Origin of the sequence: Xanthomonas sp. 3058 (genome assembly GCF_014199765.1) — a bacterium.
Classification (GTDB): domain Bacteria; phylum Pseudomonadota; class Gammaproteobacteria; order Xanthomonadales; family Xanthomonadaceae; genus Xanthomonas; species Xanthomonas campestris_B.
This window is the reverse complement of sequence record NZ_JACHOF010000022.1, coordinates 1-57671: the sequence shown is the minus strand read 5'-3', so window position 1 is coordinate 57671 and position 57671 is coordinate 1. Positions and strand designations below refer to the sequence as shown.

The window sequence follows — 57671 nt, the reverse complement described above, 5'->3', positions numbered from 1 at the left end:
ATGTACGACGCGTAGACGGCCGCATGGGGCTGTACTTCTTGACCACCGGTGCCATCCATCGACCCAGCGAAGTGGTCTACGACCGTGCCGACTCCGCGTTCGCGCTCGCGCCGGCCGATGCGTACGACTGGTCGAGCCTGCTGCAGGGCGTGCAGTGGCTACATCTGTCCGGGGTCAGCCCGGCGCTGGGTGCCGATGTCGCGCAGGCCACGTTGGCGGCGGCACGCGCCGCACGTGCGGCCGGGGTCAAGGTGTCGTTCGACGGCAATTACCGTCCGAAGTTATGGCAGCGCTGGCAGGGCGACGCGCGCGGCATCCTGCATGCGCTGTTCGCGTGTGCGGATGTGGTGTTCGCCGACTACCGCGATATCGGCGTGGTGCTGGGCGGCGAGTTCCCGCAGGACACGCTGGAAGCGCGCGTGGAAGCGGCCGCGCGGCAGGCGTTTGCGGCGTTCCCGCAACTGCAGTTGATGGCCTGCACCCAGCGCGTGGCGCACAACGTGGACCACCACAGCCTGGGCGCGATGCTGGTGCCGCGCAGCGGCGAGGTGGCGCGCGCGCCGAGCGAGGAACTGACACCGATCATCGACCGCATCGGCGGCGGCGACGCGTTTGCCGCCGGCGTGCTGCACGGCCTGATCGAAGGCTGGCCGCTGCAGGACACGGTGCGCTTCGGCCTGGCCGCCGGCTGTTTGAAGCATTCGATCCCCGGCGATTTCAATCCGCTGTCGGTGGCCGATGTGCAGGCCTGTGTGGGGGATGCGCGGTTTGATGTGAAGCGGTGAATCGGGAATCGGGAATCGGGAATCGGGAATCGCAAGAGCTTAAGGGCGCTGGCTTTCGGCGCTCTTTCCCAGTTGGTTGCCTGCAAAGCGCGATGCGCTCAGGGCCGATGCGCCTGCGGGCGGCTGGCAGATGCCTGCTAGGTGTTGTTCGCTGCGCTCATGCGCTCAGGCAGGCGCGCGGGCGCGGCGTTTGTTGGTGATCCAGTTGAGTGCTGCGCCCAGCACCACCACGCAGAGCGATGCCGGTACGCTGAAGAACAGCGTGATCAGCAGTGCATGGTTCCAGGGCGGTGCAGAGGCGTCCTGCATGACCACGGTGCAGACGACGGCCGTGGTGATCAGCAGATTGGCAATTGCCTTGAGTGACCCGTGCAACCTGACGAACCGCAGCACGACGGCGCACGCCACACTGACCAGAACAGCCAGCACCAAAAATCCGATCAGTTTGTCCATTGGGAGCTGGGATTCGGAATTAGGGATTAGGGATTCGTAACATCAGCTCAGCAAGACAACCGGCATCGCGTGCCGGTCGTCCTTGACGCAAAGCAGTTCGGGTCCGCGGAAGACCAGCAATGCAGCAACCCACCGCTGTTGCGAATCCCAAATGCCGATTCCCGACTCCCTGCTCTCAGTTCACCCCAACTCGATGCAGTCGAACGTTACGTCCGTCTCCACATCGGCGTCGTAGTCCACATCGTCGCGCTCGAAGCCGAACAGCTTGAGGAACTCGTGCTTGTAGCCGGCATAGTCGGTGAGTGCGAACAGGTTCTCGGTGGTGACCTGCGGCCACAGCGCCTTGCAGGCGTCCTGTACGTCGTCGCGTAGCTCCCAGTCGTCCAGGCGAAGGCGGTTTTCGTCGTCCACCTCGGCGCGCTGGCCGTCTTCGCGGTACAGGCGCTCGCGGAACAGGCGGTCCAGCTGGTCGATGGTGCCTTCGTGCAGGCCCTTTTCCTTCATGATCTTGTAGACCATGGAGATATACAGCGGCATCACCGGGATGGCGGCGCTGGCCTGGGTCACCACCGACTTGAGCACCGCCACATTGGCGCTGCCACCGTGGGCGCCCAGACGTGCATTCAAGCGCTGCGCGGTGTGGTCCAGATCCACCTTGGCCTTGCCGAGCGCGCCGTGCCAGTAAATCGGCCAGGTGATTTCGGTGCCGATATAGCTGAAAGCGACGCTGCGCGCGCCGTCGGCGAGCACGCCGGCACCTTCCAGCGCGTCGATCCACAGTTCCCAATCCTGCCCGCCCATCACGGTGATGGTGTCTTCGATCTCCTGCTCGCTGGCCGGCTCGATCGAGGCCTGGATGATGGTGTCCTTGTTGGTGTCGATGGCGGTGGCGGTGTAAGTGTTGCCGATCGGCTTGAGCGCCGAACGCTTCACTTCGCCGCTGCCGGGCAGCTTGCGCACCGGCGAAGCCAGCGAATACACCACCAGATCGACCTGACCGCCCATCTCGGTCTTGATCAGCTCGATGACCTGCGCGCGCGCCGCATCGGAGAACGCATCGCCATTGATCGACTTGCTGTACAGGCCTGCGGCCTTGGCGTGTTTGTCGAACGCGGCGGAGTTGTACCAGCCGGCGGTGCCGGCCTTGGTGGCGGTGCCGGGTTTTTCGAAGAACACACCCAGCGTATCGGCACCGAAGCCGAAGGCAGCGGTGATGCGCGACGCCAGGCCGTAACCGCTGGACGCGCCGATCACCAGCACCTTCTTCGGGCCGTCATTGCGCACGCCGCGCGCACGCGTGGCGGCGATCTGCTCAAGCACATTGCGCTCGCAGCCAAGCGGATGCGTGGTGGTGCAGATGAAGCCGCGCACTTTGGGATGGATGATCAACGTGTACTCCTCGTCAGCAAGATGCTGGCCGCATCTTAATCGCTGGCTTGCCGGCGAAACAGCCTGAGGCACAACACACGCTGCTGTATGGATGCGCGTGAAGACGCCCGATATCGCCTCGTCGCTCGCGGCACCAGGCAGGCATCGTCAGCGCATAGACGCGAACGAACAGCGATCGCCATCGATTTCCTGCCCGACGCCTGTGCTATTTTTTGCGCCTGCCGTGCCGTGCCTGGCCGCGCCTGAGGGCGATCGTCGAGGCCCCTTCAACCGTGCGACCGGTATCCGAGCGAATGTCTCTTCGAAGCGAGCGCGTCACGCAGCTGGGCTCTGTGCCACGGTTCCGGCTTGGCCCGTTGCTGGTCGAGCCGGAACGGCTGGCGCTGATCGCCGACGGCCAGACCATCGCGCTGGAACCGCGCATGATGGAGGTACTGATCGCGCTGGCCGAACGCGCTGGCGACGTCGTCAGCGCCGAGCAGCTGTTGATCGAGGTCTGGCACGGCAGTTTTTACGGCGACAACCCGGTGCACAAGACCATCGCCCAGCTGCGCCGCAAGCTCGGCGACGACAGCCGCCAACCGCGCTACATCGAAACCATCCGCAAGCGCGGGTATCGGTTGCTGCCCAAGGTCGTGTTTCCCGACGATTATCGCGGTGCGGTGCTGGGCGCACAGGCATGGACACACGGCAACCCGTATGTGGGATTGCAGGCGTTCGATCCCGCGCATGCACAGGTGTTCTTCGGCCGTAGCCACGCCATTGCGCAGGTGCTGGCCGCACTGCGCGCGCAATTGCACAGCCAACGCGGACTGGTGCTGGTCAGCGGTGCCAGCGGCTGCGGCAAGACCTCGCTGCTGCGCGCCGGCGTGGTGCCCTTGTTGTCGCAACCCGGCGGCCTGGATGGCCTGGAAGCGAGCGCAGTGGCGTACTGCAACCTGGCGCAATGCCGTGGCGGCGATGTGCTCGATACGCTGGCGCGCGCACTCGGCGACTGGGCACCGGGCGAACGCGCGGTGTTTTCGCCCGCGCAAATGGCGCTGCTGCCGGCGTGGCTGCAGCAGCCTGCCCCGTTGCATGCGGCCATTGGCGAGGCGATGCGGCACAGCGCTCCGGCACGCGACAGCACACACACACAACGTCATCTGCTGCTGGTGATCGACCACGCCGAAGCGCTGGTGGCCACGCCCGGCATCGACAACGCCGACCGGCTCGCATTGGCGGCTGCCTTGCAGGCGTTATGCAGCAGCCCGCACGTGGCGGTGTTGCTGCTCACCCGCAGCGACTTCTATCCGCGCCTGATCGAGGCAGTGCCGCAGCTCGTCGAGCTCAAACGCGGCGACGGCCATGTGGATCTGTTGGCGCCACGCGATGGCGAGATTGGCCAGATCATCCGCGTGCCGGCGGCCATGGCCGGGCTGCGCTTCGAAGAAGATCGCGACAACGCCAGCCGTCTGGACGATGTGCTGCGCGATGCCACCGCACGCCAGCCCGATGCCTTGCCGCTGTTGCAGCACTTGCTGCATGCACTGCACACGCAGCGCAACGACGATGGCCTGCTGACCTTCGCCGCCTACCGCGCAATGGGCGGACTGGAAGGCGCACTGGCGCATCATGCAGAGCACACGTTTCGCGCATTGCCGGTCGCCGCGCAGGCGGCGCTCGGCGAGGTGCTGACGCTGCTGAGCGTGATCCACCCCGACAGCGATGCGGTGACCGCACGGCGTGCGCTGTGGTCGGCCTTGCCCGATGCCGGCGCCACACGCGTGCTGGTGGAAGCGTTCGTGCATGCGCGCCTGTTCGTCAGCGCGTTGGTGGCCGGCGAGCCGGGGTTTGCGGTCGCACACGAAGCCTTGTTGCGGCAATGGCCGCGCGCGGCCGAGTGGATCCATGAAAACCGTCGCCTGCTGCAGGCGCGCAAACGTCTGCAGCAGGCCGCGCACCGCTGGGCTGCCGACGGCCGGCGCACCGATCATTTGCTCAATAGCGGCCGCCCGCTGAGCGAAGCCCGCGAGGCGGCGCGGTGGATGCCGCAGGATCTGGATGCGCTGGAGCATACGTTCCTGCACGCCTGCGAGCGCTCGCAACGGCGGCGCCGTGGCCTGTATGCCACCGCTGCGACGCTGTTGGTGATGTTGGCAAGCGCGTCGCTGCTGCTCGGCTGGCAGGCACGTCATGCCCAGCAGCTGGCCGAACAACGCCGCGACCAGGCGCAGCGCCTGGTGAGCTACATGCTGGGCGAGCTGGCAGAGCAATTACGCACGGTAGGCAATCTCAAACTGCTCGACAGCGTGGGCAGCCGCGCACTGCGTTATCTGGAAGACCTGCCCGACGCGGGCATGGCGACGGGTGATCTGATCAACCACGCGCGCGCCCTGCGCACCACCGGCGAAGTGCTGATGAATCAGGGCAAGCTGGATGAGGCGCATGCGGCATTTACGCGTGCCGCCGCTGCAGCCGAGCAAGCGCGCGCACGTGCCCCCGATGCGCTGGATGCGCAGGCGGAAACCGGCCAGGCCGCGTACTGGCTGGGGTATCTGGCGTACCAGGGCAAACAGCTGCCAGTGGCACGCAGGTACTGGTCGCACTATCTGAGCGCCTGCGAACACCTGGTGCGGGTGGCGCCGCACGATCCTCGCTGGCAGTTGGAGTTGTCGTACGCGCTCAACAATCTCGGCACGCTGTCCAACAGCGAAGGCCAGGCGACGGCGGCGATCGGTTTTTTTGCGCGCTCGATCGCGCTCAAACGCCAGGTGCTGGCGCGCACGCCGGATAACGCCGCAGTGCGCTACGAATTGATCGATAGTCTGTCCTGGCTGAGCTCTGCACAGGAAGCGCAAGGGCTGCTGGCCCCCGCAGAGCAGGGATATCGCGACCAGATCGCGATGCTGCGTGCCTTGGTCGAGCAAGACAGCGAGGCGCACGCCTGGCAGCGGCGCCTGGCCGGCGCATTGATCCGCACCTCCACGCTGGCACTGGCGCGTGGTCATCTGGCGCAGGCGCAGGTCGATGCGCAGGACAGCATTCGCATGCTGACGCCGCTGGTGGCGCTGCAACCGGACAACCTCGCCTGGCGCCGCGATCTGGCGCATGCCCATGCACAGTCCGGGTGGGTCGCGGCGCTGGACGGTCAGGCCGGCCCGGCCGAACGGCAGCTCGATCAAGCCCGCCTGACCATGGCCGGGTTACTGCAACAGGCCCGGCCGCTTCCCGAATGGCAATGGCTGGACGCCATCATCGCCTTGCGCCTGCACCACGTGCGCAACCCGGTCGCCGCTGGCGGCCTTGCGCCGATTCTCGCGCGACTGGAGACCTTGCACCGTGCCAGGCCCGACGAGCTGATCGGTATTTCGGCGTTGGCGCAGGCGCTGGTCTGGCACGGCGAACAACGCGCTGCCGTCGGCGACGCTGCTGGCGCGCGCGCGGCCTGGCAGCGCGCGGTGACGCTCATGGGCCACGACATCGGCAGCAGCCGCGACAAGAACCTGCTCGACCCCTGGATTCGCGCGCAGGTGCACCTGGGTCAGCGCCCCGTTGTTACGCAACAGCTCGGATGGCTGTATCAAGCGGGCTACCGCCACCCGGGATTCGTCTCCCTCTACGCCCCGCTTTTCAAGGAACAGGACAAGTCATGACGGACTTCAAAATCAAGCTCACCGTGGCACGCGTGGGATTTGGCGGTAACACCGGTGCTGGCGAATATTTCTACAGCTTCGCCCCGGATCTGCTGATTGTGGACAAGACCGACCGGGCCTCGACACTGTTGTACTACTTCGATGAAGAGGTGGTGCCCAAGCACTTCAAGATCCGGAGCCTGCTCAGTTCCGATGCGCTCAAGCAGATCGGCACGCCGGTGATCGGTGCCGATGGCCGCAGCGTGCAGGTGAGCAACGCCAATAGCGTGCCGACATTGATCTTCTTGACCATCATCGTCGAAGACGAAAGCCGCAAGGACAAGAAGACCTGGTTCAGCTGCGACCCGCAGGTCGGCAACGATCCGCAAATCACGCCGTAACCCAAGGTCGCGTCAACACGCATGCCGAGGAGTCACCGTGCCTGACGGTTCGCTGCCGGGCACGGTGCTGCGATGTTTTCGGCGGAGGGTGTGCCATGTGCAACGCATGTGCCAGCTGCAGCCGGCCACCGATGGCGAAAGGTTGCGATCGCTGCGCCGCGCGAAGCGCTGTCGGCTTCAGGAACGCCCTGCATTGGCATGCGGCGCCAGAGCACCAATCCCCATCGACACGCGTCTGCGTATATGCAGGCGCTTAGTTGGTGTCCCTGACGTACCTATCGATCGCCTTGGGCGTGAGGGAAATCAAGCGACCGGCAGGAAATCTGGAAATCACGTAGTTGTCTGGCGCATCGCTTCTGAATGGCACATCAAATGTCGACACCAGAATACGCGCCCATCCTTCGGGGTAGGTCGTGCCGCTGACATGCACAACACTCATCGACGGCCACTGCACTTGTTGTTTTGTCTGCGGATCTGTCAGGTCAGCCGAGCCAATCAGGATACGACGCGATTGGAGCGGAGCGGGTTTGTGACGTTCTGCAGGCACAAGTTTGAAGCTATAGGTGCCAGTCTCAGGGTAATTCAACTCGATGATCGATGCCGGCGACGCCACGGTGAGGTGAAATTCTTTCTCGTACCCGGCGTTGTTTGACTTCGCGCTTTCTAGCAGACGCCACTCGCGCTCGGCGATCGGACGCGTCAACACGATAACCGCGCCCCCTTGTTCCAGCATCGGCGAATCGACGGTCACAATCAATCGCGATGACAACCTCGGCTGCTTTGCACAGCCGGTAGTGCCCATGAGCAAGAACGCAAGCAAGAACACCGCGCAGCCAACCCGATACCTGTGCATGTCACGTCCTCAACGCTGCGTGTCAACGTGGCCGATCCATAAGCCTGCGTCTTTATACGTTCTTTCGCTTTGCTTGTGTCGCTGCGCGCACCGCGCTTATCGACCGATTCTGCAAGGTGGCCGTCCCGCTCCGGTTTCAATGCAAAATCGCCATCGCGCGCATCAACCGCGATGCCTCCTGCGCCGGGCGACAATCAAACTGGCAGTGGCTCATCCCAGGCAAATACGCGGGCGAGGCGGGATGCCGGCCGGCGCGTCTGCCATTCCCGCAACGCATCGCGCTGCCGACGCGTACAGCCTGTCGTCGCGCTCGGTTGCATGGCTGAAAACCACCTTGATCTGGCCACGGGCTGACCCTGCGACGAGCCTGCCGTTGCCATTGCCTGCGCCGCGATGGTCGCCGCCTTTGCCTGGCTCACACACCAGAGCTTGCCCGCAATCGTCCTGATCCAGGCGCCCGATCAACACGGTTGTGGGCAAGCGATTGCAGACGTAGGCGGCGGCCCCCTGCACTGCCGACTCGCATCCCACGACGCCCCGTCGATCGCGTTCGGCCACCGGCAGGGTCTGCAACGCCGCCCGCGGCCAGCTGCGTGGCAGTTCGGCCTGGGTCGGTGCTACCCAGGCGCTGGCGGGCAGCACGGCGATCAACACCAACAACGACCGGACCAGGCGCATGACGGACTCCGCAACAGACCGGAGCGCGGCGCGTCCCCGAGCGACCTCGGTGGCCGCCGGACCACCTTCACGCTTGGCCGGGTGCCTGACCTGACGGCAACCTGACGGTTGCTGCTCCCGCCTGACGGCGCTAGAAAATCAGTTATAGATCAGCATGATGGACAGAGACCGGGCAGCGGCCTCGGGGCGATCCAGCAGGCGACACAACGCTGGTGTCCTGCTGACGCTCACCCAACCGATCGACATGCCGGGTGCTGTCATCGACGGGAGCGCCCGGCGCAGCCCCTCCGGCAGCGAGCGGTACCACCTCCCGGCCGGCCGAGCTCATCCATTCGCTGGACCTGTTTTTTTTCCGCCGGGGCGTCGGTTCCCTTTACCGGAAGCCAGGGAGTGCTCGGCGGGTGCGCCTGGGAGATCTGACCTTGCACGCAAGGCCGAGCGTGGCGCGGCGCGCTTTCGGAAGGCCGCTTTCAACATTCAACACGATGTTGTCGGGCTTGTCGGCTGCGGTGTCCTGGAAGCGCAGCATCTGCTCGGGGGTGGCAGCGTCCAGGACGCGCACGCCCTGGTACCGGCCGCCATCGAGCAGGGCGATGAACAGCGTTGAGAGATCATTGACGCTGGTGCGCACGCCGCCGGCCGGGGAGCGGGTCACTGCGTACGGCGGGATCGGTACGCCCACGCCCAACGGGCTCACATACGGCATGGCGTGCACGCCGGCCGGCAGGTCGGTCAGATGCCAGGCAGTGTGCTGCATGCCCAGCGGCGCCCTCCGTCCGTGACGTGGGTGCTGCGGATGCACCGCGTGGCCGGCGCTGGCACTGCTGGCCGCCGCTGCCCATGCAGGCTTGCGGTCTGCCTATGCCGAGACCAGCGTGATGCCACCAAAGCGCCTGGCACCGACCAAACGTCCCAGCGCCGGCGGCGGAGGCGTTGCGGTGCATGGTCTCGCACCCGCGTCCCTGCATGGGGTGCAGGACTGCCGCGCCAGCACACGGCAGCAAGCTACCCAAGCGCCGATCGCCTTACACTCAGCGGCTACCCGCAGCTGCCGTTCGTCTTCGATGATCATTTCTGCCGCTTCCGATTACCGCGCCGCCGCACAGGCACGCTTGCCGCCGTTCCTGTTCCACTACATCGATGGCGGCGCGTACGCCGAGCACACCTTGCGGCGCAACGTCTCCGATCTGGCCGATATCGCGCTGCGCCAGCGGGTGCTGCGCAACATGTCCGATTTGAGCCTGAGCACGGAACTGTTCGGCGAAACCCTGGCGATGCCGGTGGCGCTGGCGCCGGTCGGGCTCACCGGCATGTACGCACGCCGTGGCGAGGTGCAGGCGGCGCGCGCGGCGGCCGCGCGCGGCATCCCGTTCACCCTGTCCACGGTGTCGGTGTGCCCGATCGAGGAAGTGGCACCGGCGATCGAGCGGCCGATGTGGTTCCAGTTGTACGTTCTCAAGGACCGCGGCTTCATGCGCAACGCGTTGGAGCGCGCCAAGGCGGTCGGGGTGACCACGCTGGTGTTTACCGTGGATATGCCCACGCCGGGCGCGCGCTACCGCGATGCGCACTCGGGCATGAGCGGGCCCAACGCATCGCTGCGTCGCATGCTGCAGGCGGTGACGCATCCGCGTTGGGCCTGGGATGTGGGTTTGCTGGGCCGCCCGCACGACCTGGGCAATATCTCCGCGTATCGCGGCAGTCCGACCGGCTTGCAGGACTACATCGGCTGGCTGGGCGCCAATTTCGATCCCTCCATCTGCTGGAAAGACCTGGAATGGATCCGCGAATTCTGGACCGGGCCGATGGTGATCAAAGGCATCCTCGACCCGGACGATGCGCGCGATGCAGTGCGCTTCGGCGCCGACGGCATCGTGGTGTCCAACCATGGCGGCCGCCAGCTCGACGGCGTGCTGTCCAGCGCACGCGCGTTACCGGCGATTGCCGATGCGGTGAAGGGCGATCTGAAGATCCTTGCCGACTCGGGCATCCGCAGCGGCCTGGACGTGGTGCGCATGCTCGCGCTGGGCGCCGATGCGGTGCTGCTGGGGCGTGCGTTCGTCTATGCGCTGGCCGCCGATGGTCAGGCCGGTGTGGAGAATCTGCTGACCCTGATCGAGCGCGAGATGCGCGTGGCGATGACCTTGACCGGCACCCATTCGATCGCCGAGATCAGCAGCGATGCGTTGAGCCGGGTGACGCGGGAGAGTGCGGTTTCGCTCTGACGGGCTTCGCATCTGGAATCGGGATGCGTCGGTGGCAGAGAGGATGATCTGCGGCTTGTCTGCAGGGCCCTTGCCGCCCACCCTCGCGGGACACGCTGCAAGTACATCCATGTAGCTCTTACGCGACGGTGGGCGGGCAAGGACCTGGCGAGATGGTCGGAACGCTTGGTCAAGCGCTGTGCGTGATGCGCACCTGATTGAATCCATCAGAGTGAATAACGACGCATTGCAAGCGACGGTCATGCGCATGTGCACGCCGCGCACAGAATCTGCGGCGACGAGTAGTCCATGCCGATTCGGAGCGCCAGTCGCGTCGTAGGGTTGTTGACAGCTCTTAGTTGTTATCGTCGCCCGTGGGCAAATACTGCCGCAACGCTAGCACCGATTCCCAAGGATCCTGGCGTTGACGCTTGGCACGTTGCAATGCCTTGTCCATCGGGAAGGCGTCCGGGCCGCTGATCTTGCCGAGTTCTTCCCAGCGCAGCGGCACCGCGACGGTGGCTTTTTCGCGCGCGCGCAGCGACCACGAGCACACACTGGTGTTGCCGCGCCCGTTGCGCAGCCAGTCGACGAAGATCACGCCGTGGCGCTTGGCCTTGCTCATGGTCGCCACGTAACGATCCGGCGTGTGCGTTGCCAGTGCCTGTGCAAACGCTTCGCAGAAATCGCGCGCCTGCTCCCAGCCTGCCTCCGGCACGATCGGCACCACCACATGCAATCCCTTGCCACCGGACAGGCGCACCGCGCTCTCCAGCCCAGCGCTGCGCAGCTTGGCGCGGATATCGCGCGCGGCAGCCACCACGTCGGGCCAGGACACGCCGTCGCCAGGGTCCAGATCGAACACCAGCCGATCCGGATGCTCCGGGTCGTCGATCTGCGCGCCCCAGGGATGCAATTCCAGCGTGTTCATCTGCACCAGCTCCAGCAGGCCGGCAGCATCTTCGAGGTAGATGTAATCCTCGGTGCCGCTCTTTTGCTGCAGCGGAATCGCCTTGATGTTCGCGCCCAGGTGGCGGCCCTCATGCTTCTGGAAGAAGCAATCGCCACCGGCGCCATCGGGGCAGCGCAACAGCGACAACGGGCGGCGCGCGATCTCTGCCAGCACCAGCGGCGCCACTGCACGGTAGTAGTCGGCAACATCGCCCTTGCTGATGCCAGCTGCGGGGAACACCACGCGCTCGGGATGGGTGATGGCGACGCCGTCGCGGGTGGTGGACCCCTTTTTCGAGGCTGCCGTGGGCGAGGGTACGGCAGGTTTCGCAACCGTCGAACGAACGCGTTTGCGCGTGGCGGTGGTCGATGCTGGCCGCGTTGTCTTCTGCGCGCGTTTTCCCGTATCCGCTGCAGTCGCCGCGACCGCACCTCCACGCGTGCTTGCCGCACGTGTGCGCGGCGCGGCGCGGTCGCCGCCCAACTCGGCCACGGGTTTGTCTTCGCGCAACCGCTTGAAGGCGGCTTGCCGCAGCAAGCCTTCCTTGGCCCAGCCGCGGAAGGCGACCTCGGCGATCAGCACCGGTCGTACCCAGTGCAGGTCGCGGGCGCGCGCGGGCAGATGCGCCGGCAATGCCAGCGTGGCGGTGTCGCAGTGCAGTGCCCGCAGTTGCTTGGCGATGCTGCCGAGCAAGGCATCATCGAAACCGGTGCCCACGCGCCCGACATAGCGCAGCGCCTCGCCATCGCGTTGCGCAAGCAGCAACGCGCCGAAGCCGCTGCGCGCCCCTTTGGGGTCGGTATAGCCGACCACCACAAACTCGTCGCTGTTTTCGTGCTTGGTCTTGATCCAATCGGCGCTGCGCCCACCGCGATAACCCGCCTCGGCGAGTTTGCTGATGATGCCTTCCCAGCCCTTGTCGGCGCTTGCCGCAAACACCGCCGGCCCCGATCCGATCACGTGGTCGCTATAGGCCAGCGTGTCGGGGGTAGCGCCCAATAATTCGCGCAACAGCTGCTTGCGCTGCAGCAGCGGTGTGTCGCGTAGATCCACTCCGGCGATGCCGAGCAGGTCGAACACGATGTAACGCAAGGCCTGCCTGACGCTGCCATCGAGTGTGCGTTGCAGCGCCGAAAAATCGCTACGTCCCTGTGCATCCAGCACCACCAGCTCGCCATCCAGGCGCGCGTCGCGCACCGGCAACGCCTGCACTGCACGCACCACGTCCGGGAAGCGCTCCGTCCAGGCCTGGTCGTTGCGTGAGCGCAGCTGCACATGGCCATCGACCATGTCGGCCAGCAGCCGGTAACCATCCCACTTGATCTCGTGCAGCCAACGGTCGCCATCCGGTGCCTGCTCGCGCAGCAACGTCAGCTGTGCGCGCAGCTCGGTGGGACATGGCGCATCGCGCGCACCGTCCACGGCCAATGCGCGGGTCCGCCATTGCTTCGAATCACTACCCCCTGAACGTTTGCGTTTGCCTGGCACGGTCGATGTCCTGGTGGTTGCCGTTGACGGCGGGCGCCGTGCATCGCTGGCCTTGACGCGTGCTGCAGCCGCCGAGGTCTTTGCCGCGTGCTGCGCCACCAGCGCGTCGGCATCCAGATCGGCCGCGTACGCATCGGTTCGCTTGATCAACAACCACTGCGGCTTACCGCCACGCATCTTGGTACGTACCAACGCAAACCCGCCGCGCAGGTGCGTGCCCTGCAGGTCGAATTCCAGCTTGCCTGCGTCCAGCGCCGCCACGACGTCGCCTTCGCAGTGCCAGTGCCCATGGTCGAACACGTCTACGTGCCCGGCGCCGTAATGGCCTTGCGGAATCTCTCCCTCGAAGCTGGCGTACGACAGCGGATGATCTTCCACCTGTACCGCCAGCCGTTTTTCGCCAACGCGCAGCGATGGGCCCTTCGGTACCGCCCAGCTCTTGAGCACGCCAGCGGCTTCCAGACGGAAGTCGTAATGCCGTGCACGGGCATGGTGCAGCTGCACCACGAAGATCGGCTGCTTGTTGGCGCGCGCGGGCATGCCGCCGGCAGGCTCGGGCGTCTGGTCGAAGCGGCGTTTGCTGTTGTAGTCGTGCAGCGTCATGGGCCCGGCCTAGCCTGCCTTGCGACGCGGCGCGGCTTTCGGCGCCGTCTTCCTGGCGGTCTTGCTGGCTGTCTTCTTGGTGGCTTTTTTTGTCGCTTTCTTGGCAGCACGCTTCTTGGCGGGCGCTGGCGTCGAGGCTGCAGCGCTGTTCTTCTTGGCCGGCGTACGCGTCTTGGCTTGCAGGCTCTTTTGCAGCAGCGACATGAAGTCGACCACGTTGGTGCTGGCATCTTCGTGCTGGGGCGATTCGACCTCCACCTTGGTGGTGCCGCCCTTGGCCTGGATCCGCTTGCGCAGAATCTGCTCGAGCTTGCCGCGGAACTCGTCGTGGTAATCCTCCGGCTGCCAGGTGCCGGACATCGACTCGATCAACTGCTTTGCCATCTGCTGTTCCTTGGGCGTGATGCGGTACTCGCCCACGGCCCCGGCCGGCAGTTTGAAATCCTGCGGGTCCACCACTTCCTGTTGATAGCGCAACAACAGCAGGATCAATGCATCGCCGTGCGGCATCACGGCGGCCAGATACTCGCGGGTGCGGATGACCACCTTTGCGATGCCCACCTTGCCGGTGTCGCGCAGCGTTTCGCGCAACAGCACATAGCCTTTTTCGGCCTTCTTGCCGGGCACCAGGATGTAGGGCTTTTCAAAATAACGCGGATCGATGTCGGCGGCGTCGACAAAGGTTTCCACTTCCACCGTTTCATGGCTCTCCGGCGAGGCGGAGCGGATGTCCTGTTCTTCGACGATGACATAGCTGCCCTTGTCGTATTCGAACGCCTTGACGATCTCCTTCCAGGGCACCTCGTCGCCGGTGTCGGCATTGACCCGCTCGAAGCGGATCGGCTTCTTGTCGCGCGAGTCGAGCATGCGGAAATGCAGATCCACCTTGCGCTCCCCCGACATCAGCGACACCGGCACATTGAGCAAGCCGAACGACAGGGTTCCGGTCCAGATCGGTCGTGCCATTGGTGTGTGACTCCGGGCTGTCGAGGGTAGCCCATAGCTGTAACGCGGCCACCGTGATCCATGCGTGAGTCATCGGCACGGTGCCACTGCATGCTCTTCACCCTGCGCGCGGTGAACTGCGCATCCATCTGGAATCTCAGGAGAACACCATGTCCCGCGACCCACTGCGCGACCAACCGACCCAACCCGGCGAACAGCACGGCAAGCGCGATGCCGAACACGACCAAGACCGTGGTGCAGGCAAGGTGCCAGACCAGCTGATTCCGGCCGATGACGACACCCCGGCCAGGAAGCCGGGCACCGCGCCATCGGCCGCAACAGACCGCTGAAAACACATAGCTGAAACAATGCGCAGGCCTGCCAGCCGCGCTGATCGGCCCTACGCCCGACCTGCCTCCTGCAATCGGGCGAACTCGTCATCGGCAAACAGGCGCGAGCGCACCAGAAAGCGCACGCCCTTGCCATTTTCCAGCGAAAACATGCCGCCACGCCCCGGCACAACGTCGATGATCAGCTGTGTGTGCTTCCAGTATTCGAATTGCGCCGCGCTGATGTAGAACGGCGCACCGCCGATCTCGCCCAGCAGCACGTCGCGATCGCCAACGATGAAGTCGCCCACCGCAAAACACATCGGCGAGGAACCATCGCAACATCCGCCGGATTGATGGAACAGCAGCTCGCCATGGCGCGTGCGCAGGGTGTCGATCAACTGCAAGGCCGCCAGCGTGGCCATCACCTGTAATGGCAGCTCGGTCTGTGTGGTGGTGTCGTGCATTGTCTCCCTCCGGCGACCACGTCAGGCCGCCATGTCGAGCACGATACGCCCCTCGATCGTGCCGGCGCGCATGCGGGCGAAGACATCGTTGATGTTGTCCAGCGTGTCGGTGGCCACCGTTGCGGCGACCTTGCCCTGCTCGGCAAATGCCAGCGATTCCTGCAGATCCAGGCGGGTACCGACGATCGAGCCACGCACGGTCACCCCATTGAGCACCATGCCGAAGATATCCAGCGGAAACTCGCCCGGTGGCAACCCGTTGAGCGACACCGTCCCGCCACGGCGCACCATGCCGATCGCCTGCTCGAACGCCTTGGGCGAGACCGCCGTGACCAGGGCACCGTGGGCGCCACCGATTTCCTTCTTGAGATACGCCACCGGATCGGTGGTGCGCGCATTCACCGTCACCGTGGCGCCCAGACGTCTTGCCAGCCAGCGGCGCGCCGAACTGACGCACCACTGCGGCTTTCATTGTCGTGTCCATGCTGCACTCCGCCCCGATAGTGCAGTCCACCCTAGGCGCCCTGGGGGCGCCGTGCCTTGATCGAGGTCAAATCGCGCGTAAGCGGTTCATAGTCAGCCGGCGCGGCGACCAGGCGCAACTGTGCCGGATGCATCGGTCATCGCAGTCGAGCGGCAACAGGCCCACGCATCAGAAGAACCCCAACGCCTTCGGCGAATAGCTCACCAGCAGGTTCTTGGTCTGCTGGTAGTGGTCGAGCATCATCTTGTGATTCTCGCGGCCGATGCCCGACTGCTTGTAACCGCCGAACGCGGCATGCGCCGGATACGCGTGATAGCAATTGGTCCACACGCGGCCGGCCTGGATCGCGCGGCCCATGCGATATAGGCGCGAGGCGTCGCGACTCCACACACCTGCGCCCAGGCCATACAAAGTGTCGTTGGCGATCGACAAGGCATCGGCCTCGTCCTTGAAGGTCGTGACCGACACCACCGGACCGAAGATCTCTTCCTGGAACACGCGCATCTTGTTGTGCCCCTTGAACACGGTCGGCTTGACGTAGAAGCCGCCGGCCAGCTCGCCATCGAGCGTATTGCGCTCGCCGCCGATCAACACTTCGGCGCCTTCCTGCTTGCCGATATCGATATAGGACAGGATCTTTTCCAGCTGCTCGCTGGAGGCCTGCGCGCCGACCATGGTATTGGGATCGAGCGGATTGCCCTGCTTGATCGCGGCAACGCGCGCCAGCGCTTTTTCCATGAACCTGTCGTAGATCGATTCCTGGATCAGCGCGCGGGACGGACAGGTGCACACCTCGCCCTGATTGAAGGCGAACAGCACAAAGCCTTCCACCGCTTTGTCGAGAAAATCGTCGTCTTCGGCCATCACATCGGCAAAGAAGATATTGGGCGATTTACCGCCCAGCTCCAGCGTCACCGGAATCAGGTTCTGGCTGGCGTATTGCATGATCAACCGGCCGGTGGTGGTTTCGCCGGTGAAGGCGATCTTGGCGATGCGCGGGTTGCTGGCCAGCGGCTTGCCCGCCTCCAGGCCGAAGCCGTTGACCACGTTGAGCACGCCCGGCGGCAATAGATCGCCGATGACTTCCATCAGCACCAGGATCGAGGCCGGCGTCTGCTCGGCCGGCTTCATCACCACGCAGTTGCCGGCGGCCAGGGCCGGTGCGAGTTTCCAGCACGCCATCAGCAGCGGGAAATTCCACGGAATGATTTGCCCCACCACGCCCAACGGTTCATGGAAGTGATACGCGATGGTGTCGCTGTCGATCTCGGAAATGCCGCCTTCCTGCGCACGGATCGCACCGGCAAAATAACGGAAGTGGTCCACGCACAACGGCACGTCCGCATTGAGCGTTTCGCGCACCGGCTTGCCGTTGTCCCAGGTCTCGGCATAGGCGAGCAATTCCAGGTTCTGCTCGATGCGGTCTGCGATCTTGAGCAGCACATTGGAGCGATCGGTGGTGGAGGTCTTGCCCCAGGCTTCTTTTGCCGCGTGTGCGGCATCCAATGCGGCTTCGATATCCGGCGCGGTGGAGCGCGCGATCGAAGTGAACACCTTGCCGTTGATCGGCGTGGTGTTGTCGAAATACTGGCCACTGTGCGGCGCAACCCACTTGCCGCCGATGAAGTTGTCGTAGCGCGGTTTGAAGATCGACTGCGGATCGGTATTGAGCGGTTTGGCAGAGGCAAGCGCGTTCATCATCATCTCCTGCGAAGTGGTCCGATGCGAACGTGTATACCCGGGCAAGTGCTAGCGCAATGTCATGTCACAAGCTGCTGCGCTGCGTCATTGCCGTAGTGCTTGCCAAGGTGACTGCTGGCCTGAAATGCGCTGCAATGCGTCATCGCGTGCAGCAGCGTGATCCGCGTTCGGATCGCGATACCTAGCCGGATGGATGGCTCTGCACGGGGACGCCGCCCGCTGCGCGAGCCAATCGTCCTGTAGTGCCATGCACGTCAGTCGTGCGATGCGGCAGGCGTCAGCGGCTCGGACCCGATCGTACTTGCAGCGCAGTCAATCGCCTGCTACTGCCGGTAGGACTGGAGCCGCCAACCGGATGGTGTCGCGGTTTGCCACACGTAATCCCAACGATAGCGCGTGCCGGCATGACAGGCCTCAACACTGACTACATCGCGCGGCTTGCCGTGCGCGGGCAGCGGCGCGGCATTACCTGCTGCGTCAGTGCGCGTACCCAAGGGATTATCGAATGACGTCATGCTGGTGCGCACTGCGCCTAGCTCTGCGGCGCTGGCCGGCGGCGGCATCTGCTTGGGCTGGGTGCTCAGTCTGGATTGTTGCTGCAACCACGTGTGTATCTGTGCGATGGCCGGGCTGCCGGCCGGATAGTCGCGCACGATGCGCATGTCCACGTGGTCTGCCCATGCTGCGTTGCAGGCCAGCAGGCCGGCCATCATCGTCGAAGCAGTCACCATTTGCTTCCAGGCCATCATCGTCGCACTCCATGCTGTGAATGAGTGGCGCAGGCTAGCATGAGGTGTGCGCTTGCTGCGCGCATCCCCACTGGCGCAGGTGCGCATCACTTCGCTGCAATGCATCCTGGGGTGCCATGCCTGCACCGCCGCAAGCACACGCTTTCCGTCTGCCGCGTTGATATCGCGTGCTACGAATCGTGAAGTCTGGCCTCTACCCGGGCCGCCAGCTCCGCCGCGTTCAACGACAGCAGGATCGAAAGGCCGGTCGTCGAGATCGAGCAATAACCCCAGGTCATGCTCGCGCATGAGAAACTCATTTGCGGGGGGCGTGATCGACGACGATCATGGTTCGGCCTTGACGCCGAAGATGGGTCGGATATCGAAGCTGGCCCGGTGTTCGGGCAAATTCTGCGCCATCATCGCGATGGCACCGGCTTCTGGCAACGCGGCGGTGTGGACCATCCTTTTCTAAGGAGAAAAAATGGATATCGATCTAGCCACTGTGCATCCTGGACTGGTGGATGCGTGGAACTTTACACGGGAAAACTATCCGAAAAAAGTTGCCTGTGATCTGGAGCCATTGAAGAAAATTGAAGAAGATTGCGATGCCGCATTCCCTGCCGACTACCTTGCTTTCATGGGGAAATATGGCGGTCTGCAAATGCGGTTTGACGATCCAAGACGCCTGCTTGTGGAGTATTCCATTGCCGGCAACCTGACCAGGGAAGTTTGTCACTTGGCGTCCATCATGTCTTCCAAGGCTGTTCTCGAATGGTATCTAAGATTATCTCGCCCGGACGAGCATTATGAAAACATCGGTGCGCGCATACCAGCTAGAACAGTGCCGATCGGGGTAACTGAAGCGGGCGGCGAGTATTATCTGATCGATCTTTCAGATAGAAGCCACGGCACCATCTGGCGAATGGCGCCGGAAAATCACGGAACCTGGTGCAGTGAGGGAAATGCTTTTCTCGGCCTCGCCGCCGGGAGCTTTACCAAGCTGCTGACGAAACTGGTGACAGAAGACGACCTAGCAGCGGGCAAGATGAGAGAGCGCTAGTGGACGCGTGATACAACGCCGCGCCCGCCTGGAGGCTGCATGATCGTGTAGTTGTGAGCGCTTAATCGCTGCGTGTTCTATGCGCATGCAGCAGGCGCGCGACTGCAGCTGCCTCACGTTCGAGCTGCGCCTGAAACTTGCCATAGGTGGACAGATGTAGATGCTGATAAACCTGCCGCTGTGCGTCGGCGAACAGCAGTGGCAGCAGCGTTCCTGCCGTGGGGTTGTGCCGGCAGCCATGCGAACAGCTGGGTGGCGCGCATCAGCCGCGCCACACCCGCCGATAGGAAAATGTGCCGGGCACGTCCGTTGCGGATGGCGGAATCGATCATGCGCAAGTGGGTGATATCCAGATCCGCAGCAACCAACTTGCTGCGTCCTACCGTGGGCACATGCAGCAACGCGACAAACGCCACCTGCGCCGCATCCTGCGGTAGAAAGCCCAGCTGCGCGAAGTTTCGGTGATAGCGACGCCCGTCGCCGCGATAACCCGGCAGCAGAAAAGGATGGTGCACACCATGGCGTTGCCAGAAGCCGGCGCCATCGTGGTGATAACGCAGAAGCTCCGTGAACACCACGCTGGCTTCGATATCCGTTGCGTAATTAGCGTCGAGGCAGACGAACAGGAATTCCGCCTCATACGGTACCGCCCTCCTGGTAAGGACGCTCGGCAAAATGCCAGCGCAGTTCAGCGCCTGGATGGAGCAGGTACATCGCAATCCAGACGAGATGTCGGGCGAGTTGACGCTCTACGCTGACACGCGGGCGCCGTCTCAACCATCGAAATCCCACTGCAACCCCAGCGTATAGGTGCGGTCCGGACCCGGTTCGTAATAGCGTCCGTTGCCGTCGTTGACGATCACCGAGCCGACATACTGCCGGTCCAGCACGTTGTCGATGCGGGCGAAGGTGCGCAGCCGGCCCAGCGTGGTCGTCCAGCGCCGGGAGGCTTCCAGATTGACCAGCGCATAGCCGGGCGCGCGCTCGGTGGCCAGGTCGTTGACCACGGTGGCGTCGGAGGCCACCGTTTCGGCGGCGAACTGCCATTGCATCGGCTGCCACTGCCAGCGTGCGAACAGCTGCTGACGCGGCACGCCCGGCAGGCGCGCGCCGCTGGACACTGGCGCGGTCGGCGTGGCACAGCCACTGCTGGCGCAGGTGAGGTAGCCATCGCGCACAGTGGCATCGACGAAGGTGTAGGCCATCTGCAGTTGCTGGGTGGCGCCCACCGGTTGATTCCAGCTGAGCTCTGCGCCCTGGCGCCGGGTGGCGCCGATGTTGCGGAAGGTGCTGCGGCCATTGGTGTTGCTGGCCACCGCCAGTTCGTCGTCGGTATCGGCGCGAAACAACGCGATCTCCACCGCTGCGCCGCTTTGCGCGCGCCATTTGCTGCCGACCTCGTAATTGCGGCTCGTGGCCGAGCCCAGGTCCAGCGCCAGGCCGGCACCACCATCGTTGCGATACCCCAGCTCGTTGAAGGTGGGCGTTTCGAAGCCGCGTCCGGCCGACGCGTAAAAACGCAGATCCTCGTTGGCGCGGAACACGATGCCGGCGACCGGCGTGGTGGCCGAATACTCGCGCCGCCCGCTGTCGTCCGGGTTGCGGCCGACGATGTAGTTGTCATCCGAGCGGAAACGCACCTGGCTATGCCGCACGCCCAGCAAGGCCGACCAGCGGTCGCTCCACTGCCACCACGCCTGCGCAAACTGGTCCACGTTCTCGACCTGGTCGCGCTGATTGCGGCGTAGCGCGCCCTGCACGCCCAGCGTGTCGCCGACGAAATTCTCGTAGCCGGTGCGGTGCTGCCGTTGGCGATCGACATTTGCGCCCACGGTGAGCTGCAGCGGCCGGCCCAGCGCCTGCCCCTGCCACGCCCAGCGCGCGTCGGCGCCTTCGTAATTGCTGTCCAGATCGATCACCCCGCCCGAATGCAGCGCGCTGTCCGGATTCCGCGGGTTGCGCTGCACCGCTACCGGAATCGCCAGGAACTGCTCCACGCTGCGCTGCCCGCCATAGGCCATCAGCCGCAGCGTCTGGCTGTCCAATTGCTGGGTGAAGATCGCCCCGGCCTGCGATTGGCGCACCGATTTGCGGGTGTTGAACTGGGTGGCCACCGAGGTGGCCTGGCGCGGGTCGGCATTGAATTGCGTGCGGGTCAGGCCCAGCGGGTCCTGTGCATCGGGCGCATCGAGATAATTGAGCACCAGATCCAGCCGGCGGCCTTCGGCCAGATCGAAACCCAGCTTGGCGTTGACCGAATCGCGCTTGGCGCGGCTATGGTCGCGGAAGCCGTCGGTTTCGAAATGATTGGCGGCCAGGTTGTAGTGCACCGCGCCCTGCTGGCCGAGCAACTGCGCGCCGACATTGACGGTGGCGTTGCTGCCGTAGGTGGCACGCAGCCGCCACGGGTCGTCGGGCTTGCCGTCGGCACTCCACAGTTGCAGCACGCCGCCGGAGGAATTGCCGTACAGCGCCGAGAACGGCCCGCGCAGCACTTCCACCCGCTCGGCACCCAGTACGTTGAAGTGCGAGAGCTGGCCCTGCCCGTCGGGCATGCTGGCCGGGATGCCGTCCACCAGCAGGCGCACGCCGCGCACGCCGAAGGTGGAGCGAGCGCCGAAGCCGCGGATCGACAGCTGGGTGTCCTGCGCATAGTTCTGCCGGTCGCGCGCCACCAGCCCGGGGATACCGTCCAGCAGCTCGGACACCTGCGCGCCGCGTCGGTTGTCGTCGTCGGCCGATATCACGGTGAACGAGGCCGGCAGGTCGAAGTCGTCCACCCCGTGCACGCGTGCGGCGTCCACCTGGACCGCAGGCAGGGCCCGGATCGACGGGGCGGAAGGCGGGGCCGGATCGGCGGCCAGGGCGAGCGGCGCGAAGCCACCGGCGAACAGGCCGCACGCAGCGGCCAACAAGGTGAGTCTGGGCATGGGCGTAGTGTCACTCATCCGTACTGTGGCCGCATCGTTGCGTACGGAACGAAGCATGCTACGCCCGCCACGCCCTGCTACGATGAAGTGGTTTGGCCCAGCAGTGGCCAACGATCCGGAAGTACCCCACTCTTTCGTCCTTCAGCGAGTCATGCCGTGTCCTTCTTTGCAAACGTAGAACAGGTTCCAGGCGACCCCATCCTGGGCCTGACCGAGGCCTACAACGCCGATAGCCGCCCCAACAAGGTCAATCTGGGCGTGGGCATCTATTACGACGAAAACGGGCGCATCCCGCTGTTGCGTGCCGTGCACAAGATCGAGCAGCAGCTCGCGCTGGAGGCCAAACCGCGCGGCTATCTGCCCATCGACGGCCTGGCTGCCTACGACAAGGCCACCCAGGAGCTGCTGTTCGGTGCCGAATCGGCGCTGGTGGCCTCCGGGCGCGTGGCGACTTCGCAGACCGTCGGCGGCAGCGGTGCGCTGCGCGTCGGCGCAGACCTGCTCAAGAAGCTGCTGCCCACCTCCACCATCGCCATCAGCAACCCCAGCTGGGAAAACCATCGCGCGGTGTTCGGCGCGGCCGGCTTCGAGGTGGTGGATTACACCTATTTCGACGCCGCCAGCCATGGCCTGAACTTCGACGGCATGCTCGCCGACCTGGCCAAGCTCGAACCGGGCACGGTGGTGCTGCTGCACGCCTGCTGCCACAACCCGACCGGCGCCGACCTGACCAAGGACCAGTGGAAGCAGGTCGCCGGCCTGCTGAAAGAGCGCAACCTGTTCCCGTTCGTCGACATCGCCTACCAGGGTTTCGACAAGGGCATCGAGGCCGATGCCTACGCGGTGCGCCTGCTGGCTGCCGAAGGCATCGACAGCTACGTGGTGGCCAGCTCGTACTCCAAGTCGTTCTCGCTGTATGGCGAGCGCGTGGGCGCGTTGTCGGTGGTCTCGGCCACCGCAGCCGAAGCCAAGGCCGTGCAGTCACAGGTCAAGCGCATCATCCGCACGATCTACTCCAGCCCGTCCACGCACGGCGCCGCCTTGGTGGCTGGCGTGCTGACCAGCCCGGAGTTGCGCGACCTGTGGGAGCAGGAGCTCACCGAAATGCGCGAGCGTATCCACGCCCTGCGCGCGGGCCTGGTCGCCAAACTCGCCACGCTGGGCTCGCCGGAATTCGACTTCATCCAGCGCCAGGCCGGCATGTTCTCGTATTCGGGCCTGACCCGGACCCAGGTGGACCGCCTGCGCGACGAGTTCGCGATCTACGCCGTCGGCACTGGCCGTATCTGCGTGGCCGCGTTGAGTCAGCGCAACCTGGACTACGTGGCACAGGCCGTGGCGACCGTCAGCCGGATGTAAGTGACCGCGATCGGCCACACCGGCCAATGCCAGCAAACCGGGAGCGCGCCAGCCTCCCGGTTTTTTTGTGCCCGCAGACGCCGCTCTGTCCCCAGCCGTCGCCGCGTCCTTCCCCCGCCGGCGGGGAAGGTGCCCGAAGGGCGGATGGGGCAAGCGCAGCCCAACCATCGCCAACCCACCACTACCCACGCACCGGCATCGCTCCCTTCCCCCGCCTGCGGGGGAAGGTGCCCGAAGGGCGGATGGGGGCAAGCGCAGCGCAACCATCGCAGCCCCCCAATTCGCGCATGTTCGATCAATCACGCTGCAAAACGCGCAGCAAGTGATCGAAATCTAACGGCGCAATGGCGACAATGGCGGCCCACTTCCTACACAGGCTGCCCGCTCCCATGTCGCGTCCCTCGCTGACCCGCTTCCTGATCGAAGAGCAACACGCCGGCCGTATCGACCCGGAATTGCGCCAGCTGATCACCATCGTCTCGCGCGCCTGCAAGCGCATTTCCATCGCCGTGAGCAAGGGCGCGCTGGGCGGCGTGCTCGGCGATGCCGGCACCGGCAACGTGCAGGGCGAGGCGCAGAAGAAGCTCGATGTGCTCAGCAACGACATCCTGCTCGAAGCCAACGCCTGGGGCGGCCACCTGGCTGCGTGCGCGTCCGAAGAAATGGACCACAGCCAGCCAGTGCCCGACCAATACCCCAGCGGTGACTTCCTGCTGCTGTTCGACCCGCTCGATGGCAGCTCCAACATCGACGTCAACGTCTCGGTCGGCACCATCTTCTCGGTACTGCGCGCGCCCAAGGGCACCGAAAAGCCCGGCGACGAACACTTCCTGCAGCCAGGCACCCAACAGGTCGCCGCCGGCTACTGCATCTACGGCCCCAGCACGATGCTGGTGCTCACGCTCGGTCACGGCACCCACGCCTTCACCCTGGAGCGCGAGGAAGGCAGCTTCCTGCTGACCCAGGCCAATATGCGCGTGCCCGACGACACTGCCGAATACGCCATCAACATGTCCAACCAACGCCACTGGGAACCGGCCATGCAGTCTTACCTCAGCGATCTGCTGGCCGGCAAGGACGGCGCGCGCGGCAAGGACTTCAACATGCGCTGGATCGCCAGCATGGTCGCCGACGTGCACCGCATCCTGACCCGCGGCGGCATCTTCATCTACCCCTGGGACAAGAAGGACGCATCCAAGCCGGGCAAGCTGCGCCTGATGTACGAAGCCAACCCGATGAGCATGCTGGTGGAACAGGCCGGCGGTGCGGCGACCACGGGGCGCGAGCGCATCCTGGATATTCAACCCACGCAACTGCATCAGCGTGTGCCGGTGTTCCTGGGCTCGAAGAACGAAGTGGCAGAGGCCACGCGGTATCACCTGGAATTCGACAAGGCACAGGGCTGAAGTTCCCGCGCCAGCAACACGCAGCGCTGATGCACGCAAGACACCCGCCCAGTGCGGGTGTCCTGCTGTGTGACAACGGCTGATTGCGCAGCACACGATGGCGTGGCGATCGGCGAGGACTCCGCCAACAGCCACATGCTGTCGTGAGTTGACTCAGCGCCGCGCAGCGGTGTATACCGCGCTCGGGCCGGAGTGGGACGGTCTACGGGACGTTGATCTACTCACAGTGCCTTGCAAGCAGTCGCATGATTGCCCGCAGGGACCACGTATCGATCAGGGAGTTCACATGAAGACCGCATGTGTTGCATTGGTGGCTGCCGTCATGTTGCAGGCCACACCCGCATTCTCCGCATCAACCGCAACATCGCCACTGGTCGGAACCTGGCTGCTGGATACCAGCAGTCTCCCGATGCCAGCGGCGGTACGCCCCAAGCGTGTCGTCCTGGAGTTCAAACAGGTTCCAGGCAACAAATGGGCAACCAGCGCCGAGATCATCGAACACGACAACAACAAGCTGGAGGCACAATCCACGCTATTGCTGGACGGCACGCCGGGTAAGGCATCCGGCACTTACCTGGTCGATCGTGCCGCAGTCAAAATGCCCGAGCCAGGCGTGCTGGTCATGCAGTTGATGTATCAAGGCGTCCCGGCATCCACACGCACCTATACGGTCAGCGCCAATGGCAAGGTCATGACCGAGATTGAAGCCTACTTCAAGGACGGCAACCCGATGATGCGCACGGCGTATTTCAAACGCGCGCAAAGTCAGACCAAGTAAGCGACATCGAGTCGCGCCGCATCATGGCGCGACTCGATTTCTGGGGAGACGTCGCAGTTCGACGGCGGGCCTCTCACGCTGCGTTGTCCGCTCGACACAGTGAAGAAGGCTTAGGAGATCCTCGTGAGGGACATCTGGAATATCACGCCGAACAGGAGCCTGGGGCCGCTTGAATTCGGCATGACGCAAGCGCAAGTTGCCCAGTTCGAAAGTGTGATGGGGCCAGTTGAGGAAACAACCGAAGAAACGCTGCCTGACGGCAGCGTGGCAACCAACCAGTTCCGTCATCGCGACGCGCCGTTGTGTTCGTTTCAACGCGGACGATTGACCTATCTCTCGATTGGACGGTCCGACACGATCGACATCCGGTTCCAGGACGTTTCTGTCTTCGATGACGATCCGAAGCTTGTTTATTCGACGCTCGGGCGAGCGGCAGGTGCAGTCTTTTGGCATCACAACAGTGTCATCATGCCATCGCTGGGACTGGAACTGGCAGGTTTCGTGATTGAATACAGCCCGAAAGGAAAACCGCCCGTGTTCGTCAGCAAGACAACGGCATTTACCTGGCCGCAACTGGTGCTCGTTCAACCCGGCCAGGAATATTTCAGGAAAGAGGATTTGATCGAAATTTCCAGCCTGGCAGAGTGATACCGAACCAGGCCATAAACATTCTGATCGTAACTGTGCCACGACCTCAGTCAAGTTGATTGACGAGGGCACCATGTAAAGAGTTGTCTACATACGTGTGGATATCCATCTCGCCCATGCGGGTGAGCTGTTGTGCACCAGGCAGGATGTGCATGACAGGCGTGATGACGGCGACAGAATCATCATTGGAGAGCTTGTGTGCTGATTTCGAGTATGACCTTTATTGCGACGCGGCCGGCATGACGGAGCCGCTTCAGCGCAAGGCGCTATTGCCAGCCATTACACAGGGGGCGAAGGTGGGCTTGAAGATTCTCGCTGTCTCGATCTACGCCTGCCTTGCCGCATCAGTTTTCAGCGGAACCAGCTTATTCATCGGGCTACTTTTTATCGGCAATTCTGATATGGAAGGCAGCATTACTGTTATTTTTTTTGCTACTTCGTTCGTCCTGGGTTTGCCTGCATTTCTGGCTCTTGGCGTGCCCGTATTGCACTTGACTCCCAGACTGAAGTACGCGCGTCCTCGCTACGCGGCCCTGGCTGGGGCAATCAGCGCAGCGATCATCGACTGTTGTCTTTATCTGCTTGGCACTTCCCAGGAGCTAACCCATTCCTCGTGGGCGCCGTTATTTTTTGGATCCACCATCCTCTGGGCGGCATTCGCCGGCGGGCTGTATCAGTACACCAGGAAATTGCTGTAAAAACGCGCAGCTACAGCGTATGGCTGTGGTGTTCCTTGCTGTGCACCAGCAAACGCAAGACATGCTGGACTGCAGGATGTTCGCGCGGCGCAGAGTGCCGCCATGCTCATCAGCACGGCACGCGCTTTACCAGCAAGATGTCGATCTATGGCGCATGCGCAACGTCCCCATGTTGCATGCCAAGTGGCGTTGACGCATGCGCCATAGATCGACAAGCATTGACGCGCCCGCACTCCCCGCGGTGTCAACCGAGCTGTACCGATGCGCATGCGCACTGCCCGTTGCTTGTTGGTTCTGGTTGGCGTGGTATTGCCGTACGCGACGCAGCTGCCGTATGGCCTGGACTGGTTACGGCAATACACCGACACCGGCCTCGGCGGGTGGTTATTGCTGGGGGGATTCAACGCGATCGCCTGGGGCGCGCTACTGGCGATCAGTTTTGCCTACCGGCGCGCAATCGCGCTGCTGGTGCCCTGCCTGCTCGGCTTCGGCACGCTGGCCTGGGCGCACGCCACGCTGGATCTGCGTGCCGACGCGCAGTCGGCGCTGGCGCTGATCTTCATCCCGCTCTATGCACTGCTGCCCATTACCGTCGGCGGCGTGTTGGGCTATCTGCTCGACCGGCGATTGCGGCGCACATGTGTAGGTTAGCCACGCGATGGCGCACGGCGCGGGCACGAAGGCGCTGCTATCGCTGCGAACCACGCATCGTCTGGCGACGTTAGTCATGCTGCGGTAGTTGCGCATTCGTGGGCATAACAGGTGCGCACCAGCATCGGCAACCACGCCCAACGATAGCCACACGCGCTAACGCTGCTCTGGACGATAGCCGCGTGCTGAGCGAGATGCTGTGCGTCATCAGCCGCGCTCGCCTCGCACAGGACGCTGGTGGCCCTTCTCGGGTACGCCACCGGGTCGTCGCCTGGAACCAGACACTGCACTGCCCACTTGACCGCCAACGCCCACACCGGCCAGTCTCGGGGGCTGGCGCGGCGGGGGTCATGTCGCGCGCCGTCAATGGAGAACCGCTGTGGACCGTCGTACCTTCCTCACCCTGTCAGGCATCGGGGCCGCCGGCTTGCTGCTGCCGCACACGCGCCTGATCGCCGCCGAACAGTTGCTCACGCCCAACGATACGGCGCGCAACCGGCGCTTGTCCGATACTGCGCTGACCACCGCCAAGGCGGCGGGTGCGAGCTATTGCGATGTGCGTGTGGGCCGGTATCTGCGCCAGTTCGTGATCACCCGCGAGGCGCAGGTGGAAAACGTGGTCAACGCCGAATCCAGTGGCGTGGGCGTGCGCGTGCTGGCCGATGGTGCGTGGGGCTTTGCAGCGACCAATACGCTGACCAGCGACGGTGTGGCCACCGCCACGCGGCAGGCGGTGGCGATCGCCAAGGCCAATGCACGGCTGGGCGGCACGCCGGTACAGCTGGCACCGGCGACGCCGGCCGGGCAGGTCCGCTGGCGCACGCCAATCAAGAAAAATGCAATGGAAGTGCCGCTGCAGGACAAGGTGGCACTGCTGATGGACGTCAACGCGGCCGCGCTCAACGCCGGCGCCACCTTCGTGGCTTCACGCATGTTTGCGATCAACGAGCAGAAATATTTCGCCAGCAGCGATGGCTCTTATATCGATCAGGACGTGCACCGGCTGTGGCTGCCCTTTACCGTGACCGCGGTGGACAAGGCCAGCGGTAAGTTCCGCACCCGCGACGGGCTGTCTTCGCCAATGGGTATGGGGTATGAGTATCTGGATGGCGATGCGCGCGAGAAGCACGCACTGCCTGGCGGGCTTGTCGGTTATGGAAAAAGCTACGATGCGCGCGAAGACGCCATCGCCGCCGCAAAGCAGGCGCGCGCCAAGCTCACCGCACCCTCGGTGAAGGCCGGCAAATACGATCTGGTGATCGACCCGAGCAATCTGTTTCTCACCATCCATGAGTCGGTGGGTCACCCGCTCGAACTCGATCGCGTGCTCGGCTACGAGGCCAATTACGCCGGCACCAGCTTCGCCACGCTGGACAAGCGCGATGCCGGTTTCCGCTGGGGCAGCGATGCGGTGACCTTCGTCGCCGACCGCACCCAACCGGGCAGCCTGGGCGCGGTGGGGTATGACGATGAGGGTGTCAAGAGCAAGCAATGGGAGCTGGTGAAGGACGGCATTCTGGTCGATTACCAATGCACGCGCGATCAGGCGCATCTGCTCGGCAAGACCGCCTCCGATGGCTGCAGCTATGCAGACTCCTGGTCCAGCGTGCAGTTTCAGCGCATGCCAAACGTCTCGTTGGCTGCAGGCAAGAAGCCACTGGGCGTTACCGAGATGATCAAGAACGTCGAGCGCGGGTTCTATATCCACGGGCGCGGTTCGTACTCGATCGATCAGCAGCGCTACAACGCGCAGTTCGGCGGGCAGTTGTTCTACGAAATCGAGAACGGCCAGGTCACGCGGTTGGTGGAAGACGGTGCCTACCAGATCCGCACGCCGGAATTCTGGAACGCCTGCAGCGCGGTCTGCGACCAACGCGACTTCCGCCTGGGCGGTTCGTTCTTCGATGGCAAGGGCCAACCCAGCCAGGTCTCAGCCGTGTCGCATGGGTCATCGACTGCGCGCTTCGATGGCATCAACGTAATCAATACCGCGCGCTCATTGGGCTAAGCGCGGCTAATAATGATATCGATTCTTGGCGTTGTTAGATGCGATCAAAAGCTTGATTCGTCGAGCGCGCGGTGCCCTCGCCGCTCGCGGGACACGCCGTGAATCCGTCCGTGGAGGCTCGGTGGCGGCATCCATGCCGCCACACGGTCCCGCAAGCGGCGAGGACACCGCACCAGAAAGTTTGTCGGTAGCTTTTTTAAAGCCTGAAGGTTAATCGCCTTGCGTTGCGAAGATGATCCTACGCAGCGCTATTCAATGCGCACCGACCATCTCGACTGGTCCTTGCCTGCTCACCGTCGCGTGACCTTACGCGGCATGGATGCCGCATAAGAGCCTAAGGGAGGTACTTGCGGCGTGTCCTGCGATGGTGGGCGGGCAAGGGCCGTGCAGCCAAACCGCAGATGATCGCTTCATCTTTGGCCTCTCCGAGCCATATGAAGCAGGCACTGCGCACGATGGCGTGCGCGTCGCGCATTGCACGACCGCCGATAAGATAATGCATGCCTTTCATCGATCACATCGCGTGTCGGCGCGATGGCGCAGCAAGCAAACGCCACCAGCCCCGCTCGCCGCAGTTGCATGCAGGCTGCGTGCGCCGCTCGACTCATGCGAGCACAGCGATTGCCGCTGCACCCATGCCGAAAGTCATTTGACGCGGCATTCATCGCCCGGCAAGAATCGGAGATAGCGCGCAGAGACCGATCGGCGCGTCACCACATCACCTGCGCGCCGCGTAGGACTATTGGGGGGTTGCCGTGCAGCGACGTGATTTCCTGGCCCTGACCGGGCTGACCATGGGTGGGTTGATCGTGCCCGCCTACTTCGGCAAGGCCATCGCCGCCGAGCAGTTGTTGACGCCGTTCGATGTGGGCCGCAACAAGCGCCTGGCCGATGCCGGCCTCAACGCCGCGCGGCAGGCCGGTGCGAGCTATTGCGATGTGCGCATCGGCCGCTATCTGCGCCAGTTCGTCATCACCCGCGAGGACAAGGTGCAGAACGTGGTCAACACCGAATCCATCGGTGCGGGCGTCCGCGTGATCGTCGGTGGCGCCTGGGGCTTTGCCGCCACCAACGAGCTCACCGAGCAAGGCGTGGCCAAGGCGGCCGCGCAGGCGGCGGCGATCGCCAAGGCCAACGCCAAGGTGCAGGGCACGCCGGTGCAGCTGGCGCCGACGCCGGGCGTGGGCGAGGTGAGCTGGAAGACGCCGATCAAGAAGAACGCGATGGAAGTGCCGATCAAGGACAAGGTGGACCTGCTGCTCGGCGTGAACGCTGCCGCCACCGCCGCCGGCGCCAACTTCGTCAACTCGATGCTGTTCGTGGTCAACGAGCAGAAGTACTTCGCCAGCACCGACGGCTCGTATATCGATCAGGACGTGCATCGCATCTGGGCACCGATGAGCGTCACCGCCATCGACACCGCCAGCGGCAAGTTCCGCACCCGCGACGGGTTGTCCGCGCCGATGGGCCTGGGCTACGAGTATCTGGATGGCGCTGCTTCGGGCAAGTTCGTCTCGCCCAACGGCGTGGTCAATTACGGTCTGTCCTACGACATGAAGGAAGACGCGATCGCGGCGGCCAAACAGGCTCAGGAAAAGCTCAAGGCGCCCTCGGTGAAGCCGGGCAAGTACGACCTGGTGCTGGACCCCTCGCACACCTGGCTGACCATCCACGAATCCATCGGCCACCCGCTGGAACTGGATCGCGTGCTCGGTTACGAGGCCAACTACGCCGGCACCAGTTTCGCCACGCTGGACAAGCTCAAGACCGGCTTCCAGTACGGCAGCGACAAGGTGCACATCCTGGCCGACAAGACCCAGGCCGGCAGCCTGGGCGCAGTCGGCTACGACGATGAAGGCGTCAAGACCAAGCAGTGGGATCTGATCCGCGACGGCAAGCTGGTGGACTATCAAGCGATCCGCGATCAGGCGCATATCCTCGGCAAGACCGCTTCCGATGGCTGCTGCTATGCCGACTCGTGGTCGAGCGTGCAGTTCCAGCGCATGGCCAACGTGTCGCTGGCGGCCGGCAAGACACCGCTGAGCGTGAGCGATTTGATCAAGAACGTGGAAAACGGCATCTACATCATCGGCGACGGCTCGTTCTCCATCGACCAGCAGCGCTACAACGCGCAGTTCGGTGGCCAGCTGTTCTACGAAATCAAGAACGGTGCGATCACCCGCATGCTCGAAGACGTGGCCTATCAGATCCGTACGCCGGAATTCTGGAACGCCTGCACTGCGGTCGCCGATCAACGCGACTACCGCCTGGGCGGCTCGTTCTTCGACGGCAAGGGCCAACCGAGCCAGGTCTCGGCGGTCTCGCATGGTTCGTCCACCGCTCGCTTCGATGGCATCAACGTCATCAGCACTGCCCGCTCGCTCGGCTAACAGGAGATACCCACATGAGCATCCTTACCGAAGCGCAGGCCAAGGCCATCCTGGACAAGGTCATCAAGTTGTCCAAGGCCGACGAGTGCACCGCACAACTCACCGGCTCGATCGACGGCAACATTCGTTTCGCACTCAACAACGTGTCCACCAGCGGCATCGTCGACAACACCGATCTGCAGGTGCAGGTGGCGTTCGGCAAGCGTGTGGGCGTGGCCACCATCAACGAGTTCGACGATGCCTCGCTGGAGCGCGTGGTGCGGCGTGCCGAAGACCTGGCCCGCCTGGCGCCGGAAAATCCCGAGTTCATGCCGGCGGTGGGCAAGCAGACCTATCGGGCCAGCCCGACCTTCAGCGAATCCACCGCCGCCATCGATCCGGCGTTTCGCGCGCAGGTCGCTGCCGATTCGATCGCCCCGTGCAAGGGCAAGGGCCTGATCGCCGCCGGTTTTCTGGAGGATGGCCAGAGCTTCACCGCCTTCGCCAACAGCAAGGGCAACTTCGGCTATCAGCGTGGCGCGCGTTTCGACTACACCTGCACCGTGCGCACCGAAGACGGTCGCGGTTCGGGTTGGGTCGGTCGTAATCTGAAGGATGCCGCCGACTTCAAGGCCGAGCAGGACATCCGCATCGCGATGCGCAAGGCCAGCGATTCGGCCGAGGCCAAGGCGCTGGAGCCGGGCAAGTACACGGTGATCCTGGAGCCGGCTGCGGCTGCCGGGCTGATTTCCTTCATGATGAATTTCTTCGACGCGCGCCGTGCCGACGAAGGCCGCAGCTTCCTGTCCAAGAAGGGCGGCGGCAACAAGCTGGGCGAACAGGTCTACGACCCGCGCGTGAATATCACCGCCGACCCATGGGATGCGCGTGCGGCGGTGCTGCCGTGGGATGAGGAAGGCCTGCCGCGCGAGAAGATGTCGATCGTGGAAAACGGCAAGATCGCCAACCTGCAGTATTCGCGGTTCTGGGCGCAGAAGAACGGCAAGCGCGCGGTCGGCGAGCCGGGCAATCTGTTGATGGCCGGCGGCGACAAGAACATCGCCGAGCTGGTGCGCGGCACCGAGAAGGGCATCCTGGTCACGCGCACCTGGTATATCCGCATGGTCGATCCGCAGACCGTGCTGCTCACCGGGCTGACCCGCGACGGCACGTTCTACATCGAGAACGGGCAGATCAAGTACCCGGTGAAGAATTTCCGCTTCAACGAATCGCCGGTGATCATGCTCAACAACATCGACGAACTCGGCAAGCCGGTGCGCGTGGCCGGCGACGAATCCAATTTCGTGATGATGATTCCGCCGATGCGTTTGCGCGATTTCACGTTTACCTCGTTGTCGGATGCGGTGTGAGGCGTAGCGGCCCTCATCCGCCCCTGCGGGGCACCTTCTCCCGCAAGCGGGAGAAGGGAGATGCATCGACGGGCGCAGCGCAGCTGGCTCTGCTCCCTTCTCCCGTATCGATACGTGCAACACTGGCTCTGCTCCCTTCTCCCGTTCACGGGAGAAGGTGCCCGAAGGGCGGATGAGGGAGGCCACCGCATGACGATGACCCGCAGCCACTTCCTGCGCCTGCTGCTCGGCTGCACCGCCGCCCTGGCGCTACCGCGGCGCGCGCGCGCCGCCGGCAATTACGACTTCTGGTTTACCCGGCTGCGTTACGACTCCGGCGATTGGGAGGTGGATGCGCGCATGCCGTCCAACCTGATCACTTCGCTGATCGACTACACCCAGCTGCGCGTGGACCCGCAGGAGCATGTGCTGGATCTGGCCGATGCCCGCATGTTGCAGGCGCCGTTCTGCTATCTGTCGGGACACAAGCTGGTGGAGTTCAATCCGATCGAGCGGCGCAACTTCGAGCGCTATGTGCGCAATGGCGGCTTCGTGTTCGTGGACGATTGCAATCACGATATCGACGGGCTGTTTGCAACATCGTTCGAAGCACAGATGGCATCGATCTTCGGCAAGAGTGCATTGCAGAAACTGCCCAATACGCACCGTCTGTACAGCGCATTCTTCAAGTTCCCCGACGGCCCACCGGCGACCGGCTTCGAGCTCAATGGCTGGGGCGACGATCTGGTGCACGACTATCTGAAAGGCATCAGCATCGACGGCCGGCTGGGCGTGTTGTACAGCAACAAGGATTACGGCTGCGAATGGGATTACGACTGGCGCAACAAACGCTTCCTGGCCGAAGACAACACCAAGTTCGGCGTCAACATCGTGATGTATGCGTTGACCAATTGAACGCCACGTAACAGCGCGCGCTGTGGACTGCGCGACAGCCCATCGCGCGCAAGCGCGCTCCTCCAGACCCACGTGAGAACTCGCTCCATGCAGTGCGGACCGACAGCAGATAGCCCCCGCCAGCACATCCATGCGAGTTCACCACTGCGTACGCTCTCAGCGAGGCGCACGTGAGTCCAATCAGGGTCCGCCAGTAACGCTTCATCACGCGCCGGCGCGCGCCTGCGCAAACAGCCACACAACGAGACTCCCATGACTTCGCCCAATGACGACATCCTCACCGCACAACTCTCCCGACTCGGCGCGTTGCGTGCAGCGTTGGCCCAGGCGGTGGTGGGCCAGGACGCAGTGGTGGAGCAACTGCTGATCGGCCTGCTGGCCGGCGGCCACTGCCTGCTGGAAGGCGTGCCCGGCCTGGGCAAGACGCTGCTGGTGCGCTCGCTCGGCCAGGCGTTGGAACTGCAGTTCCGCCGCGTGCAGTTCACCCCGGATCTGATGCCCAGCGACATTCTCGGTACCGAGCTGCTGGAAGAAGATCACGGTACCGGGCATCGCCACTTCCGGTTTCAGCAAGGGCCGATCTTCACCAACCTGCTACTGGCCGACGAACTCAATCGCACCCCGCCCAAGACCCAGGCCGCGTTGCTGGAAGCGATGAGCGAGCGCACCGTCAGTTATGCCGGCACCACCTATGCGTTGCCGGCGCCGTTCTTCGTGCTGGCCACGCAGAATCCGATCGAGCAGGCCGGCACCTATCCGCTGCCGGAAGCGCAACTGGATCGTTTTCTGCTGCATGTGCGGGTGGATTACCCCAGCGAGCAGGAGGAGCGCGACATCCTCACCCAGACCACCGGCAGCGCGAGCGCGCAGGTGCCCCAGGTGATGGACGCGGACAGCGTGCTGGCATTGCAGCAACAGGTGCGGCAGGTGCATGTGGGCGCGGATCTGCTGACCTGGATCAACCGCCTGGTGCGTGCAAGCCGCCCGGGCCCGCAGGCCAGCGACGAGGTGCGGCAGTGGATCAAGTGGGGCGCCGGCCCGCGTGCCGGGCAATCGCTGGTGCTCGCGGCCAAGGCGCGTGCGTTGCTGCATGGCCGCTTCGCGGCGACACGCGAGGATGTGATTGCGCTGGCTGCACCGGTGATGCGTCATCGCCTGCTGCTGTCGTTCGCCGCCGAAGCCGAACAGCGCAGTGCCGACGATGTGGTCGCCGCGCTACTGCGCGCCGTGCCGTTCCCGGCGTGAGGCACGTAACGAGGTGAGTGTGGACGTGCCGGTGCTGATTCCTGCCGACCTGCGTAGCCGCCTGCGCGGCTTGCAACTGCGCGCGCGTCACGCACAGGGCGCGCACGGCATCGGCCAGCATGCCAGCCGCAGCCGTGGTGCCGGGCTGGAGTTTTCGCAATACCGCGCGTACGAGCCCGGCGATGCGTTGCGCCAGATCGACTGGAAGCTCTACGCCCGTTCGGACCGCTTCTTCGTGCGCGAAGCCGAACGCGAAAGCCCGCTCACGTTGTGGTTGTTGCTCGATGCCACCGCCTCCGCTGGCCAGGCCGATCAGGCGCGTCCGCACGACACGCGCTTGCAGGCGATGGCGACGCTGGCTGCCTGCGCTGCAGAGATCGCGCTGCACCAGGGCGATCAGGTCGGCTTGTTCGCGGTGCATGGCGATGGCCTGGTGGCCGTGCCTGCCGGCGGCGGACCGCGTCAACGCGACCGCCTGTGGCTGGCCTTGCACGGGCTACGCGCCGGCGGACGCTGGCCCGGCATGGACGCGTTGCGGCCGCTATGGGAACGACTCGCCGCACACACGTTGGTGCTGTCGATCGGCGACGGCTTCGATGAAGAGTTGGTCGGCGCCCTGGAACGACTCGCCGCCGCACGGCGCGAAGTGGTGCAACTGCAAGTGCTGACCTGCGACGAACGCGACTTTCCCTTCGACGGCGGGCACCGCTTCCGCGATCCGGAAACCGGCGAGGAACTGCTCGGTGATGGCGCCGCAATGCGCGCCGACTACCTGCACCGCTTCGGCCAGGCGCAGCGTGCGCGGCAGGCACGCTGGCAGTCCGCCGGGATTGCGCATGCGGTGCATTATCTGGATGCGCCACCGGATGCGGCGCTGCGCGCGTTGTTTGCGCAGGGTGCACGGCAATGAGCCAGCGCACCGGCTTCAATAATGCGGCTGAGGCAGCGCAGCGGTGAACCTGTTCCTGCTCTTTCCCGCCGGCCTGGCTGCCTTGGCTGCGTTGCTGCTGCCGTTGCTGATCCATCTTGCCCGGCGCAGCGAACACCGCCCCACCGACTTTGCCGCGCTGCGCTGGCTGCGTGCGCTGCCGCGCCCGCGCCACCGGGTGCGCTTCGACGAATGGCCGTTGCTGCTGGTGCGCCTGCTGTTGCTTGCCGCGTTGGCGCTGCTGCTGGCCGAGCCGGCAGTACGCGACCATCAGGATGCACGCCCGCGTATCGCGGTCAGCCCCGGCGTGGATCTGGCCGCAGCACGAGAACGTGCGCATGCAGCGAACGCGCAATGGGTGTGGCTGGCGCCGGGTTTCCCACCGATCGCCTCCGATGCCACAGACGCCAACACGCCAACCATCCGCACACCACAGCCGGTGGCCAGCCTGTTGCGTGAGTTCGATGCCGGCCTGCCGCCCGGCGCCGCACTCCGCGTGATCGTGCCGAACCAATGGGGGCCGCTGGATGCACAGCGTCTGCAGCTGTCGCGCGACGTGCAGTGGCAGGTCGTGCCGGGTCGATCGCCTGCCGCTGCCGCCGCCGTCACCGCCGCCGTACCGTTGCGCTTGCACCTCATTACCGACGCACCGGCAGCGCCGGCCCTGCGTTATCTGCGCGCCGTGCATGCCGCCTGGGCGCTGCCCGGCACGCTACCGGTGAGTTCGCCCGCCGATGCTGCGCCATCGCGCTGGCCATCCGGCACGGTGGTGGTGTGGCTGTCGCACCGCGCACCGCCCGCGCCGGTCATCGCGTGGGTCGCGGCCGGCGGGCAACTGCTGCTCGACGCGCAGACGCCGCTGCCGTCCACGCTCGCCACCGCACTGCAGCCCCTGCTGCAGGATGCACACGGCACGCCGCTGATCGACGCTGCGGCGTACCGGCGCGGACGCCTCTTGCGCTGGGCCGCACCACTGACGCCGCAACAGCTGCCCGCGCTGCTGGACGCCGATTTCCCGACCCGTCTGCACGACGCCCTGCAGCCAGCTGCCACCCCACAGCACGCGCTGGCGCAGGCCGTTCAACCGCAACGCGGTACTGCCATCGGCCTGACCACGGCCCCGTGGCCGCTGGCGCCGTGGCTGATCGGTCTGGTGCTGCTGCTGTGTGCGGTCGAACGCTGGCTGGCCACCGCGCCTCGCCGGAGTGGTGCGGCATGAGCACGCCGGCACTGCAGCATGCCTGGCAGGCTGCGCGGCGACGCCAGGCTGCGGGCGTGGTGGTGAGCGGGCTGCCGCTGGCCGCGGTGCCCGCGGTGCTGGCATGGCGCGCCGGTGCGCACCTGGCGATCGTGCCGGTAGTGATCGCAAGCGTGTTGGCACTGGCCGGTGTGGCGGTGCTGGCGGCACGCCGACTCGACCAGACCTGGCTGATCCGCCGGCTGGATCGCGAGCCGGACCTGGAAGACAGCAGCGACCTGCTGTTCGCCTCGACCACGCAACTCGGCCCGCTGCAGATCCTGCAACGGCAGCGGCTGCAGCAGCGCTTGCGCAGTACCCCGCGCGACCTGCGCCCGGCCTGGCCGTGGCACCGCGCCTGGCCGTGGAGCCTGTCTGGTCTGCTCGTCTGCATCGCGCTGGTGCTGTGGCCGCCCACCGCGCCGCCGCCCGCGCCAGGCACCGACCGCCTGGCCGCCGCACGTGCCAGTGCCGGCGCGCCCACGTTGCGTCAGGCCCGGCTGCATAGCACGCCGCCTGCCTACACCGGCCTGCCGCCCGCGCGCTTGCCTGGCCTTGATGCGCGTGTCCCGGCCGGCACCCGGCTGGCGTGGCTCCTGCAGGTCAGCCCGACGCCGCGCACCGTCGCATTGCGGTTTACCGACGGCCGCATCGTCGCGCTGGCCCGGCAAGGCAGCACCGACCGGTGGCAGGGCCAGTGGGTTGCCGAACGCGCCAGCCTGTACCGCATTCTCATCGACGGTGCGCCGGCCGACCGCCAGCTGCATCGGCTCGAGGTGTTGCCCGACCGACCGCCGCAGGTGCGCGTGCTCGCACCCGAGCAGAGCCTGGTGTCCTGGACGCCCGCCAATGGCGGCTGGACACTGCGCTTCGAGGCCAGCGACGACTATGCGGTCGCCCCCGATGCCGAGCTGCGCCTGACCCTGGCCCAGGGCAGCGGCGAAAACATCACCTTCAGCACGCAGCGCCGCAACCTCACCGGCAGCGGCCCGGCCAGGCAGCGCGCCTTCTCCACCACCCTGCAGCCGCAGGCGCTGGGCATGGCCGCCGGCGACGACCTGATCGCCCAGTTGATCGTCCACGACACCCGCCAGCCCACCGCGCAGGAAGGTCGCAGCGCCAGCGTCATCCTGCGCTGGCCGCCGCCCGAACAGACCATGGCCGCCGGCCTGGAGGCCAGCGTCAAGCAGACCTTGCCGGCCTACTTCCGCAGCCAGCGCCAGATCATCATCGACGCCGAGGCGCTGCTGAAGGACAAACCGCGTCTGGATGCCGCCAGCTTCCTCAAGCGCGCCGATGCCATCGGTGTGGACCAGCGCCTGCTCCGGTTGCGCTATGGCCAGTTCCTCGGCGAAGAAAGCGAGGGCGCGCCCAAAGGTCCACCAACTGCCGACGACCCGCCCACCAGCGATGCCCCGGCCGATGACCTGCCGACCGCCGACGCACCGGCATCGCCTGCGCCATCTGCGCACGCCCACGATCACGCCCACGACGAACACGATCACGCATCCGAACCCGGGGCCGCCGCGTTGGACGACCACGATCACGGCGACAGCAACGGCCGGCCCGAACGCAGCAGCTTCGGCCAGGCAGACAACGTGCTGTCCGAATTCGGCCATACCCACGACCATGCCGAAGCCGCCACCCTGCTCGACCCGCAGACCCGGGCGCTGCTGCGTGCCGCGCTGGACCAGATGTGGCAGTCCGAGGGCGCACTGCGCCAGGGCCAGCCCGAGCGCGCGCTACCCTATGCCAACAAGGCGCTGGGTTTCATCAAGCAGGTACAGCAGGCCGAACGCATCTACCTGGCGCGGGTCGGCACGCAGCTGCCGCCGATCGACCCCAGCCGCCGCCTGAGCGGCGAGCGCACCGGCCTGGGCAACCGTGCCGCCGGCCTGGACACCCGTCCTGACCCCGACCCGTCCGCACTGCATCTCTGGGACGCGTTGGGCGCGCCTGCGCCGGTGCCCGACGCCACCCTGGCGCGCTACGCGCAATGGCTGCAGCGCCAGCAGGACCGCTTGCACGACCCATTGAGCTTGGTCGCCGCGGTGGAAACCCTGCGCGCCGAACCCGGCTGCGGCCCCTGCCGCGCCCGGCTGCGCGCCCAGGTCTGGCGTACCCTGGTCGCCCCCCCGGCGCCGGTCCACCGACGCGCCACGCCCGACGCACGTGGCCAGCGCTATCTGGATGCATTGCGCAAGGAGCCGCAGCCATGACCCTGTCGCTGCCCTGGCTGGTCGGCTCGGCGCTGCTCCTGCTGGTGCTGGTCGGCTGGTTTCGCTTGCTGCGCACGCCCGCCGGGCAAGCGCCTTCGCGCGCCCGTCCGTGGCTGTTGCTCGCCGCCCAACCGCTGCTCGCCGGGCTGCTTTACCCGGTGCTGTTGCCACCATCGCGCGCTGGCCGTGCGGTCGAGTTGCAGGTCGCCACCGCCGGCACCACGGCCGCGCAGGTCGGGCCGGATCCCGCACAGTGGATCGCGTTGCCCGAAGCGCCCGCGTTACCGGGCGTGACACGCGTCCCGGACCTGGCCACCGCGCTGCGGCGCGCACCCGGCACCACCGCGCTGGTCGTGCACGGCATCGGCCTGCCGGCGCGCGACCGCGACGGACTCGGCATCCCGCTACGACTGGCGCTCAGCCCGGCACCAACCGGCTTGGTCGCCGTCTCGACGCCTTCCCCGGTCGCACCAGGCGAAACCCTTGCAGTCAGCGCGCGCGTGCAGGGCGTCGCGGCTGCACGGGTGGATTTGCTCGACCCGGCCGGCCAACCGATCGATACCGCCATGGCCGACGCCGCTGGCCGCGTGCGGCTGCGCGGGCTTGCCCGGGCACCAGGGCAGGTGCTGTTCGCACTGCGCCTGCGCGACGCCAGCGGGGTCGAGCGCGGCCGCGTGCAGGTGCCGCTGCTGGTGAGCGCGGTGGCACCGGCACGCGTGCTGTTGCTGGCCGGCGCGCCGCAGCCGGAGCTGAAATATCTGCGCCGCTGGGCCAGCGATGCAGGGCTGGAAGTGCGCAGCCAGATCGCGGCCAGCCCCGGCGTGCAACTGGGCGAAGGCGCCGCGCTGGACGCCGCCAGCCTGGACACACTGGACCTGCTGGCCATCGACCAACGCCGCCTGGTCGCCTTGGGCAGCGCACAGCGTCAGGCCGTGCATGCTGCGATTGGTCGCGGATTGGGCGTGCTGGTGCGCACCGACGGCCCTGTGGATGCCGGCACCCGCGCCGCGCTCGGCGAACTTGGCCTGGCCATCGCAGGCGGCACCACCAGCACCCCGGTGCCCGCACCGCTCCGATTGTCGTCGCCTGCAACCTCCACCGACCCCGCCGCAGCCCCAGAGCTGGCGCTGCCGCCCCTGCAACGCCGCGACCTGCAACCACAGCCTGCCGATGCGGTGATCGCCGCCCGCGCAGACGACGGCAGTGCGCTGGGCTGGTGGCGCCCGGAAGGCCGCGGCCGCATCGGCATCGGCCTGATCGAAGACAGCTTCACCCTGGTGCTGGCCGGCCGCAGCGACCTGCACGCGACGCTCTGGGCGCAGCTGTTCGGTGCCGTCGCTCGCCCAGGTGCCGCCCAACCGGTCCCGGTACAGGAAGGCTGGCTGCAACAGCGCATGCCCCTGTGCGGTCTCGGCGCAGATGCGCGCGTCATCGACCCTGCGGGGACGCCCCGACCGCTGCTGATAGATCCGGCGAGCCACCCCCGTGCCTGCGCCGTCTACTGGCCTACAACCGCAGGCTGGCATCGCCTGCACACCGGCAGCCACACGCGCTGGCTTTACGTGCGCGCGCCCAGCGACGCCCGCGCGCTGCACACCCAGCAAACCCGCGACGCCACCCTTGCGCTGGCGGCGACCACCACCACCGCGACCATCGGCACGCCGGCACCTCAACCCGGCCCCCGCTGGCCCTGGCTACTGGCCTGGCTCACGCTGGCCACGGCACTGTGGTGGCTGGAACGGCGCAGGCGCTGAACGGCCGAAGCCGCAGGCCATGTGAGTGCTTCGTCCAGTTGCGATGCTGCCGTGACGCACGCGTTGCAGCGTGATCTGCACCAGGTCGCGCTTCGCTCCGTTTGCGCGACCACTGGGGCGGCTCCTGTTGGCGTGCGACTTCCGGGATGTGCATCCCGAGACCAAGAGCGGCTTTTTGGCAAGCGCGCGTCCAGCCCGCGTAACACCATGACGTACAACGCTGCAGCAGGTTTTCCGAGACACACGGCCGCACCGCGCAGGCGATGCGTCTGGCCGGCTGTGGTTTGGCTTCCGGCTTCCTGCCTTTTCGGCGACATTCCGCAGTGGCGGACTCGGTAAGCCCCGCTGAGCCAGCGCACCGCGATGTGTAGCGTTTTTCGTCGGCACAGAATAGCCGTCGATGACGTCCGTTGACGCAACCAACCCGGCACGTAACGCGCGCAGGCTGCTTGCCTTTGATTCTCTCGACCAGCCTGCCGTTGCTGTCAGTGACCCCTTTGCAAGCGCAAGCAGAGCCGACTCGCCCAACGGACGAAATCCGTACGTTGCCTGTACCGTGTCAGCGCAATCGCCAGACACACCGTCGGCAACACACACCGACACTACCTCCGCAACCAGACCCGGCACACATTATTCGCCGGCAACGCCACATCGTCGATCAATTGCAGGCCAACCGCGGCGGCCAACGCATCCACCGCTTCGGCATCGCGGATTCCCGATGCCGCATCGCGTTCGCGCAACATCGCATCGAATGCCCGGTTGCTCTCGCTGGTGAAACGACCCTCGCGGTTGAACGGCCCATAGACCACCAACACCGCACCCGGCGCCATCACCCCCGGCAGGCCCGCGAACAATGCCTGTACCTGCGGCCAGCCCATGATGTGCAAGGTATTGGCGCTATACACCGCGTCATAGCCGGCCGCTTCGCCCGGCTGCACAGGTGGCAACGGCGGTGCCGGTGCCAACCCCGGGGTCGGCGTCAAGACCGCCTGCAACGCAACCGGCGGCGGTGTATTGGGTAACGCGGCCTCATCCAACCACTGCTGCATGCCCGGCAGATGATCTGCATGGTCGCTGGCCTGCCAACGCAACCAGGGCATCTCCGCAGCAAAGTGCACGGCATGCTGCCCGGTACCGGCACCAATCTCCAACACATGGCGACGGCCGGCAAAGTGCCGCTGCAACACCGCCAGAATGGGAGCGCGGTTACGCGCGGAGGCAGGCGAAAAAGGTTTGGTCATGGTCCGGATCCGAACAAGCAGTCGCAATTGTCACTCGGCGCGCGTGAGATGCACTGCCATGCCCGCGATGACCGTGCGACATGGCGTGCGCGTCAGCGCAACTCCGCAATAAGGTTTGATACGTACTACGCGGCATGCCGCTACCCAGCGCGTACGTAGCACAGCCGCGCGTTGCAACCCACCTCAGCGCGCGGCAGGCAACGCCTCATACGCGCGCCGCACCGCCTCTTCGCCAAACCGCCGCTCTAGCCGGCGCACGATGAAATGGCCGCGCGCCATTGCCTGGAAGTGGCGCATGAACACCGTATTGAGCATGGCGCCGCTCACCGCGCCGACCAGCGGTACTGCTTGCACGGCGAGTTTTTCGCCCACATTGATCGAGAACTTGGCAGCAACCCGCGAAATCAGCGATACCAACGCGGGCGCGCCCTTGCTGGCGAAGCCATGCGCGGCGACATAATGTGCCGCAGCGTTGAGTTGCTGCGCCATCGCCGTACGGACTGCGAAGTAACCCGATTCGGCACCGTCGTCGCCCACGCTGCGTCCGCCATGCGCCAACACTTCCAGGCACGCCAGTGCGGTTTCCGGATCGTGCAGCGACTCGCCTTCCGAGCGCGCGATGGCGGCGATGGAGCGCAGCATCACCGTGGTGGTCACCGGCAACTCAACCAACAAACCGGGCAAGCCAAAGAAGCCACCCGCGCCCCCTGCGACAGCCACGGCCATGGTGTGCCGCGCGGTGGCTGCGGGCTGCTGCGCATCGGCCTTGCCGCGCAGGCTCAGCAATGCCGATTTCATCGCCACTTGCAGCGCACGGCGGGTGACGCCATCGATGCTACGGGTCACCAGCTTCGGCAGTCGCTTGGTGATCAGACTCTCGATCGGCGCACCCACTGCATTGGCCAATTGCGCCGCCACGCCGGGGTTTTCCAACAGCGTGTGCGCCGTGACCAGATCACGCTGCGCTGCAGCATCCATCACCTGTATCGGAAGCGTCGTCATGCCTGCTCTTTCGTTGTAAGGGCCTGTGCCGATGGTACCCAGCGCCATGTGAGCGCTGGACGAGCGAGCCGGACAGTGGCGTATTCATTCTGCAATGGACCGGCAAATGCGCCATCATCGGCGCCCACGCTGCGAATGCCCGTCAGATGACTCGTGAAATCCGCCACAGCTTCGTCATTGCCGCCGCGCCGGAATTGGTCTGCGCTGCGCTGTCACAACCGACGCAGTTGGCGCGTTGGTGGACGCGCGAGGTGAGCGTGGCCGGCAATCGCGTCCGTCTGGACTGGAGCCGCCAGGGCTGGCGAGTGGAACTGAGCATCGATGACGACGCCGATCATCGCCTGGTGTGCTGGCGCTGCCGCGACTCCAACATGCTCGACACCGACGCGTGGAAAGGCACGGTCATCCGCTTTGAACTGCGCTCCACCAGCCAGGGCACGCAGGTGGATTTCGTGCAATTGGGCTACCGCGATTCGCCCTGCAAGGAAGCGTGCGCGCGCGGCTGGCGGTTTTTCCTGGGCAGCAGTCTCAAGCGCTATGTGGAAACCGGCGAGGGCATGCCCTCGGCCGATATGCATGCACCCGAGGTGCGCGACACGCGCGCACTCGCACCACTGTAGGCACGCTTACGCGATATGCGGCTGGCCCATCGATGGCGCTGCACTGCCCGGCAACCGGGCGTCCACCGTCACCGGGCCATTGCCTTGCAACAAGGCGCGCGCTTCCGCATCGCTCGCCACCGCCGGCGGCGAGCCGCGCAGCGGCAGCCCGGCGGTTTCGCGCACGAACAGCATGGTCACCAAACCGATCGCCGCTGCCCCCATCAGATAGTACGCCGGCACCAGCGGGTCGCCGGTGCGCTCCACCAGCCAGGCGGTGACCAGCGGGGTGGTGCCGCCGAACAACGACACCGACACGTTGAAGCCGATCGACAGCGCGCTGTAGCGGACCGGCGTGTAGAACAACGCCGGCAGCGTGGACGGCATCGAACTGGTGAAGCACACCAACGCCAGGCCGAGCAGCATCAGGCCGGCGAAGATCAACCCGTCATGGCCGCTGCCGATCAGCAGCAGACACGGAATCGCCAGCGCGAATAGCGCAATGCAGGCACCGATAATCATCGGGCGGCGGCCCACTTTGTCGCTGAACATGCCGCCGACGATGTTGAGCGGCATCATCACCAGCATCACCAGAATGATCAGCAACAAGCCCTTGCTTTCGGCATAGCCCATGGTGACGCTGAGGTAGCTGGGCATGTAGGTCAGCAGCATGTAATCGGTGACGTTGAACACCAGTACCAGGCCAACGCACTTGAGCAGCTGGGGCCAATGCAGGCGCAGCAAGGTCAGCAGCCCCTGCCCGGCAGTTTCCCGCTCGCGTTGTTCGGATTGCTCGGTATATGCGCGAAATGCCGGGGTTTCTTCCAGTTTCATGCGCATGTACAGCCCGAGCAGGCCCAGCGGCCCGGCAATCAGGAATGGCACGCGCCAGCCCCACGCCAGCATCTGTGTCTCGGTCACCGTCATGTGCAACGCCGTTACCGTGGCGGCACCGGCGATATAGCCGCCCAGCGTGCCGAATTCCAGCCAGCTGCCCATCAATCCGCGATTGCGATCGGTGGCGTATTCGGCAATGAACGTCGCCGCGCCGCCGTACTCGCCGCCGGTGGAAAAACCCTGCAGCATGCGCGCCAGCAACAGCAGTGCCGGCGCCCACAGCCCGATCGTGGCGTAGGACGGAATCAGGCCGATGCTGAAGGTTCCCAGCGCCATCAAAATCATCGTGGCCGCCAGCACTTTCTGGCGCCCATAACGGTCGCCGAGCGGGCCGAACACCAAGCCGCCGATCGGCCGCATCAAGAACGCGACGGTGAACGTGGCAAAGGTCGCGATCACCTGCGCGGTGGGGCTGCTGGCCGGGAAGAACACATGCCCCAACGTCACAACCAGATAGCCGTAGACGCCGAAGTCGAACCATTCCATCGCATTGCCCAACGCGGCGGCGCCCACCGCCTTGCGCAACATTGCACGATCCACCACGGTGACCTCGTCCAGTTGCAGCTGGCGGCGGCGTTTGAACCAGCCAAATTGCGAACGCATCGCGCGCGGATCGTGCATGTGTTTGGTCTCCGGAAGCGGCCATCGCTGCCCCCTCGCCCTGGCCAACGCACAGGACACGGCACATCACGCAAGCACGGCCACTGCATGCATGGGTGACACCGGAGGCATTCCCGGACGGCCGCGTGGACTCAGCGACGCTGCGGGACAGACGACCAAGGGATGGGCTACGGCCCAAGGGCTTGATCAGGTCGTTATGGTACACCAGCACGCTGATTGCTGCAGGCTGCGTGCATAAAACCGCTTGTTTCCAGCCTTTTGGAAGTCCCTGCGCAGGTGCACCATCCTTGCACCAGGCTGCACATTGACCCCAGGTGCCCGATACCACTAGCGTGGCTATCCACACCAGCGCACTACGGACGCTGCATGCGCGCGCCCTCTACGCCTTGCTCGCCACCCTCGCTGTGAGCGCGTGCGCCCACACTGTGGCCACCCCAGCCCCGGCAACCGTCACGGAGACACCTGCCATGCGTTCTTCCAGTCCCGCCGACGCGCCGTCGGACAAATCCACTATCGTGCCAACATGGCGACGTGCAGGCGCTGCAAACGCCTGATGAGCCGTCGTTGGAGCGCCTGCAATCGATCGATCAGATCCAGACCAGGCGCGCCAACAGCAGCAGGCGCTGGAGCAATCTCAGCAAGCCGCCACGCGGTCAGGGCCATCGATGAGCCGCTGAGGCGCTTGCGCGTCGGGACCATCGCGCGCGGTCAAGCGAGTGTGGACAGCTGCGCTCAGCACGACGGCGTACGCGGGCCATATGCTATTGCGGGCACCGGCCCGCCAACCTGGCGTCGAGCGCAATTGGTTTGTTTACCGCTGCCAGCCGCAGCGTGGGCTGTGGATCAAACGAGGTCGTGCGTTTATCCCGCCGCGTCCAGCTCCGAGAGTAGCGCTTCCAGGTCCTCGCGCGTCTGCGGACGGACCGCACGCGCCACCTCGTCGCCATCGCGCAGCAGGATGATGGTCGGCCATAATTTGACGCGAAAAGAGCGGCCTAGCGGCCGCCCCTTTGCATCTTCGACCTTGCGGTAGTCGATCGCTTCATACCCACCCAGCAGCTTCTGCAGCAACGGTTGTGCGGCGATGCAATGGCCGCACCAGTCGGTACCGAACTCCAGCACCTGCCATCCGGCCTGTGCATCCACCTCGCCACGCTCGGGCGCCTGGGTGGCGTAATCGCGAACAAACCCCATCGTTTCGACGCTCCGTGGCGCTTACGACAACGCGCGCTGGATCTCTTCCAGCGGCAGATTGGTCAGATCCTTGGCAAGGTCGCCCACCAGACGCTGCTGGGTTTGCTTATGCAGCAGCGGGCGCACACGGCCCAGCGTGGTCGGATCGGCGACCAGCACCAGATGGGTGTATTCGTGCTTCAGTGCGCCATCGTTCAAGGCATGCGACAGCTGCTTGGCGAAGGTCATTTCGTTCAGGTCTGCGTCGGTGGTGTCCTGCGGCGCCTTGCCGGCCGGGCCATCGTCATCGGTGTTCTGCACGTCGGTGCGTGCATGCTGACGCAGCACCACCTTGGCTTCGTTGCCGGTATTGGTGAACCAACGCGCTTCGCCGCCATCGGCCACAACCACCAACGCACCCTGAGGAATTTGCAGACTCATCTGTTTCTCCTGATCAATGTCGGTGTCGCAGCTGCGGCACCCGTCACCCTCAACCTAGGCGAGCGGATGTAAGCGCGGTGCCTAGCCGGTGTCAGGGTGATGTTAGGGTGGCGCGGCGAACGACGGGGTGGCAGCGTGGAGGGCTTGATGGAAAGGTCACTGTCACAGTAGCGCTCGCTGACTTGCGTGCAGCGTCTGGCGCAGATGCATGCGTGGCCACAGGCAACGCTCCGCACCAGTGCGCATTGCTTTCGCTGCAAGACGCATCGCGACAGACACTGCACCTGGAAGTCTCGGGTCTTGACGCAGAACATCGTTCACCACTGACGCAATGACGCAGCAGCGCTGTGCAACGCCCATCAGGATGCCGCTGCTCAACGCATGCCGGCCGCCTCGAGCACGACAGTAGATCCAGCGCGCGTTAACCGACCAACGCCGATGACTGCATCCAGGCGCCCATCTCGCAGGCGCCTGGTACAGCCCTCAGCCCAGATACGGCCGTTCGTTGGCAAACAGCAATTGCTTGGCGCCCCTGCGCCATGCGGCCGGGCAACGCTCGCCCAGCAGCACCGCCGCCATGGAATACGCCAGGCCGCGCCCGACCAGGCTGACATCGCCCAATGCCGCCTCGGCCTGCTGCTGACTGTTGCCCGCCTGCACGGCGGCGACGAAACGGGCGATCCCCGCGCCATCTTCGCCGGTGTTCTGCAGCAACGCCGCACGCGCCGGCGCCACATCCCAACCCTCACGTGCTGCCAGCGCCCACGCCGCCGACGCGGTGAGAGGGTCCAGGCCGGCAGTGGCGGGCAGTGCCCGCGCCTTGCGTATCAGCTCGGCACTGGCGCCATCGGAGGCAGCGGCAAAGTGCAGCAGCCGCGCCTGCAGGTCGCGGTCGGCGGCCGCATCGGCGACTGCCGCGTCCAATGCACCGCGCGCCAGCGCGTGGAAGCCCTGATACGGCGTGCCCTCGGTCCCCTGCCCACTTTCCAGCGCCAGCGTGGAAGCCAATGCTGGCGAGCGCTGTGCCAGGGCCGGCAGATCGACCGCCAGGTTGCGATAGCGCTGCAGCCTCACCAGTATCGGTATCACCTCGTCAGCCAGGGCAGGCGCACGCGCGGCCTGTTCGTACAAGGCCTGCGCTTCGGGCAGTCGTTGCCGTTGTGCATGCGCGGCGGCGGCAGCACGTTGCAGCCACGGGTCGTTCGGCCAACGCGTCTGCGCAGCGACAAACGCCTGATCGCGTGCCGGCCCTGGGGGCTGGCAGCGGATCGCGGCATAGGCGAGCGCGGACGATTGCGGGCGTGCCTGCGCGGCGGCGATGTGGCGCTTGCAGACGTCTTGGCGCTGTGCAGGCGTGGCACTGTCCTGCTGCATGCGCAAGGCGACGATGTCCTGCGGATCGCGCTGCAACCGCTCTGCCAGCAACGGCGGCAAGGCCGTTGGCGCGAGCTGGCGCAGATGCTCCATCCATTGTTCGAGATAGGCGGCATCGGGAGCATCCCAGCGTGCGTGTGCGTTGATCAACGCCAGCGCGCGTGCCGGTGGCATGTCGCCGAGAAGTTGATGCGGCGGCCGTCCGGACACGGCGGTGAGCACAGCGCGGTACTGGCTGCCCTTGCCGCTGATCTGCTGCGGCGGCTCGCTGAAGATGTCTTCTGCCCGCGTGGATTCCCAGCGCGTGGTGCTCAGGCTGCGCGAGGTATCTTGAGCGGCCCCGCCGTAGCTGGCCCGCCAGTTCACCAGCAATGCGGCGCCGGCCACGTTATAGGCGAAGTGGCCGACATGCCCGCCACCGGGCGCGTCGAAGCTCTCGATCACGCTGCCGTCTGCGGCGCGGGTCTGGACACGATGCGTCGCCTGCTCCGGCACCTGGAACACATGGTGCCCGTTGGCCGGCAGCGATGCGCTCTGCCCGTCGATCGACACGGTCACCGGCTGCTGCAAGCCGTTGTAGGCCGACACCTGCGTCTGCCCCAGCGTGCCGCCCAGCCACAACACGCCGACCACGATCGCGGCGGCCACCGCGACCCGCGCCACCGACGGAAACACGCCATCGGCGGCCAGAAACCGCTGCCACAGGTTCTGCTTGAGATCACGCTGCCGTTCCTGGCCCGGCAATCTCAACGGATACCCAACGGGCGCGGCGGCGGGGGTGTCGCTGGAGGGTGTGTGATCGCCCTGACGCAGCTGCTGGGCGACCGCATCCTCTGCCGCCAGCAACTGCTCCAGGCTGGCATCGCGCAACGCGCCCAGCGCCTCCAGCGTGACCTGCACCCAGCCTTTGGCCGCGTCCATCCAGGAATTGATGTTGTGTTCGTCGGCCTCGACCAGGCGGAACTCGGGCAGGCATTGTTGCCATTGCGGCTTGCCCAACACCGCAGACAACGGTGCGTTCAGGCGCAGCTGCCCGGCCTGGTCGTACACCGTGCGCAGCGCGCGTTGCAGCTCGTTGCACGCCGCCACCAGCTTGCGCAATTCCTTGGCCGAGACGCGGCCATCGGCAATCACGCTGTGAAAGGTCTGCAGGTACAGCAGCTGTGCGTCCTGGAGATCGGCCAGTGCGTGATCGGCGTAATGCAGCACCGCCAGATAGCCGCGCAGCAGCGCCGGCCAGCCGCCAGCCAGCGTGTCGGCCGCCGCCAGATGCACGCTGCGGCAGCGCCTGTCGTGGCCGCTGACGCGTGCGCGCAGCACCCGCAGCTCCTCGTCCAGGTCGGCGATCACCGCAGGCAGTTGCTTGCGCGACAGGCTGGTGCCCTTCCAGGTCAGCACGCCACCGGTGGCGCGCAACCCGCCATCCATCAGCCCCTGCAAGGTGGCGCGTTGCCGTTCGCGTTCGCGCAGCTGGTCGATGGCCTGTCCGTCCTCGGGTGCATACAGCCCATCCAGGGCCTGCACCAGATCGCCACCAGGCAGCGGGTCGGTATACAGCGCAGCCAGAGTGCCGGCGTCGCGCGTACACGAGCGGCCCAGATACAGGCCCTGATAGCGGCGCGACAGCGACAGCGCACCGAACTCGCGCTCCAGCTGCGCAAGCGAGACCTCGGTATCGACGAAGTCCGGGGCCTCGCCGGTGAGCAAACCACGCGAGACCTGTTCGCGTAGCGCCTGCGCTTCGTGCAACAGCTCCATCGCCGGACGTGCGTCGATCGGGCAGGCGATGTAATGGCGCTTGATGTTCTCTTCGCGCGCGGCGCTGGGCGGATGGGTGGCCCACATCTGCGAGGGCTGCGCGATCTCGTTCTGGAACAGGCGGTAGTGCGCGGCCTGCTGCTCCGGCACCGTCGGCACCACGCCATGTCCGGGGTCGTTCAGCACCACCCGCATGTGCTCGATGATGCGCAACTGGATCGCAAACAGATCCTTGACCGGCCGGCCCTGCGCGAACTCACGCTCGGCAAACCGCAGCGCACGCTGCCAGCCGTCGTCGGCGGCTTGCAGCTTGTGCAAGGCATGCACCAGCGCGTCGCTGCCGGTGAGCGAGGCGGCGACCAGATCCGCCTGGTATTCCATCTCGCGCGAGAGCGCACGTTGGGCCAGCACCACGCCACGGAAGGCGATTTCGACCAGCGAGCGGATCGACCACACGATCAGCGACAACCCCCAGCCGATCCAGGCCACACGCAGATCGATGCGCGACAACGTGGCCAGCACGCGGTCCAGCGCATCGCGCTTGCCGACGATGTGCGCGGCGATCTGCTGGGCGATGTACACCCAACGCCCGACCGCCATGGTGCGCTGGGCGAAATGCCCGAACTCATGCGCCAGCACCGCCTTCAACTCGCCCAGGTTGAGGACATTGACCAGCCCCAGCCCGATATCCAGATTCTTGCGCGAGGGAAACAGCAGGTTGAGCAGCGACAGGTCGTAGAACACCCCGGCGTTGACTTGCGCCGACAGGTACACCTTGTGCGGACGCGGCGCGCCGGCGTCATCGGCCAGCCGATGCAGAAACGCGAACAGCGCCGGCTGCGCGGCCGGGGTGAGTTCCAGCGCGCGCGTGTCGCGCTCGGCGCGCTTGTTGAACACCAGCGCCTTGGCCATGAACACCGCCAGGAACGCCGCGCAGGCCACCACCACCCACAACCAGACTGCCTGCTCGCCACCGGACCCCTGCAGCAGCCCGGCCGCCAGCCGGTAGGCGGTCCAGCCGAACCACGCCAGCAGGCCCACATAGACCGCGATAAAGCCGCCCAGGCCCACCATCGCCAGCCAGGCGTGACGGCGGTAGTTGCTGCTGGGGGCGGTCAAACGCGCCGGCACAACGGCCGGACCTTGCGGATACAGCGATTCCATTCTCGTCCCCTGATGAATGACCGGGCGCGACACAGTCAGTCGGCATCCGGCCGTGGTGCTCGACATGCGGGGCGATCTTCCGCTTTCCCCGGAAGCGGAAAATAGCGGACTGCGGCTGCAAAATCCATGCGCACGGATGCCGGTGCGCCGGCACGTCCGTTGCCCCGTCCAGGCGCGACGCGGCGCCTTCTCAGGCGGCAGGTGCCGCTGCGTCGGATGGCGGCAGATGCTGCAATGCCTGCAACGTGGACGTGGTCAGTGGCGCCGGCAGTGCGTCCAGCGCGAACCAGCCGATGTCCGCAATCGCCTCGGGCTCGCGGCGCACCGCCTGCTCGCTGCCTTCAATGGCCGCCAGATACACCGGCGCCACCCAGTGTTGTGGCGGCGTCAGATCCGGCTCGAAATAGCTGACGATGCACAACACCCCTTGCAGACGAACGTGCAGGCCGGTTTCTTCGAGCACTTCGCGTACTACGGCGTTTTCCACCGTTTCCATCCAGTCCACCTTGCCGCCGGGCAAGCCCCAATGGCCTTGCTCGGGCGCGCGTCCGCGCTGCACCAGCAGCAGGCGGCCATCGGTGCGGCGAATGAAGGCGCCGCAGCCAACGCGTGGGCGAGCGTCGATATCGGTTGACGTAGACATGGGCGTTCCGTGTGTGTGGCGCGTAGTGTCCCAGATCTGCCCATGCGGGTAACGCATCGTTGCGCATTGCACGCAGGTGCCGGGGCTGATGGTGTCTGTGTTGCCAGGTGCACGGCGATGCGCGATGCATGGCGCCGCATGTCGGGAGTGATGCGTACACCACGCGCCCTGGTGCTGCATCGCATATGCAGACGGACGACGGACCGCGGAACGTCACACCACGCGTGGTCGTCGTCGATAACGCAGCCTTAGCGCCGTGTTGGCGAGGATGACGATAGTCCGCGCCTCAGGGTGCACCGTGTTGGAGGTCGTAATGTCTCGTATCGTGTTGATCGGTGGACACGGCAAGGTCGCGCGCCTGCTCACCCCGTTGCTGGTGCGCGGCGGGCACCGGGTGACGGCGCTGTTCCGTAATCCCGAGCACGAGGGCGACGTGATCGCCGATGGCGCCACGCCGGTGGTGTTCGACATCGCGCATGCGCAGACAGATGCCATTGCCGAACAACTGGCCGGCCACGACGCGGTGGTGTGGTCGGCCGGCGCAGGCGGTGGCGATGCGGCGCGGACCTATGCGGTGGATCGCGATGCGGCGATCCGCTCGATGCACGCGGCCGAACAGGCGCGCGCGCGTCGCTACGTGATGGTGTCGTATCTGGGTGCCGGCCTGGAACATGGCATCGCCCCGGACGATGACTTTTTTGCCTATGCGCAGGCCAAGGCCGCCGCCGATGCGCATCTGCGCGGCACCACCCTGGACTGGACCGTGCTGGGGCCGGGACGGCTCACGCAGGATCCGCCGTCGGGTCGCATCACCCGTGATCCGGGCAGCGATGCCACTGGCGGGGTGTCGCGTGGCAATGTGGCGCAGGTGATCGCCGCGGCCCTGGCAACGCCGGCCAGCATCGGCAAGACCGTGGGTTTCATCGATGGGCAGACACCGATCCAGCAGGCGCTCGCGCAGCTGGAATGAATGAACGCCAGGCCTATCGCAACACGCGATCAGGCCACGGCACGCGCCGGTCTAACGAATTCCTAAAACCGGCCTCGGCATAGTCGCGGGCGCAGTCACTGTGGAGGTTGCCGATGTCCGCGTTCGTTTCGCCGCGCCGTGCTGGCGTGGTGCCGCCCTACCTGATGGATCACAAGGCGCAGGCGGCCTGCCCGCATGTGGGTGATTGCACGCAGCTGCGTCGGCAACGCCCGCGCAGCTTGCTCGCGATTGCCACTGCCGTAGACCTTGCCCAACCCCTGCGGACCGCTGCGCCTGTGAACCACCACGCGACGCAGGGCGCCAGTGCAACGGCCGCCGTTACGCGCGGCGCAGGCAACGCCCGTCGTGCCAGCGACACCAGCCGTGCATTGCGATCGCGATGGCGCGGTCTCGATCCCGCCAACACCGCATTGACCGCGACGGTCGCCAACAGCGATTCCCCCGCCAACGGCTCGAAAACGCGAGCCGCACCGCGGCCACAGGCCTGGCGCACTGTCGGTGTGGTCGCATGAGCGCGCAAGTGCCGCCAGTGGAACCCGGCGTGACCTTGCGCCTGGCGCGCGAAGGCGGGGTGGCGGCATTTCCGGCCATGCGGCGCGAGCGCCAGTTGGCGATGGATGCGCTGGACGATGCACAGCGGCTGCACCTGCGCACGCTGCTGGAGCAGTGTCTGGTGCATGCGCTGCCGCGTCCGCAGGCCGGTAGCGGTGATCGCCGTTATTTCAGCATTGCGTGGGACGGTGCCAGCGAGCCATTACGCATTCCCGAAGAGCATGCACCCGCGCAAATCGTGCAGCTGTGGAAGCGCGGCACGCTGTAGCGCGGCACTGGCAAGCTGAGGTGTTGGAGGACTGCCAGGTCCGATCGCGCCGTGCCTGGCGTCGGCGCGATGGCGGTGTCCGTGGAACGTCGAGGCGTGGCGGCATCGCTGAAGCAATGCATCGCGCGGATCAGATACGCCAAACGCTTGGGCAGAGCAGGTCTTGAGCCTGGCCAGCACGGCCGCTCGGACATGCAGCTGCCGGCGTCGATGCTGAGGTGTGCGACGTGAGTGCGTCATCTTTCGCATCGCGGCACGGTGCGCCGGGACGACACCGCACACGGCATGACAGACATCCATGCACGCAGGGTGTCTGTCGTCAGAAAGTGGTCCAACTGCGGATGCCTGCACCCTTTAAGCTGCCTAGATGCTCTAGGGCTGCACAGCTGGTGGCGCATCGTCGTACTGGCTGCGTTAGCGCGACGTGCAGCATTGGCGTCAGCTTGAAGACACGGCATTCATCGCTGCATTGCAGCAATCCCGGCGTCCGTTGCGGGCAATGCCGCCGCGCCTGGGTTTGCCGGCAAAATCGAGGGCGAGGGCGTGGGTATGGGCAGCCTTTCAGGATGAATCGATGGTGAGTCCACGGGGATAAACCTGCCGTGTCGGCGTACCCGCAACCGCCCAACCCGCCGCTCGCAGGCCGTGGCCAGGCACGCTGGCCCGCATTGCCTGCGTTTGGCGGATCGTTCCTGCAACGTGTCCGGTAACGATCATGCGGCCGCAGCCATGCAGATGTTGCTGCCGTTGCATGCAGCGCTTCCGCCTGCCGCCGTTGCGACCGCCACCGCAGAGCGCGTGGCCGGGCGCGTGGTGATGTTGCGCCGGTACCCGAGCGACCCACAGCGCAGCGCCGCCGGTCGTCCGATGCCCGACACATCCACCTGACGGCGCCATCTGCAATGCCCTAACCCGCTTGCCGCAGACGGCCACATTGCCGCCGCGACCGGCTTCGCGGATAGTCGGGGCACTGATCAGACGATTTCCTATGAAGCTTGCGATTGTGTTGCTGATTGCCGGACTGCTTGCTGGCCTGGTACTTGCCGCTGTCATTGTGTGGGTCCGCGTGCGCCGCCGTGCCGCAACAGCCAACGCCGTGGCGGCGCCCGCCGTGATCGCGGCGCCGCCCACGCCGGTTCCGCCGCTGTCGTCCGAGCTGGATGGGGTGCCGATGCACGCGCAAGCGCACAGCGCCTCCGCAGAACAACCGCTGCCATCCGGGCCGCCACCGATGCGCCCGCTACTGCGCCGCATGTATGCCGCGGTCATGTCCACCCCGTCGCTGGCCGATGGCACCCTACCCGACAACCCCGCGCAGATTGCAGTGCTGGAAGCGGTTGGCGCTTCCCTGGAACACGTGGATCTGCGCCCGCAGTTGCTGCCACGCCGCCCGCATCTGCTGCCGCAACTGATGCGCGCGGTCAACGACCCGGACGCCTCCGGGCGCGGCATCGCCGCGATCATCGCGCAAGACCCCGCGCTGGCGGCCAATCTGCTGCGTATCGCCAATAGCGCGTTGTATCGCCCACAGGGCGCGCCACTGGAAAGCCTGGAACGGGCGGTGGTGCATATCGGCACCGAAGGCGTGCGCCAGATCGTCGCCGCTGCCGTCATGCAGCCGGTCCTGAGCCTGGATGGCGGCCTCTACTCGCGCCTGCCGGCGGCGGTGTGGGACTACGCGCTGCGCACCGCCACGGCGGCAGCGGCCTACATGCGCGAGCGCGGCGGCGACACCTTGTCCGCACAGCTGGCCGGCCTGTTGCAGGGTCTGGGCGCGGTGGTGGTCCTGCGCGTGTTGCGCGACACCTATGCCGAACGCCCGACGCTGCCGTACAGCCTGGAGGTGGCCGCCGTAGTGGTCGAGCGCCACACTGCGGCAGTCGCCAAGACCATCGCCACCGCCTGGGACCTGCCGGCGTCGCTAAGCATCGCGCTGGACGAGCAGCGCCCCGAGCACGACACCACCCTGCTGGCCACGCCGCTCGGGCTGGCCCTGCATTACGGCCGGCTGGCCGCTGCCCTGGCCATGCTCGCCCGCCACGGCGCCGAGCACGAAGCCCACGCCATGGAGCTGCTGGCAACGCTGCAACCGGACAGCGCCGCCAACACCGCGCTGTGGCAACGGCTGGTGGCCTCCAGCGTGGAGTGAGTTGAGGGCAAAGACCAACTGGAACCCGCCGCCTGCCGTCGAAAGAGCACTGACCTACGCTCTCAACAATTAATAGAGACCGACAAGAACACGGGAGATTTGCTTAAACGCTGTCCGCTAGTATCTAGCAAGATTATTGTTTAGCAGAACACCTACTTAGAACCACCATTTGAACAATGAGCACCCACCCCTTAGCCGGGATAGAAGGTGCTACTGATCAATCTGTGATGTTTACGAGTCTGTTCAAGATAATCTTCGAAGTTAAGATCATGCGCTTCACTTGAATTGAAAACAGGGCTAGCAAAGCTTTTACCGATGTAAGGTCCCTCAGGCGTGAATCCTTGGTTTCTTGCGGCCTGCATACGCTCACGGACTTGATCCATGAGACGTTCGGCGGCAAGGGAATGAGCGTGTCTCCTTATAATTCCCACACCTTCCCGAATAACATTCGTCGTATTTACACCTTCTTTGATCGCTTCGTCCATGGTAGGAATTTGACCATTGTGCACAACATTGTTTCGGAATCCCCTCAGATTCGAATTGAGCACGGGAGGTACCGTGCCGAAGGCAATGACACTTGCAAGCACATAAGCACCAAACTCTCGCTCAGACGATTTTCCTAATGCACTACGAATTCCTTCAGCTTTTTCTAAATTTCCAGTGTAGGCGAGCGCCATTTCAATCCCAAAGTGGTAGAAGCGCTCTAGTGCTGCGTGAAAAGCCGCCACTGCCTCGAACGTATTTTCGAGCGCCAACGCAGTGAAACCGACCTCCGACAAGACTTCGTACTTGAAAGACTGAAGTATCGTGCAGCCTTGATGTCCCTTCAAGCAGGTATACGGATAGATCCCTGATTCGTTGTAAATTACTTTCGCAAATACAGCTACAGAGCCTGGTGCTTCAGAATCATTCAGGCACTGGTGACACGTGACGTATAGCCGCATCGGGTCTACCTTAACTTTAATAGCGAGAGGCAGCTGATTTGACCACATTCTCGTATCGGCATACGCATAGCGTATAGCCAAATCAGCGCTCAAGGGTGTGTATGGTTAGCAGCTAATAACGTAGCTAGGGAACCTCTGAACAACGCACCACAGATACGCGACACTACCCGCCTCATGTTGAGGAGTGATCCATGCAACTGACGTTCGGTGACGCTGAGGGCCT

46 protein-coding genes and 1 pseudogene (1 of these 47 running past the window's edge) are annotated in these 57671 nt (G+C 65.2%); 26 read left to right on the top strand and 21 right to left on the bottom strand.

Annotated elements, in window-relative coordinates; translation table 11 throughout:
* Nucleotides 1-785: the 3' portion of a sugar kinase gene (locus GGR61_RS18505; RefSeq protein WP_184623205.1), read on the top strand. 238 nt of this gene lie to the left of the window's left edge; 785 of the gene's 1023 nt are visible here — the last part of the coding sequence; its start codon lies beyond the left edge, outside the window; the stop codon is at nucleotides 783-785.
* A gap of 165 nt (nucleotides 786-950) precedes the next feature.
* On the opposite strand, the gene GGR61_RS18500 is transcribed toward GGR61_RS18505, so the two are convergent.
* Together GGR61_RS18500 and fabV are read right to left on the bottom strand one after the other, a co-directional pair.
* The gene (locus tag GGR61_RS18500) at nucleotides 951-1238 is read right to left on the bottom strand and encodes a hypothetical protein (protein ID WP_184409602.1); all 288 of its coding nucleotides are present in this window, start codon (nucleotides 1236-1238) and stop codon (nucleotides 951-953) included.
* A gap of 180 nt (nucleotides 1239-1418) precedes the next feature.
* Nucleotides 1419-2627, bottom strand: a complete 1209-nt coding sequence (fabV, locus tag GGR61_RS18495; RefSeq protein WP_184623203.1) for an enoyl-ACP reductase FabV — start codon at nucleotides 2625-2627, stop codon at nucleotides 1419-1421.
* A gap of 293 nt (nucleotides 2628-2920) precedes the next feature.
* On the opposite strand from fabV, the gene GGR61_RS18490 reads away from it, so the two are divergent.
* Complete coding sequence (locus GGR61_RS18490) at nucleotides 2921-6262, top strand: winged helix-turn-helix domain-containing protein (protein ID WP_184623201.1); 3342 nt, start codon at nucleotides 2921-2923, stop codon at nucleotides 6260-6262.
* Nucleotides 6259-6642 carry a hypothetical protein gene (locus GGR61_RS18485; protein WP_184409605.1) on the top strand — a complete coding sequence of 128 codons (384 nt, stop codon included), beginning with the start codon at nucleotides 6259-6261 and terminating at the stop codon, nucleotides 6640-6642. The genes GGR61_RS18490 and GGR61_RS18485 overlap by 4 nt, the downstream gene beginning before the upstream one ends.
* 253 nt (nucleotides 6643-6895) lie before the next feature.
* Here GGR61_RS18485 and GGR61_RS18480 read toward each other — a convergent pair whose 3' ends face one another.
* The 3 genes from GGR61_RS18480 to GGR61_RS18470 all read right to left on the bottom strand — a co-directional run bounded on the left by GGR61_RS18480 (nucleotide 6896) and on the right by GGR61_RS18470 (nucleotide 8930).
* The gene (locus GGR61_RS18480) at nucleotides 6896-7444 is read right to left on the bottom strand and encodes a hypothetical protein (protein WP_184623216.1); all 549 of its coding nucleotides are present in this window, start codon (nucleotides 7442-7444) and stop codon (nucleotides 6896-6898) included.
* Between the two features lie 261 nt (nucleotides 7445-7705).
* Complete coding sequence (locus tag GGR61_RS18475) at nucleotides 7706-8173, bottom strand: hypothetical protein (RefSeq protein ID WP_326520643.1); 468 nt, start codon at nucleotides 8171-8173, stop codon at nucleotides 7706-7708.
* A 373-nt stretch (nucleotides 8174-8546) separates the two neighbouring features.
* A complete protein-coding gene (locus GGR61_RS18470; protein ID WP_184623193.1) occupies nucleotides 8547-8930 on the bottom strand; it encodes a hypothetical protein in 384 nt (127 codons plus the stop codon).
* A gap of 307 nt (nucleotides 8931-9237) precedes the next feature.
* On the opposite strand from GGR61_RS18470, the gene lldD reads away from it, so the two are divergent.
* Complete coding sequence (lldD, locus tag GGR61_RS18465) at nucleotides 9238-10398, top strand: FMN-dependent L-lactate dehydrogenase LldD (RefSeq protein ID WP_184623191.1); 1161 nt, start codon at nucleotides 9238-9240, stop codon at nucleotides 10396-10398.
* 334 nt (nucleotides 10399-10732) lie between these two features.
* On the opposite strand, the gene ligD is transcribed toward lldD, so the two are convergent.
* Both ligD and GGR61_RS18455 read right to left on the bottom strand, forming a co-directional pair.
* The gene (ligD, locus tag GGR61_RS18460) at nucleotides 10733-13420 is read right to left on the bottom strand and encodes a DNA ligase D (RefSeq protein WP_184623183.1); all 2688 of its coding nucleotides are present in this window, start codon (nucleotides 13418-13420) and stop codon (nucleotides 10733-10735) included.
* A 9-nt stretch (nucleotides 13421-13429) separates the two neighbouring features.
* A complete protein-coding gene (locus GGR61_RS18455; protein WP_184409610.1) occupies nucleotides 13430-14386 on the bottom strand; it encodes a Ku protein in 957 nt (318 codons plus the stop codon).
* A 149-nt stretch (nucleotides 14387-14535) separates the two neighbouring features.
* Between GGR61_RS18455 and GGR61_RS18450 the strand changes: the two genes are divergently transcribed.
* Entirely contained in the window at nucleotides 14536-14715 is a 180-nt protein-coding gene (locus GGR61_RS18450) for a hypothetical protein (protein ID WP_184623182.1), read from the top strand.
* Between the two features lie 50 nt (nucleotides 14716-14765).
* Here GGR61_RS18450 and GGR61_RS18445 read toward each other — a convergent pair whose 3' ends face one another.
* The 4 genes and pseudogenes from GGR61_RS18445 to GGR61_RS18430 form a co-directional block, all read right to left on the bottom strand.
* Entirely contained in the window at nucleotides 14766-15161 is a 396-nt protein-coding gene (locus tag GGR61_RS18445; protein WP_184623180.1) for a DUF779 domain-containing protein, read from the bottom strand.
* 21 nt (nucleotides 15162-15182) lie between these two features.
* A pseudogene (locus tag GGR61_RS18440) lies at nucleotides 15183-15602 on the bottom strand (zinc-binding dehydrogenase); the annotation flags it as partial.
* Between the two features lie 211 nt (nucleotides 15603-15813).
* Entirely contained in the window at nucleotides 15814-17343 is a 1530-nt protein-coding gene (gene adh / locus GGR61_RS18435; protein WP_184623179.1) for an aldehyde dehydrogenase, read from the bottom strand.
* Nucleotides 17344-17669: 326 nt separating this feature from the next.
* The gene (locus GGR61_RS18430) at nucleotides 17670-18383 is read right to left on the bottom strand and encodes a hypothetical protein (RefSeq protein WP_184623177.1); all 714 of its coding nucleotides are present in this window, start codon (nucleotides 18381-18383) and stop codon (nucleotides 17670-17672) included.
* Nucleotides 18384-18558: 175 nt separating this feature from the next.
* Here GGR61_RS18430 and GGR61_RS18425 point away from each other — a divergent pair, with 175 nt between their 5' ends.
* A complete protein-coding gene (locus tag GGR61_RS18425; protein ID WP_184623175.1) occupies nucleotides 18559-19137 on the top strand; it encodes an SMI1/KNR4 family protein in 579 nt (192 codons plus the stop codon).
* A 113-nt stretch (nucleotides 19138-19250) separates the two neighbouring features.
* On the opposite strand, the gene GGR61_RS18420 is transcribed toward GGR61_RS18425, so the two are convergent.
* Together GGR61_RS18420 and GGR61_RS18415 are read right to left on the bottom strand one after the other, a co-directional pair.
* A complete protein-coding gene (locus GGR61_RS18420) occupies nucleotides 19251-19811 on the bottom strand; it encodes a hypothetical protein (protein ID WP_184623173.1) in 561 nt (186 codons plus the stop codon).
* A gap of 99 nt (nucleotides 19812-19910) precedes the next feature.
* Nucleotides 19911-22067, bottom strand: a complete 2157-nt coding sequence (locus GGR61_RS18415; RefSeq protein ID WP_184623171.1) for a TonB-dependent receptor — start codon at nucleotides 22065-22067, stop codon at nucleotides 19911-19913.
* Nucleotides 22068-22223: 156 nt separating this feature from the next.
* On the opposite strand from GGR61_RS18415, the gene GGR61_RS18410 reads away from it, so the two are divergent.
* The 15 genes from GGR61_RS18410 (at nucleotide 22224) to GGR61_RS18340 (ending at nucleotide 41631) form a co-directional block, all read left to right on the top strand.
* Nucleotides 22224-23426, top strand: coding sequence for an amino acid aminotransferase (locus tag GGR61_RS18410; RefSeq protein WP_184409685.1), 1203 nt, complete (start codon nucleotides 22224-22226; stop codon nucleotides 23424-23426).
* Between the two features lie 389 nt (nucleotides 23427-23815).
* Entirely contained in the window at nucleotides 23816-24832 is a 1017-nt protein-coding gene (locus tag GGR61_RS18405) for a class 1 fructose-bisphosphatase (RefSeq protein WP_184623169.1), read from the top strand.
* A 310-nt stretch (nucleotides 24833-25142) separates the two neighbouring features.
* The gene (locus GGR61_RS18400) at nucleotides 25143-25610 is read left to right on the top strand and encodes a LuxR family transcriptional regulator (protein ID WP_184409690.1); all 468 of its coding nucleotides are present in this window, start codon (nucleotides 25143-25145) and stop codon (nucleotides 25608-25610) included.
* 123 nt (nucleotides 25611-25733) lie between these two features.
* Nucleotides 25734-26258 (top strand): hypothetical protein, encoded by a 525-nt coding sequence (locus GGR61_RS21275; RefSeq protein WP_260288512.1) that lies wholly within the window; start codon nucleotides 25734-25736, stop codon nucleotides 26256-26258.
* A 239-nt stretch (nucleotides 26259-26497) separates the two neighbouring features.
* The gene (locus tag GGR61_RS18390; RefSeq protein WP_184623214.1) at nucleotides 26498-26956 is read left to right on the top strand and encodes a hypothetical protein; all 459 of its coding nucleotides are present in this window, start codon (nucleotides 26498-26500) and stop codon (nucleotides 26954-26956) included.
* 261 nt (nucleotides 26957-27217) lie between these two features.
* Complete coding sequence (locus GGR61_RS18385) at nucleotides 27218-27607, top strand: hypothetical protein (protein WP_184623167.1); 390 nt, start codon at nucleotides 27218-27220, stop codon at nucleotides 27605-27607.
* A 379-nt stretch (nucleotides 27608-27986) separates the two neighbouring features.
* Nucleotides 27987-29615: a TldD/PmbA family protein gene (locus tag GGR61_RS18380; protein ID WP_184623165.1), complete on the top strand. Its 1629-nt coding sequence runs from the start codon at nucleotides 27987-27989 to the stop codon at nucleotides 29613-29615.
* A gap of 755 nt (nucleotides 29616-30370) precedes the next feature.
* Nucleotides 30371-32005 (top strand): TldD/PmbA family protein, encoded by a 1635-nt coding sequence (locus GGR61_RS18375; protein ID WP_184623163.1) that lies wholly within the window; start codon nucleotides 30371-30373, stop codon nucleotides 32003-32005.
* A gap of 14 nt (nucleotides 32006-32019) precedes the next feature.
* A complete protein-coding gene (locus GGR61_RS18370) occupies nucleotides 32020-33354 on the top strand; it encodes a TldD/PmbA family protein (protein ID WP_184409633.1) in 1335 nt (444 codons plus the stop codon).
* A gap of 195 nt (nucleotides 33355-33549) precedes the next feature.
* Entirely contained in the window at nucleotides 33550-34248 is a 699-nt protein-coding gene (locus GGR61_RS18365) for a DUF4159 domain-containing protein (RefSeq protein ID WP_184623212.1), read from the top strand.
* Between the two features lie 252 nt (nucleotides 34249-34500).
* On the top strand, nucleotides 34501-35493 hold the full coding sequence (locus GGR61_RS18360) for a MoxR family ATPase (RefSeq protein ID WP_184623161.1): 993 nt from the start codon (nucleotides 34501-34503) through the stop codon (nucleotides 35491-35493).
* Nucleotides 35494-35506: 13 nt separating this feature from the next.
* Nucleotides 35507-36403: a DUF58 domain-containing protein gene (locus GGR61_RS18355; protein ID WP_184623159.1), complete on the top strand. Its 897-nt coding sequence runs from the start codon at nucleotides 35507-35509 to the stop codon at nucleotides 36401-36403.
* Between the two features lie 43 nt (nucleotides 36404-36446).
* Entirely contained in the window at nucleotides 36447-37640 is a 1194-nt protein-coding gene (locus tag GGR61_RS18350; RefSeq protein WP_184623158.1) for a BatA domain-containing protein, read from the top strand.
* Nucleotides 37637-39877, top strand: coding sequence for a hypothetical protein (locus GGR61_RS18345; RefSeq protein WP_184623156.1), 2241 nt, complete (start codon nucleotides 37637-37639; stop codon nucleotides 39875-39877). The genes GGR61_RS18350 and GGR61_RS18345 overlap by 4 nt, the downstream gene beginning before the upstream one ends.
* Nucleotides 39874-41631 (top strand): carboxypeptidase regulatory-like domain-containing protein, encoded by a 1758-nt coding sequence (locus GGR61_RS18340; protein WP_184623155.1) that lies wholly within the window; start codon nucleotides 39874-39876, stop codon nucleotides 41629-41631. Before GGR61_RS18345 ends, GGR61_RS18340 begins: the two co-directional genes overlap by 4 nt.
* 602 nt (nucleotides 41632-42233) lie before the next feature.
* Here the strand turns inward: GGR61_RS18340 and GGR61_RS18335 are convergent.
* Both GGR61_RS18335 and GGR61_RS18330 read right to left on the bottom strand, forming a co-directional pair.
* On the bottom strand, nucleotides 42234-42899 hold the full coding sequence (locus GGR61_RS18335; RefSeq protein WP_184623153.1) for a DUF938 domain-containing protein: 666 nt from the start codon (nucleotides 42897-42899) through the stop codon (nucleotides 42234-42236).
* A gap of 156 nt (nucleotides 42900-43055) precedes the next feature.
* Nucleotides 43056-43850 carry an EcsC family protein gene (locus GGR61_RS18330; RefSeq protein ID WP_184409643.1) on the bottom strand — a complete coding sequence of 265 codons (795 nt, stop codon included), beginning with the start codon at nucleotides 43848-43850 and terminating at the stop codon, nucleotides 43056-43058.
* A gap of 170 nt (nucleotides 43851-44020) precedes the next feature.
* Here GGR61_RS18330 and GGR61_RS18325 point away from each other — a divergent pair, with 170 nt between their 5' ends.
* The gene (locus tag GGR61_RS18325; protein ID WP_184409640.1) at nucleotides 44021-44494 is read left to right on the top strand and encodes an SRPBCC domain-containing protein; all 474 of its coding nucleotides are present in this window, start codon (nucleotides 44021-44023) and stop codon (nucleotides 44492-44494) included.
* Between the two features lie 6 nt (nucleotides 44495-44500).
* Here GGR61_RS18325 and proP read toward each other — a convergent pair whose 3' ends face one another.
* The 5 genes from proP to GGR61_RS18300 all read right to left on the bottom strand — a co-directional run bounded on the left by proP (nucleotide 44501) and on the right by GGR61_RS18300 (nucleotide 52544).
* On the bottom strand, nucleotides 44501-45991 hold the full coding sequence (gene proP / locus GGR61_RS18320; protein WP_184623151.1) for a glycine betaine/L-proline transporter ProP: 1491 nt from the start codon (nucleotides 45989-45991) through the stop codon (nucleotides 44501-44503).
* A gap of 861 nt (nucleotides 45992-46852) precedes the next feature.
* Nucleotides 46853-47185 (bottom strand): thioredoxin family protein, encoded by a 333-nt coding sequence (locus GGR61_RS18315; RefSeq protein ID WP_184623149.1) that lies wholly within the window; start codon nucleotides 47183-47185, stop codon nucleotides 46853-46855.
* A gap of 21 nt (nucleotides 47186-47206) precedes the next feature.
* Nucleotides 47207-47605 carry a host attachment family protein gene (locus tag GGR61_RS18310; protein ID WP_184623147.1) on the bottom strand — a complete coding sequence of 133 codons (399 nt, stop codon included), beginning with the start codon at nucleotides 47603-47605 and terminating at the stop codon, nucleotides 47207-47209.
* Nucleotides 47606-48088: 483 nt separating this feature from the next.
* Nucleotides 48089-51811 (bottom strand): M48 family metallopeptidase, encoded by a 3723-nt coding sequence (locus GGR61_RS18305; RefSeq protein WP_184623210.1) that lies wholly within the window; start codon nucleotides 51809-51811, stop codon nucleotides 48089-48091.
* Nucleotides 51812-52091: 280 nt separating this feature from the next.
* Nucleotides 52092-52544, bottom strand: a complete 453-nt coding sequence (locus GGR61_RS18300) for an NUDIX domain-containing protein (RefSeq protein ID WP_184409628.1) — start codon at nucleotides 52542-52544, stop codon at nucleotides 52092-52094.
* Nucleotides 52545-52857: 313 nt separating this feature from the next.
* Between GGR61_RS18300 and GGR61_RS18295 the strand changes: the two genes are divergently transcribed.
* From GGR61_RS18295 to GGR61_RS18280, 4 genes are all read left to right on the top strand, one after another.
* Nucleotides 52858-53514: an SDR family oxidoreductase gene (locus GGR61_RS18295; protein ID WP_184623145.1), complete on the top strand. Its 657-nt coding sequence runs from the start codon at nucleotides 52858-52860 to the stop codon at nucleotides 53512-53514.
* 529 nt (nucleotides 53515-54043) lie between these two features.
* A complete protein-coding gene (locus GGR61_RS18290) occupies nucleotides 54044-54355 on the top strand; it encodes a protealysin inhibitor emfourin (RefSeq protein ID WP_184409626.1) in 312 nt (103 codons plus the stop codon).
* Nucleotides 54356-55054: 699 nt separating this feature from the next.
* Nucleotides 55055-55243, top strand: coding sequence for a hypothetical protein (locus GGR61_RS18285; RefSeq protein WP_184623143.1), 189 nt, complete (start codon nucleotides 55055-55057; stop codon nucleotides 55241-55243).
* A 100-nt stretch (nucleotides 55244-55343) separates the two neighbouring features.
* Nucleotides 55344-56504, top strand: coding sequence for an HDOD domain-containing protein (locus tag GGR61_RS18280; RefSeq protein ID WP_184623141.1), 1161 nt, complete (start codon nucleotides 55344-55346; stop codon nucleotides 56502-56504).
* 191 nt (nucleotides 56505-56695) lie between these two features.
* On the opposite strand, the gene GGR61_RS18275 is transcribed toward GGR61_RS18280, so the two are convergent.
* A complete protein-coding gene (locus GGR61_RS18275; RefSeq protein WP_184623139.1) occupies nucleotides 56696-57541 on the bottom strand; it encodes a hypothetical protein in 846 nt (281 codons plus the stop codon).
* Nucleotides 57542-57671 lie beyond the last annotated feature (130 nt).

Coding starts and splice junctions, on each gene's coding strand:
- lldD (WP_184623191.1), top strand. CDS start 9,238: ATGATCATTTCTGCCGCTTCCGATTACCGCGCCGCCGCACAGGCACGC.
- GGR61_RS18430 (WP_184623177.1), bottom strand. CDS start 18,383: ATGCGCGAGCATGACCTGGGGTTATTGCTCGATCTCGACGACCGGCCT.
- GGR61_RS18480 (WP_184623216.1), bottom strand. CDS start 7,444: ATGGGCACTACCGGCTGTGCAAAGCAGCCGAGGTTGTCATCGCGATTG.
- GGR61_RS18470 (WP_184623193.1), bottom strand. CDS start 8,930: ATGCAGCACACTGCCTGGCATCTGACCGACCTGCCGGCCGGCGTGCAC.
- adh (WP_184623179.1), bottom strand. CDS start 17,343: ATGAACGCGCTTGCCTCTGCCAAACCGCTCAATACCGATCCGCAGTCG.
- GGR61_RS18300 (WP_184409628.1), bottom strand. CDS start 52,544: ATGTCTACGTCAACCGATATCGACGCTCGCCCACGCGTTGGCTGCGGC.
- GGR61_RS18295 (WP_184623145.1), top strand. CDS start 52,858: ATGTCTCGTATCGTGTTGATCGGTGGACACGGCAAGGTCGCGCGCCTG.
- GGR61_RS18370 (WP_184409633.1), top strand. CDS start 32,020: ATGAGCATCCTTACCGAAGCGCAGGCCAAGGCCATCCTGGACAAGGTC.
- GGR61_RS18425 (WP_184623175.1), top strand. CDS start 18,559: ATGGATATCGATCTAGCCACTGTGCATCCTGGACTGGTGGATGCGTGG.
- GGR61_RS18405 (WP_184623169.1), top strand. CDS start 23,816: ATGTCGCGTCCCTCGCTGACCCGCTTCCTGATCGAAGAGCAACACGCC.
- GGR61_RS18310 (WP_184623147.1), bottom strand. CDS start 47,605: ATGAGTCTGCAAATTCCTCAGGGTGCGTTGGTGGTTGTGGCCGATGGC.
- GGR61_RS18325 (WP_184409640.1), top strand. CDS start 44,021: ATGACTCGTGAAATCCGCCACAGCTTCGTCATTGCCGCCGCGCCGGAA.
- GGR61_RS18340 (WP_184623155.1), top strand. CDS start 39,874: ATGACCCTGTCGCTGCCCTGGCTGGTCGGCTCGGCGCTGCTCCTGCTG.
- GGR61_RS18330 (WP_184409643.1), bottom strand. CDS start 43,850: ATGGATGCTGCAGCGCAGCGTGATCTGGTCACGGCGCACACGCTGTTG.
- GGR61_RS18315 (WP_184623149.1), bottom strand. CDS start 47,185: ATGGGGTTTGTTCGCGATTACGCCACCCAGGCGCCCGAGCGTGGCGAG.
- GGR61_RS18360 (WP_184623161.1), top strand. CDS start 34,501: ATGACTTCGCCCAATGACGACATCCTCACCGCACAACTCTCCCGACTC.
- GGR61_RS18445 (WP_184623180.1), bottom strand. CDS start 15,161: ATGCACGACACCACCACACAGACCGAGCTGCCATTACAGGTGATGGCC.
- GGR61_RS18415 (WP_184623171.1), bottom strand. CDS start 22,067: ATGCCCAGACTCACCTTGTTGGCCGCTGCGTGCGGCCTGTTCGCCGGT.
- GGR61_RS18305 (WP_184623210.1), bottom strand. CDS start 51,811: ATGGTGGGCCTGGGCGGCTTTATCGCGGTCTATGTGGGCCTGCTGGCG.
- ligD (WP_184623183.1), bottom strand. CDS start 13,420: ATGACGCTGCACGACTACAACAGCAAACGCCGCTTCGACCAGACGCCC.
- GGR61_RS18500 (WP_184409602.1), bottom strand. CDS start 1,238: ATGGACAAACTGATCGGATTTTTGGTGCTGGCTGTTCTGGTCAGTGTG.
- GGR61_RS18390 (WP_184623214.1), top strand. CDS start 26,498: ATGACGGAGCCGCTTCAGCGCAAGGCGCTATTGCCAGCCATTACACAG.
- GGR61_RS18290 (WP_184409626.1), top strand. CDS start 54,044: ATGAGCGCGCAAGTGCCGCCAGTGGAACCCGGCGTGACCTTGCGCCTG.
- GGR61_RS18485 (WP_184409605.1), top strand. CDS start 6,259: ATGACGGACTTCAAAATCAAGCTCACCGTGGCACGCGTGGGATTTGGC.
- proP (WP_184623151.1), bottom strand. CDS start 45,991: ATGCACGATCCGCGCGCGATGCGTTCGCAATTTGGCTGGTTCAAACGC.
- GGR61_RS18455 (WP_184409610.1), bottom strand. CDS start 14,386: ATGGCACGACCGATCTGGACCGGAACCCTGTCGTTCGGCTTGCTCAAT.
- GGR61_RS18475 (WP_326520643.1), bottom strand. CDS start 8,173: ATGCGCCTGGTCCGGTCGTTGTTGGTGTTGATCGCCGTGCTGCCCGCC.
- GGR61_RS18450 (WP_184623182.1), top strand. CDS start 14,536: ATGTCCCGCGACCCACTGCGCGACCAACCGACCCAACCCGGCGAACAG.
- GGR61_RS18490 (WP_184623201.1), top strand. CDS start 2,921: ATGTCTCTTCGAAGCGAGCGCGTCACGCAGCTGGGCTCTGTGCCACGG.
- GGR61_RS18280 (WP_184623141.1), top strand. CDS start 55,344: ATGAAGCTTGCGATTGTGTTGCTGATTGCCGGACTGCTTGCTGGCCTG.
- GGR61_RS18385 (WP_184623167.1), top strand. CDS start 27,218: ATGCGCATGCGCACTGCCCGTTGCTTGTTGGTTCTGGTTGGCGTGGTA.
- GGR61_RS18365 (WP_184623212.1), top strand. CDS start 33,550: ATGACCCGCAGCCACTTCCTGCGCCTGCTGCTCGGCTGCACCGCCGCC.
- GGR61_RS18345 (WP_184623156.1), top strand. CDS start 37,637: ATGAGCACGCCGGCACTGCAGCATGCCTGGCAGGCTGCGCGGCGACGC.